The organism is Rhizobium sp. KNZ14-9A, from assembly GCF_056755015.1.
Genome location: NZ_JBPGXB010000002.1, coordinates 1,171,703 through 1,224,782, shown reverse-complemented (window position 1 = coordinate 1,224,782; position 53,080 = coordinate 1,171,703). Strand labels below are relative to the sequence as shown.

Annotated in this window: 61 protein-coding genes and 1 pseudogene (2 of these 62 cut by a window edge); 35 read left to right on the top strand and 27 right to left on the bottom strand. The window is 59.8% G+C overall.

Annotation, left to right across the window (positions count from 1 at the left end):
• A protein-coding gene (locus ACR9ZQ_RS12350) for an RNA polymerase sigma factor (RefSeq protein ID WP_481427921.1) crosses the window boundary here: on the bottom strand, positions 1-37 show its 5' portion. The gene continues 644 nt to the left of window position 1, outside the view; 37 of the gene's 681 nt are visible here — the first part of the coding sequence; it begins with the start codon at positions 35-37; its stop codon lies off the left edge, out of view.
• A 147-nt stretch (positions 38-184) separates the two neighbouring features.
• Here ACR9ZQ_RS12350 and ACR9ZQ_RS12345 point away from each other — a divergent pair, with 147 nt between their 5' ends.
• The gene (locus ACR9ZQ_RS12345) at positions 185-706 is read left to right on the top strand and encodes a DUF4142 domain-containing protein (protein ID WP_477924063.1); all 522 of its coding nucleotides are present in this window, start codon (positions 185-187) and stop codon (positions 704-706) included.
• A 14-nt stretch (positions 707-720) separates the two neighbouring features.
• A complete protein-coding gene (locus ACR9ZQ_RS12340; protein ID WP_481429303.1) occupies positions 721-1,041 on the top strand; it encodes a cupredoxin domain-containing protein in 321 nt (106 codons plus the stop codon).
• Positions 1,042-1,065: 24 nt separating this feature from the next.
• Here ACR9ZQ_RS12340 and ACR9ZQ_RS12335 read toward each other — a convergent pair whose 3' ends face one another.
• Together ACR9ZQ_RS12335 and ACR9ZQ_RS12330 are read right to left on the bottom strand one after the other, a co-directional pair.
• The gene (locus tag ACR9ZQ_RS12335; protein ID WP_477924060.1) at positions 1,066-1,485 is read right to left on the bottom strand and encodes a nuclear transport factor 2 family protein; all 420 of its coding nucleotides are present in this window, start codon (positions 1,483-1,485) and stop codon (positions 1,066-1,068) included.
• Between the two features lie 103 nt (positions 1,486-1,588).
• Positions 1,589-2,329 carry a phosphatase PAP2 family protein gene (locus ACR9ZQ_RS12330; protein ID WP_481427920.1) on the bottom strand — a complete coding sequence of 247 codons (741 nt, stop codon included), beginning with the start codon at positions 2,327-2,329 and terminating at the stop codon, positions 1,589-1,591.
• A gap of 307 nt (positions 2,330-2,636) precedes the next feature.
• On the opposite strand from ACR9ZQ_RS12330, the gene ACR9ZQ_RS12325 reads away from it, so the two are divergent.
• Positions 2,637-3,329 carry a response regulator gene (locus ACR9ZQ_RS12325; RefSeq protein WP_481429302.1) on the top strand — a complete coding sequence of 231 codons (693 nt, stop codon included), beginning with the start codon at positions 2,637-2,639 and terminating at the stop codon, positions 3,327-3,329.
• A complete protein-coding gene (locus ACR9ZQ_RS12320) occupies positions 3,326-4,495 on the top strand; it encodes an ATP-binding protein (protein ID WP_481427919.1) in 1,170 nt (389 codons plus the stop codon). The genes ACR9ZQ_RS12325 and ACR9ZQ_RS12320 overlap by 4 nt, the downstream gene beginning before the upstream one ends.
• 132 nt (positions 4,496-4,627) lie before the next feature.
• Here the strand turns inward: ACR9ZQ_RS12320 and ACR9ZQ_RS12315 are convergent, their stop codons facing one another.
• The gene (locus ACR9ZQ_RS12315) at positions 4,628-5,578 is read right to left on the bottom strand and encodes a DUF535 family protein (RefSeq protein ID WP_481427918.1); all 951 of its coding nucleotides are present in this window, start codon (positions 5,576-5,578) and stop codon (positions 4,628-4,630) included.
• Positions 5,579-5,927: 349 nt separating this feature from the next.
• On the opposite strand from ACR9ZQ_RS12315, the gene ACR9ZQ_RS12310 reads away from it, so the two are divergent.
• From ACR9ZQ_RS12310 to ACR9ZQ_RS12275, 8 genes and pseudogenes are all read left to right on the top strand, one after another.
• On the top strand, positions 5,928-6,167 hold the full coding sequence (locus tag ACR9ZQ_RS12310; protein ID WP_037107399.1) for a hypothetical protein: 240 nt from the start codon (positions 5,928-5,930) through the stop codon (positions 6,165-6,167).
• Positions 6,168-6,182: 15 nt separating this feature from the next.
• Positions 6,183-7,867 (top strand): annotated as a pseudogene (locus tag ACR9ZQ_RS12305) (portal protein).
• On the top strand, positions 7,867-8,220 hold the full coding sequence (locus ACR9ZQ_RS12300) for a hypothetical protein (protein WP_113324666.1): 354 nt from the start codon (positions 7,867-7,869) through the stop codon (positions 8,218-8,220). Before ACR9ZQ_RS12305 ends, ACR9ZQ_RS12300 begins: the two are co-directional and overlap by 1 nt.
• On the top strand, positions 8,204-8,911 hold the full coding sequence (locus ACR9ZQ_RS12295) for a hypothetical protein (RefSeq protein ID WP_310386383.1): 708 nt from the start codon (positions 8,204-8,206) through the stop codon (positions 8,909-8,911). Before ACR9ZQ_RS12300 ends, ACR9ZQ_RS12295 begins: the two co-directional genes overlap by 17 nt.
• A gap of 6 nt (positions 8,912-8,917) precedes the next feature.
• A complete protein-coding gene (locus ACR9ZQ_RS12290; RefSeq protein ID WP_310386386.1) occupies positions 8,918-9,952 on the top strand; it encodes a major capsid protein in 1,035 nt (344 codons plus the stop codon).
• 64 nt (positions 9,953-10,016) lie between these two features.
• Complete coding sequence (locus tag ACR9ZQ_RS12285) at positions 10,017-10,427, top strand: Bbp16 family capsid cement protein (protein ID WP_310386387.1); 411 nt, start codon at positions 10,017-10,019, stop codon at positions 10,425-10,427.
• Positions 10,420-10,722 (top strand): hypothetical protein, encoded by a 303-nt coding sequence (locus tag ACR9ZQ_RS12280; protein ID WP_310386389.1) that lies wholly within the window; start codon positions 10,420-10,422, stop codon positions 10,720-10,722. Before ACR9ZQ_RS12285 ends, ACR9ZQ_RS12280 begins: the two co-directional genes overlap by 8 nt.
• Before the next feature lie 175 nt (positions 10,723-10,897).
• Positions 10,898-12,547 carry an SGNH/GDSL hydrolase family protein gene (locus ACR9ZQ_RS12275; RefSeq protein ID WP_310386391.1) on the top strand — a complete coding sequence of 550 codons (1,650 nt, stop codon included), beginning with the start codon at positions 10,898-10,900 and terminating at the stop codon, positions 12,545-12,547.
• A 440-nt stretch (positions 12,548-12,987) separates the two neighbouring features.
• Here ACR9ZQ_RS12275 and ACR9ZQ_RS12270 read toward each other — a convergent pair whose 3' ends face one another.
• Complete coding sequence (locus ACR9ZQ_RS12270; protein ID WP_481427917.1) at positions 12,988-13,317, bottom strand: hypothetical protein; 330 nt, start codon at positions 13,315-13,317, stop codon at positions 12,988-12,990.
• A 301-nt stretch (positions 13,318-13,618) separates the two neighbouring features.
• On the opposite strand from ACR9ZQ_RS12270, the gene ACR9ZQ_RS12265 reads away from it, so the two are divergent.
• Both ACR9ZQ_RS12265 and ACR9ZQ_RS12260 read left to right on the top strand, forming a co-directional pair.
• Positions 13,619-14,296: a hypothetical protein gene (locus ACR9ZQ_RS12265; protein WP_481427916.1), complete on the top strand. Its 678-nt coding sequence runs from the start codon at positions 13,619-13,621 to the stop codon at positions 14,294-14,296.
• Positions 14,293-14,781: a hypothetical protein gene (locus ACR9ZQ_RS12260; protein WP_481427915.1), complete on the top strand. Its 489-nt coding sequence runs from the start codon at positions 14,293-14,295 to the stop codon at positions 14,779-14,781. Before ACR9ZQ_RS12265 ends, ACR9ZQ_RS12260 begins: the two co-directional genes overlap by 4 nt.
• 964 nt (positions 14,782-15,745) lie before the next feature.
• On the opposite strand, the gene ACR9ZQ_RS12255 is transcribed toward ACR9ZQ_RS12260, so the two are convergent.
• The 5 genes from ACR9ZQ_RS12255 to ACR9ZQ_RS12235 form a co-directional block, all read right to left on the bottom strand.
• Positions 15,746-15,967 carry a hypothetical protein gene (locus tag ACR9ZQ_RS12255; RefSeq protein WP_113324675.1) on the bottom strand — a complete coding sequence of 74 codons (222 nt, stop codon included), beginning with the start codon at positions 15,965-15,967 and terminating at the stop codon, positions 15,746-15,748.
• A gap of 208 nt (positions 15,968-16,175) precedes the next feature.
• Positions 16,176-16,439: a DUF982 domain-containing protein gene (locus ACR9ZQ_RS12250; RefSeq protein ID WP_037107432.1), complete on the bottom strand. Its 264-nt coding sequence runs from the start codon at positions 16,437-16,439 to the stop codon at positions 16,176-16,178.
• Positions 16,440-16,591: 152 nt separating this feature from the next.
• Positions 16,592-17,824: a calcium-binding protein gene (locus ACR9ZQ_RS12245; protein ID WP_481427914.1), complete on the bottom strand. Its 1,233-nt coding sequence runs from the start codon at positions 17,822-17,824 to the stop codon at positions 16,592-16,594.
• Positions 17,825-18,523: 699 nt separating this feature from the next.
• Positions 18,524-19,246 carry an SGNH/GDSL hydrolase family protein gene (locus ACR9ZQ_RS12240; RefSeq protein WP_481427913.1) on the bottom strand — a complete coding sequence of 241 codons (723 nt, stop codon included), beginning with the start codon at positions 19,244-19,246 and terminating at the stop codon, positions 18,524-18,526.
• A gap of 160 nt (positions 19,247-19,406) precedes the next feature.
• Positions 19,407-19,700 (bottom strand): hypothetical protein, encoded by a 294-nt coding sequence (locus ACR9ZQ_RS12235; RefSeq protein ID WP_481427912.1) that lies wholly within the window; start codon positions 19,698-19,700, stop codon positions 19,407-19,409.
• 370 nt (positions 19,701-20,070) lie between these two features.
• On the opposite strand from ACR9ZQ_RS12235, the gene ACR9ZQ_RS12230 reads away from it, so the two are divergent.
• Positions 20,071-20,277 carry a hypothetical protein gene (locus ACR9ZQ_RS12230; RefSeq protein WP_113324679.1) on the top strand — a complete coding sequence of 69 codons (207 nt, stop codon included), beginning with the start codon at positions 20,071-20,073 and terminating at the stop codon, positions 20,275-20,277.
• Positions 20,278-20,342: 65 nt separating this feature from the next.
• Here the strand turns inward: ACR9ZQ_RS12230 and ACR9ZQ_RS12225 are convergent, their stop codons facing one another.
• The 3 genes from ACR9ZQ_RS12225 to ACR9ZQ_RS12215 form a co-directional block, all read right to left on the bottom strand.
• Complete coding sequence (locus ACR9ZQ_RS12225) at positions 20,343-20,747, bottom strand: hypothetical protein (RefSeq protein ID WP_442205445.1); 405 nt, start codon at positions 20,745-20,747, stop codon at positions 20,343-20,345.
• 152 nt (positions 20,748-20,899) lie between these two features.
• Entirely contained in the window at positions 20,900-21,406 is a 507-nt protein-coding gene (locus tag ACR9ZQ_RS12220; protein ID WP_481427911.1) for a hypothetical protein, read from the bottom strand.
• 109 nt (positions 21,407-21,515) lie between these two features.
• A complete protein-coding gene (locus ACR9ZQ_RS12215) occupies positions 21,516-21,779 on the bottom strand; it encodes a KTSC domain-containing protein (protein ID WP_113324682.1) in 264 nt (87 codons plus the stop codon).
• Between the two features lie 252 nt (positions 21,780-22,031).
• Here ACR9ZQ_RS12215 and ACR9ZQ_RS12210 point away from each other — a divergent pair, with 252 nt between their 5' ends.
• Together ACR9ZQ_RS12210 and ACR9ZQ_RS12205 are read left to right on the top strand one after the other, a co-directional pair.
• Positions 22,032-22,724, top strand: coding sequence for a GntR family transcriptional regulator (locus ACR9ZQ_RS12210; protein ID WP_113324683.1), 693 nt, complete (start codon positions 22,032-22,034; stop codon positions 22,722-22,724).
• A gap of 7 nt (positions 22,725-22,731) precedes the next feature.
• On the top strand, positions 22,732-23,424 hold the full coding sequence (locus ACR9ZQ_RS12205) for a GntR family transcriptional regulator (protein WP_481427910.1): 693 nt from the start codon (positions 22,732-22,734) through the stop codon (positions 23,422-23,424).
• Between the two features lie 250 nt (positions 23,425-23,674).
• On the opposite strand, the gene ACR9ZQ_RS12200 is transcribed toward ACR9ZQ_RS12205, so the two are convergent.
• Positions 23,675-25,564, bottom strand: a complete 1,890-nt coding sequence (locus ACR9ZQ_RS12200) for a bifunctional sugar phosphate isomerase/epimerase/4-hydroxyphenylpyruvate dioxygenase family protein (RefSeq protein ID WP_481427909.1) — start codon at positions 25,562-25,564, stop codon at positions 23,675-23,677.
• A 234-nt stretch (positions 25,565-25,798) separates the two neighbouring features.
• On the opposite strand from ACR9ZQ_RS12200, the gene ACR9ZQ_RS12195 reads away from it, so the two are divergent.
• The 7 genes from ACR9ZQ_RS12195 (at position 25,799) to ACR9ZQ_RS12165 (ending at position 31,208) form a co-directional block, all read left to right on the top strand.
• Positions 25,799-26,629 carry a transporter substrate-binding domain-containing protein gene (locus ACR9ZQ_RS12195; protein ID WP_113324685.1) on the top strand — a complete coding sequence of 277 codons (831 nt, stop codon included), beginning with the start codon at positions 25,799-25,801 and terminating at the stop codon, positions 26,627-26,629.
• A gap of 111 nt (positions 26,630-26,740) precedes the next feature.
• Positions 26,741-27,193, top strand: a complete 453-nt coding sequence (gene aroQ / locus ACR9ZQ_RS12190) for a type II 3-dehydroquinate dehydratase (protein WP_439015568.1) — start codon at positions 26,741-26,743, stop codon at positions 27,191-27,193.
• Positions 27,190-27,858, top strand: coding sequence for an amino acid ABC transporter permease (locus ACR9ZQ_RS12185; RefSeq protein WP_310386416.1), 669 nt, complete (start codon positions 27,190-27,192; stop codon positions 27,856-27,858). Before aroQ ends, ACR9ZQ_RS12185 begins: the two co-directional genes overlap by 4 nt.
• A 7-nt stretch (positions 27,859-27,865) precedes the next feature.
• Positions 27,866-28,510, top strand: coding sequence for an amino acid ABC transporter permease (locus ACR9ZQ_RS12180; protein ID WP_481427908.1), 645 nt, complete (start codon positions 27,866-27,868; stop codon positions 28,508-28,510).
• Positions 28,511-28,574: 64 nt separating this feature from the next.
• Positions 28,575-29,303, top strand: coding sequence for an amino acid ABC transporter ATP-binding protein (locus ACR9ZQ_RS12175; RefSeq protein ID WP_481429301.1), 729 nt, complete (start codon positions 28,575-28,577; stop codon positions 29,301-29,303).
• A 17-nt stretch (positions 29,304-29,320) separates the two neighbouring features.
• Positions 29,321-30,388, top strand: a complete 1,068-nt coding sequence (locus ACR9ZQ_RS12170; RefSeq protein ID WP_481427907.1) for a Gfo/Idh/MocA family protein — start codon at positions 29,321-29,323, stop codon at positions 30,386-30,388.
• Positions 30,381-31,208, top strand: a complete 828-nt coding sequence (locus ACR9ZQ_RS12165) for a shikimate dehydrogenase family protein (RefSeq protein WP_481427906.1) — start codon at positions 30,381-30,383, stop codon at positions 31,206-31,208. The genes ACR9ZQ_RS12170 and ACR9ZQ_RS12165 overlap by 8 nt, the downstream gene beginning before the upstream one ends.
• Positions 31,209-31,270: 62 nt before the next feature.
• On the opposite strand, the gene ACR9ZQ_RS12160 is transcribed toward ACR9ZQ_RS12165, so the two are convergent.
• The gene (locus ACR9ZQ_RS12160; protein WP_481427905.1) at positions 31,271-32,206 is read right to left on the bottom strand and encodes a hypothetical protein; all 936 of its coding nucleotides are present in this window, start codon (positions 32,204-32,206) and stop codon (positions 31,271-31,273) included.
• A gap of 42 nt (positions 32,207-32,248) precedes the next feature.
• Here ACR9ZQ_RS12160 and ACR9ZQ_RS12155 point away from each other — a divergent pair, with 42 nt between their 5' ends.
• Both ACR9ZQ_RS12155 and tcmP read left to right on the top strand, forming a co-directional pair.
• A complete protein-coding gene (locus ACR9ZQ_RS12155) occupies positions 32,249-33,007 on the top strand; it encodes a DUF5131 family protein (RefSeq protein ID WP_481427904.1) in 759 nt (252 codons plus the stop codon).
• 9 nt (positions 33,008-33,016) lie between these two features.
• Positions 33,017-34,177, top strand: a complete 1,161-nt coding sequence (gene tcmP / locus ACR9ZQ_RS12150; protein WP_481427903.1) for a three-Cys-motif partner protein TcmP — start codon at positions 33,017-33,019, stop codon at positions 34,175-34,177.
• Between the two features lie 252 nt (positions 34,178-34,429).
• Here the strand turns inward: tcmP and ACR9ZQ_RS12145 are convergent, their stop codons facing one another.
• From ACR9ZQ_RS12145 to ACR9ZQ_RS12135, 3 genes are all read right to left on the bottom strand, one after another.
• Entirely contained in the window at positions 34,430-34,765 is a 336-nt protein-coding gene (locus ACR9ZQ_RS12145) for a hypothetical protein (RefSeq protein WP_007823108.1), read from the bottom strand.
• Positions 34,766-35,235: 470 nt separating this feature from the next.
• Positions 35,236-35,460, bottom strand: coding sequence for a hypothetical protein (locus ACR9ZQ_RS12140; protein WP_310386432.1), 225 nt, complete (start codon positions 35,458-35,460; stop codon positions 35,236-35,238).
• Positions 35,461-35,524: 64 nt separating this feature from the next.
• Positions 35,525-35,665 (bottom strand): hypothetical protein, encoded by a 141-nt coding sequence (locus ACR9ZQ_RS12135; RefSeq protein ID WP_442205433.1) that lies wholly within the window; start codon positions 35,663-35,665, stop codon positions 35,525-35,527.
• A 696-nt stretch (positions 35,666-36,361) separates the two neighbouring features.
• Between ACR9ZQ_RS12135 and ACR9ZQ_RS12130 the strand changes: the two genes are divergently transcribed.
• Positions 36,362-36,697 carry a hypothetical protein gene (locus ACR9ZQ_RS12130; RefSeq protein ID WP_481427902.1) on the top strand — a complete coding sequence of 112 codons (336 nt, stop codon included), beginning with the start codon at positions 36,362-36,364 and terminating at the stop codon, positions 36,695-36,697.
• Between the two features lie 202 nt (positions 36,698-36,899).
• Complete coding sequence (locus tag ACR9ZQ_RS12125) at positions 36,900-37,193, top strand: hypothetical protein (protein ID WP_481427901.1); 294 nt, start codon at positions 36,900-36,902, stop codon at positions 37,191-37,193.
• Between the two features lie 319 nt (positions 37,194-37,512).
• Here ACR9ZQ_RS12125 and ACR9ZQ_RS12120 read toward each other — a convergent pair whose 3' ends face one another.
• Positions 37,513-38,646: a hypothetical protein gene (locus ACR9ZQ_RS12120; protein WP_481427900.1), complete on the bottom strand. Its 1,134-nt coding sequence runs from the start codon at positions 38,644-38,646 to the stop codon at positions 37,513-37,515.
• A 305-nt stretch (positions 38,647-38,951) separates the two neighbouring features.
• On the opposite strand from ACR9ZQ_RS12120, the gene ACR9ZQ_RS12115 reads away from it, so the two are divergent.
• From ACR9ZQ_RS12115 to ACR9ZQ_RS12085, 7 genes are all read left to right on the top strand, one after another.
• Positions 38,952-40,871: an adenylate/guanylate cyclase domain-containing protein gene (locus ACR9ZQ_RS12115; protein ID WP_481427899.1), complete on the top strand. Its 1,920-nt coding sequence runs from the start codon at positions 38,952-38,954 to the stop codon at positions 40,869-40,871.
• 824 nt (positions 40,872-41,695) lie between these two features.
• A complete protein-coding gene (locus tag ACR9ZQ_RS12110; protein ID WP_405049753.1) occupies positions 41,696-42,130 on the top strand; it encodes a hypothetical protein in 435 nt (144 codons plus the stop codon).
• Between the two features lie 88 nt (positions 42,131-42,218).
• Positions 42,219-42,446: a hypothetical protein gene (locus tag ACR9ZQ_RS12105; RefSeq protein WP_310386442.1), complete on the top strand. Its 228-nt coding sequence runs from the start codon at positions 42,219-42,221 to the stop codon at positions 42,444-42,446.
• Positions 42,443-43,906: a TolC family protein gene (locus ACR9ZQ_RS12100; RefSeq protein ID WP_481427898.1), complete on the top strand. Its 1,464-nt coding sequence runs from the start codon at positions 42,443-42,445 to the stop codon at positions 43,904-43,906. The genes ACR9ZQ_RS12105 and ACR9ZQ_RS12100 overlap by 4 nt, the downstream gene beginning before the upstream one ends.
• Before the next feature lie 14 nt (positions 43,907-43,920).
• Positions 43,921-45,270, top strand: a complete 1,350-nt coding sequence (locus ACR9ZQ_RS12095; RefSeq protein ID WP_310386447.1) for a multicopper oxidase family protein — start codon at positions 43,921-43,923, stop codon at positions 45,268-45,270.
• Between the two features lie 30 nt (positions 45,271-45,300).
• Complete coding sequence (locus tag ACR9ZQ_RS12090; protein WP_481427897.1) at positions 45,301-45,780, top strand: cupredoxin domain-containing protein; 480 nt, start codon at positions 45,301-45,303, stop codon at positions 45,778-45,780.
• A gap of 23 nt (positions 45,781-45,803) precedes the next feature.
• Positions 45,804-46,088, top strand: coding sequence for a copper-binding protein (locus ACR9ZQ_RS12085; protein WP_310386450.1), 285 nt, complete (start codon positions 45,804-45,806; stop codon positions 46,086-46,088).
• Positions 46,089-46,256: 168 nt separating this feature from the next.
• Here ACR9ZQ_RS12085 and ACR9ZQ_RS12080 read toward each other — a convergent pair whose 3' ends face one another.
• From ACR9ZQ_RS12080 to ACR9ZQ_RS12045, 8 genes are all read right to left on the bottom strand, one after another.
• Positions 46,257-46,457 (bottom strand): hypothetical protein, encoded by a 201-nt coding sequence (locus ACR9ZQ_RS12080; RefSeq protein WP_310386452.1) that lies wholly within the window; start codon positions 46,455-46,457, stop codon positions 46,257-46,259.
• Positions 46,458-46,469: 12 nt separating this feature from the next.
• Entirely contained in the window at positions 46,470-46,799 is a 330-nt protein-coding gene (locus tag ACR9ZQ_RS12075) for a hypothetical protein (protein WP_310386453.1), read from the bottom strand.
• Positions 46,800-46,861: 62 nt separating this feature from the next.
• Complete coding sequence (locus ACR9ZQ_RS12070) at positions 46,862-47,788, bottom strand: RDD family protein (RefSeq protein ID WP_310386454.1); 927 nt, start codon at positions 47,786-47,788, stop codon at positions 46,862-46,864.
• Positions 47,785-48,861, bottom strand: coding sequence for a stage II sporulation protein M (locus ACR9ZQ_RS12065; protein WP_481427896.1), 1,077 nt, complete (start codon positions 48,859-48,861; stop codon positions 47,785-47,787). Before ACR9ZQ_RS12065 ends, ACR9ZQ_RS12070 begins: the two co-directional genes overlap by 4 nt.
• Positions 48,858-50,165: a DUF58 domain-containing protein gene (locus ACR9ZQ_RS12060; protein WP_481427895.1), complete on the bottom strand. Its 1,308-nt coding sequence runs from the start codon at positions 50,163-50,165 to the stop codon at positions 48,858-48,860. The genes ACR9ZQ_RS12065 and ACR9ZQ_RS12060 overlap by 4 nt, the downstream gene beginning before the upstream one ends.
• The gene (locus ACR9ZQ_RS12055) at positions 50,166-51,122 is read right to left on the bottom strand and encodes an AAA family ATPase (protein WP_481427894.1); all 957 of its coding nucleotides are present in this window, start codon (positions 51,120-51,122) and stop codon (positions 50,166-50,168) included.
• Positions 51,109-52,383 (bottom strand): DUF4350 domain-containing protein, encoded by a 1,275-nt coding sequence (locus ACR9ZQ_RS12050; RefSeq protein ID WP_481427893.1) that lies wholly within the window; start codon positions 52,381-52,383, stop codon positions 51,109-51,111. Before ACR9ZQ_RS12050 ends, ACR9ZQ_RS12055 begins: the two co-directional genes overlap by 14 nt.
• Positions 52,376-53,080: the 3' portion of a hypothetical protein gene (locus tag ACR9ZQ_RS12045; RefSeq protein WP_481427892.1), read on the bottom strand. It continues 6 nt past the right edge of the window; only the last 705 of its 711 coding nucleotides appear in the window; its start codon lies off the right edge, out of view; the stop codon is at positions 52,376-52,378. Before ACR9ZQ_RS12045 ends, ACR9ZQ_RS12050 begins: the two co-directional genes overlap by 8 nt.

Below are 53,080 nucleotides of genomic sequence, written 5' to 3'. Positions count from 1 at the left end.
TTCTCTCTGCTGCCGCTCTTTCCACCTGCTGCGCCATGGCTCATCCCCTTTTCGCATTGGATGCCGGGGCAGGATAAAGGTTCCCGACATCCGGAAAAATCTTTTCGGGAACGTCTGCCCGATGCCGGCATCCAATTCTGCGTAGGAAACATTGACCGGCGGTATCAGCCGGATGGAGGACCAGATGCAGAAACACCTTATCGCCGCGCTCTCGGCTTTCGCGCTCTCCGCCCCCGCGGCTTTTGCCGCCGGCGCAGCACCCACCGATCCGCAGATCGCCCATATTGCCTATACGGCCGGCGTCATCGACATCGCGGCGGCCAAGCAGGCGGTCGAGAAATCCAAAAACAAGGAAGTCGTCGCCTTCGCCAACGATATGATCCGCGACCACGAGGCCGTCAACAAGCAGGCGCTCGATCTCGTCAAGAAGCTCAAGGTGACGCCCGAGGACAATGATACCAGCAAATCGCTGACATCGGCGGCCGAAAAGGAGCGGCAGAAACTCTCCAAGCTCAAGGGTGCCGCCTTCGACAAGGCCTATGTCGATAATGAAGTGGCCTACCACAAGCAGGTCAACGAGGCGCTGAAGACAGGACTGATCCCGGCAGCCCAGAACCCGGACCTGAAGACCCTGCTCGAAACTGGCCTAAAACTCTTCGAAGGCCATGAGCAGCATGCCGAGCATGTTGCCTCCATGCTGAAATGACGGTCATGAGTGTCATGACGGCCATGGCAATCCTGCCGAGACTCTGCCTTGCGGCCGGCCTTTCCCTTTGCTGGACGGCCGCAAGCGCTGCCACGATCGAGGTCACGATCGAAAAGCTCGAGTTCAGGCCCGCGGTGATCAAGGCGCGGCCGGGCGATACGATCCTCTGGCGGAATAAGGATGTGATGGATCACACGGCGACATCCAGGGGGAGTTTCGACGTGGTGATCCCGGCAGGCAAGACGGGGTCGACAGTCGTCAAGGGCAATGGGGTGGTAGATTATGTCTGCCGCTATCATCCCAATATGAAGGGGCGGATGGAGGTGGCTCCATAGGGGGCGGATGGAATGCCCTCGCCCTCAAACGACAGCCGAACCCCTCGCACCGATCGGGTTGCGCCGGAAAAGCTCGCCGACCAGCCAGCTGTCGAGATAGGCGCGCACTTCCACGATCGTCTCGCCCGAGAAGCGGCAGAGCCAGCAATAGCGGTTGTCGAAGCGCATGCCGTCGCGGGCGGTCGCCATGGAGCGGAGTTCGACGATCGCCCAGTCTCCGTCGATGAGGATATTCTCCGTGGAAAGCTGCGTGCCGTCGGGCAGCACCTTGTGCAGCTTGGCGAAGGTGCCGGCGAGGAATTCCTGTTTGGAATGGTAGTGGCCGGCGAGCGGATGGGTGCCCATGACCGTCCAGTCGACGTCTTCGGCCACCTTAGCGAAGAAAGCGGCGCCGTCGCCCTGTTCGAGATGGGCGAAGAGGGCTGCGATTTGCTGTTTGTTCATGGCGCGTCTCCCCCAAGGATGTTCGCGGGATGCACGGATTGATAGCATGAGTTAGCTGGTGCTGAAATAGCGGGATATTTGCTTGCGGCAGAGATCAATCCCCTCACCGCCAAAGCTTTGAAACTGCATATGCATCCATCCAGCGCCAGACCCAGGCCATGGCGAACATCGTCAGCAGCCAGCCCAGCACGACGTCAGAAAGGAAATGAGCGCCAAAAATCACGCGATTGAATGCCACAAACAGGAGGCAGGGCAACAGCACTATCGCGGCCGCCCACCTGAACCTGGCGGGCACCAGAACCAGCAGCGACAGTGATGCCGCAGCTGCGGAAGCCTCGCCGGAAGGGAAGGAGCAGTTGCGGCTGCACGCGGCGGAAAACTGCCACACCGGCGTAAAATCCATGGTTCCCCCGAACTCGACAAGCTCGTGAGGCCGTACACGCCCGATGAGAACCTTGAGCGTCTGGACCGTGAGGAGCGGACCTGCGGCAAAGCTCAGGAGCACGAACAAGGGCTTCTCGGGCGAACAGAACCGCATCCGTCCCGGCAGGAGCGTCTGCAGCGCGATCAGCACGATCATCGAGCCGATAAGATAGGGTTGTGCAAGACGGCTGATATTCCTTACCTCCCGCAAGAAGGCATTGTCGGCCAGAACAAAGATCCCCCCGCTGACAAACCAGCGCGAGACCATGAGATCGAGATTGGGAAAGACAACAAAAACGAAACTGACCCAGACGATCGACGTGCCGATGACGGCAAGCGCCCGGTCAGCCGTGGATGGCGTTGCCGGCAAGGGCACGCCGTTGGAGGCAGAATTCCACTCATCGAACACAAATTTTCGCAAGCCGGTATCTCCGAAGGCTACAGCATCGGCCCGAAAATCGGAGTCGATTTTCGGAAAGCCTGATGCGTCAAATCAAAGGGTTAGAGCGTCCTTTGTGCGTCCGAACGGACGCGCGGCGCTCTAGTCGGCCGGCAAGCTGATTTCGAATTGTCAAGAAATGGCGAGGAAGGGATCAAGGCGCTGTTGAGAAGAGGTTGCCTGGCTGCTGAAAGCGCGCTTGCAAATTGCAGAAATCTCGCTTGTCCGTGATAGTGGGCGTCCGGCGGCAAAGCCGGCAAAGGCAATTGAACAACTACAGGGCATTGGGGTGGATAACAGTCTCGTTCTGATCGTTGAGGATGAACCGGCAATCGCGCAGATACTGGAAGCCTATTTGTTGCGTGACGGGTTCCGTACCGTTCGCGCCGGCGACGGCGAAATAGCGCTTCAACATCATGCCCATCTGAAACCGGATCTTGTGCTGCTTGACGTGCGCCTTCCGAAACTCGACGGTTTCGACGTGCTCGCGCGCCTGCGCCAGACAGGATCGACGCCGGTGATCATGGTGACGGCTGTTGCCGATGACATCGATCGGTTGACCGGCCTGCGCCTTGGCGCCGATGACTATGTGATGAAACCGTTCAACCCGCAGGAGGTCGTGGCCCGGGTCAAAGCCGTCTTGCGCCGGACGCGGGGAGAACAGGCCGAAGTCATCAAGCGGTTCGGGGCCATAGAAGTCGATTTCGCCAGCTACACGGCGTTTGTCACCAGCAACGAGCGCCGCACGCATCTATCGCTGACGCTCAGTGAATTTCGAATTCTCGCCTATATGATACGCCGTCCGACCCAGGCTTTTGCGCGTGCCGATATTCTCGACGCCTGCCTGCCGGAAAGCGACGCTCTGGTGCGCACCGTCGACACGCATATTTCCAACCTTCGGCGCAAACTGGAAGAGTTGGGGCAGAACGGCTTCTTTCCTGCCGTGAGGGGAATTGGCTATCGTTTTTCGGATCCGAGATGAAGATATTCAGGCTCCCCTCGCTGCCGCTTGCGACGGTCACCGCTGCCATCATCGGAGTAATGCTGCTTCTCAGCGTCGGCATGACCTATCTCGGGGCCATCTGGTATTCCACCTATCTCGAGGAAAGCATCATTGAAAACCTGCCACCGAGAGCCGCGGCTGCTTATCGCGATCTGGACAATGGCGTCGTCCCCGACCAGGATTTGCTCAAGCTCCTCCTCGCTAACCTCAATGGGCTGCAGGAAGAACAGACAGATTTCCAGCTCCAGATCCTGATTCTGACCTGCGGCCTGCTTTCGGCCCTTGTCTGCGCCATTATCGGGATATTTCTGGCGCGACAGATCGCAAGGCCTCTCGCAGAACTCACATCTGCTGCCGAAGGCCTGAAATCCGGCGACTTCTCAGTGAGCGTCGCTGCCTCGCGCCACACCACCCGAGAGGTCTCCAGTCTCATGGATACCTTCAATGCGCTCGCAACCAGCCTCGACAGCATGGAAAAAAGGCTGCGCTTCAACAACATGGCCGTCGCCCACGAATTGCGCACGCCGCTGACGATCCTGCGGGGTTCGCTGCAGGGCATGCTCGATGGCGTTTTTCCGATGGATCGGAAGATGATCTCCGATCTCCTGGTTCAGGTGGAAGGTCTCGGAAGAATTGTCGAAGATCTGCGCACCCTGTCGCTGGCGATCGGCCAGAAACTCGTGATGGAGCGTGCACGGACCGACGTGTCGCAGGTGGTAGAAGCGGTGCTGACATCGGCCAAACCCATGCTGGAGACCAGCACGCTGAAGCTCGAAACCGGTCTGCAACCCGCCTTTATATCGGTGGACTCGCCGCGTATTCGCCAGGCCGTGTTGGCACTTCTGGAAAACGCCTGCCGCTATGCGGCAGACGGCAATTGGCTGCGGTGCGAAACGGAGCGATTGCCAGATGAGAGCGTCGTGATCCGCTTTCTGGATCGGGGCCCCGGATTTCCGCAAGGCATGGATGCTGTGGCCACGAACCCCTTCTGGCGAGGTGATCCCTCGCGGTCTCGTGCAACGGGCGGCACAGGACTGGGACTATCGGTGGTGCAGGCCATCGCGGTTGCCCATGGCGGACATCTTGAATTCGCCAACCGGGAAGGCGGTGGCGCGATGGTCGCAATCCACCTGCGTCCGGCATAACGCGCAAAGACCCGACATTACCGCCATCTGGAATGGTCGCTGACAGCCTTCCTGCAAGATCTCCCCGGCCCGAGATCATGGCCGGCAAACTTGCCATTGCCGGGCATCACCGCGACCCCAGGCGGGGCATCCTCAATGGAACAGTTCGCCGACCGTGTGGAAACGCAATTTGCTTCGGCTACGCCTGTCCGTTCCGCCGGTTGCGGAATTAGGCACCCTGAACCCGTAGATCTCTTCAGGGTCGGCAGAGCGCTCGGCCCAGAACGCATCGATCGCCGACAGCATCATGGAGCGCCGTTTGCGGCGGCGGTACTGGATCGGCTGCCTGGCCCGCGAGACGGCCAGAAAATGCGGCACGCCACCTTCGACGGTCAGCCCCTGCAGGACGATCAGGATCGCCTCCTTCGGGCGAACTCCCAGGAGATCGCGGGTCGCCTCGACGATCAGCCGCTTTCCATTGCGAGGCCCCTGCATGCTGCCGATGACAAAGGTGTAGCCGCCCTCAGAGCCCTGGCGAAGGAATGTGAACCTGCCTGTGCACAGGAGAGCCTTGTCGCGTGTACGGACAAGCTCGATGGCGAAGGCACCCTCGTGACGTCCGCCACAAAGATCGGCCAGTGCGATACGGCACGTATAGGCCTCATTGCGGCCGTTCACGACGCCCATGTCCAGCCGTTCCCCCTGCCACAGCCTCATCATGGTTTCCCTGGCCAGGATCTTTTCCGCAACAAGGAAATGGTCGACGAGACGTGCAAGCCGCTCGGAATTGCGCATTCCGTAAACCAGGAATTTCGACAATGGCTTCTGCAGCAACGCGTCATGCGGGGCCGGAAACCCTCGTGCTGCGGCAAAACCCGCGAGGAAGCGCCACCAGCTGATAGTCAGGATCGGATGGGCGGCAAAGCGAAACCAGAACAGAACGCCGCGCTTCCAACGGGCTCGCAGAACGAAAGTTAGTATTCTCCAGAGCAGGAGAAATCGGAACCGCCGTGGTTCATCAGCAATTTCGGGCGCTGAGTACCGACGAGGAGTGGCGGAAATCTCGCCTTTTGCCGCTGCAGTGATCAATTCATTCTGGATCATATTTTAAGCCCGACGAGTATGGTTGCGGCCAACCATCTGCGGCGGAACTATCAAGATCGTGGCAAGAAACCGTGGTCATCGCGGGGGGAACTGCCGATCAGACCTCTTCGGACATCACCGTCATCTTTCTATTTCCAATGGCATACCGCGGAGCCCGCCAGGGCTCGATTGGTGCCGTTTCACAATCATGGCCTCACGCGCGGAATCCATGACAGTCCCGGCCTTGTGCCGTGTGACACCCCCACAACCTTTCACCCGTAACGCTGCCTCCATCGATGCCGAACCGGCTGGATGGGCCACCCCTCCTCCGCCCGGCTCAACCGCTCACCCCTCACGATCGGATGACCCCATGTGCATGTTCTCCTCGCCGCCGAAAGCAGAGCCGCCGCAGGCGCCACCCGAATACGCCCAGCAGAAGACGCCTGATTATGCCGCGGCCCAGTCCGCTGCCGCACGCCGCGCCTCCGAAAAGGTGAAGGGTGCCCCTTCTACCATCCTCACCTCGCCCTCGGGCGCGCCGCCGCTTGCCGATACGCAGTCGCCGGTGCTGTCCGGCAATGCGCTCAAGAAGACGCTGCTCGGGCAATAAGGGCGGATAGCATCAATGGAAAATCATCGTCGCGATAACGAAACGCAGACAGCCTATCACCGCCGCCGGCTGAATGAGCTGAAGGAGGTTCGCCAGCCATGGGAGGCCGAGTGGCGGGCACTGGCAGAGCATATCGAGCCGACGCGGCTCAGGCTCCATTCCGGCCGGGAAGGCCCGCGCTCGCGTGACAAGATCATCGACAGCACCGGCACCCATGCCTATGAGACGCTGAAATCGGGCATGCATTCCGGGCTCACCTCGCCGGCGCGACCCTGGTTTCGGCTGACGACCTTCGATCCCGATCTGAAGAAGCGGGATTCCGTCAAAGTCTATCTCGCCGCCGTGCAGGACAAGATGCGCGAGGTCTTTGCCGCCTCCAATCTCTACCGCGCCTTCCATATCGGCTACGGCGATCTCGGCCAGTTCGGCCAGTCGGTGGCGATCCTCGTGGAAGATGAGGAGACGGTCATCCGCGTGCAGCAGCTGGTGCATGGCCGCTTCTGGATCGCGAGGGATCACAAGGGCAAGGCGACCACGCTCTACCGCACCTTCCGCTGGAGCGTGCAGCGCATCATCGAGCGCTTCGGTTACGACAATGTGCCGGAGCGGCTGCAGAGCCTCTACGACAGCTCCAAATATGGCGAGTGCTTCGATGTCTATCACGCCATCGAACCACGCTACGACCGCGACCCCAAGCTGATCGACAAGCGCAACAAGCCCTTTCTCTCCAATTACTGGATCGACGAAATCGGCAGCGAATTGCTGGAAGAAAGCGGCTTCGACAGCAATCCCATCATCGCGCCCGCCTGGGAGCTCTCCGAGGACGATCATTACGCGCTGTCGCCCGGCCAGAAGGCGCTCGGCGACATCAGAATGCTGCAGCTGGAACAGACGCGAAAGCTCGAGGGCATCGACAAGAAGGTGCGCCCGCCGATGAACGCGCCGACCTCCATGCAGAACAGCCCGGCCTCGCTGCTGCCGGGTGCGGTCAGCTATGTGGACGATCCGACCGGCAAGGGTTTCCGCCCGGCGATGGAGGTCAATCTCAGCCTGATGGAGCTGCGCGAAGATATCCAGGAAGTGCAGAACCGCATCGAGAAGACCTTCTTTGCCGATCTCTTCTTCGCGATCACCAATATGGAAGGTGTGCAGCCGCGCAACCAGTTCGAGCTGACCCAGCGCAAGGAAGAGCAGCTCCTGCAGCTCGGCCCGGTGCTGGAAAACGTCTTCGGCGACCAGCTGGGGCCGACGATCGACCGCACTTTCGACATCCTCGCCGCCCGCGACGAGCTGCCCCGCCCCCGCCGGAGCTGCAGGGCACGGAGCTGAAGGTGGAATATATTTCGACGCTCGCCCAGGCGCAGCAGGCGGTTGCGACAGGTGCGATCGAACGCGGCGTCGCCTTCATGGGCCAGGTCTCGGCGGTCAAGCCGGAAGCGCTCGACAAGCTCGATGTCGACGAGGCGATCGACCTCTATTTCGATGCGATCGGCGCCCCGCCCTCGATGATCCTCGCCGATGACAAGGTGGAGGATATCCGCGCGCAGCGGGCCCAGCAGATGCAGGCGGCTCAGACCGCGCAGATGGCCTCGCAGGTGGCGCCTGCCCTCAATCAGGGCGCCAAGGCCGCACAGGTACTGGCCGATGCCAATGACAACCCGAATGGATCAGCGCTTCTGCGCCAGCTGGGTCTCGCCTGATGGATCATTTTAAGGATCAACCGTCTCTGCCCCACAACGTCGAGCGGGATGAGATCACCGCGGCGTTCCGCGAGGTCTTCGCCACCGCATCCGGCAAGCGCGTGCTGTTCTGGATGCTGGAACAGTGCGCGATCTACCAGGAGGCTTACGCGGGGGAACTCGTCAACGCCACGCATTACACGCTGGGCAAGCAGGGCGCCGGTCGGCGGCTGATCGCCGAGCTCGACCGCATCGACCCGACACTCTACCCGCGCCTGCTGCTGGCGATCGCGGATCTCAAGGCAAATGACAAGGCAGCGGCGGCAAGCCGCGCCGCAAGTGAGGAAGGCGAAGACCATGACAGCGATGCTTAAGATCGGCAGGCCGGAAATCGCGATGAGCGCCGAAGGCCCAAATAGCGGCGGCGGTGGCAGCGGCAGCAGTGAAGGTGCTGCACCGGAAACCATTCTCTTTCCCGATGATATGCCATCACCGGATGGTGACACCGGTGGCGATGACCACGCCGAAACCGAAGACCGCGACGCCGGCAAGCCCGATGATAGCGGCGACGACCCTGCCGACCGCGTGCCCGACGATGGCCGCTACACGCTGACCATGCCCGAAGGCATCGAGGTGGATCAGGAGCTGATCGATGCGCTCGGCCCTGACTTCCACAATCTCGGCCTCACAAACCGGCAGGCGCAGCAACTGGCCGACCGCTTCATCGAGATCCAGGGCCGGCGCGGCAAGGCCGCATCCGAAGCCTGGGCCGGCCGCGTTCAGGGCTGGGCCGACGAGGCGCGGAAAGACCGCGAGATCGGCGGGGCGAAATGGGGCGGCACCGTCGGTTCGGCACAACGCGCGCTTTCCCGCTTGGGCACCCCGGCGCTGCGCGAATATCTCAACACCAGCGGCGGCGGCAACCACCCCGAAATGATCAGAATTTTCGCAAAGGTCGGATCGATGATCCAGGAGGACAACCCACCGAATGGCGGCGCGGGCGGACACGGCCGGAAGGCCGAAACCGCGCACCTGATGTTTCCCAAAGACGCACCGAAGGGCTGATAAAACATGGCCACCATTGGCAGCTACTACCCGACACTTGTTGACGCATTCAAAGGCTCTGCCGAAGGCGCCGTCATCGAGCTTCTCTCCCAGCAGAACCCGATCCTCGACGACGCGATGGCCGTCGAATGCAACATGGATGCCGTGCACCGCCATATGGTGCGCACCGGCCTGCCCTCTGTTTCCTGGGGCCGGCTCTACCAGGGCATCAAGCAGTCGAAAGCCACCATGCAGCAGGTGGACGATACGACCGGCTTCGTGCATGCCCGCTCCGAAATCGACATGCGCCTGCTCGATCTCGCACCGGACAAGGCGAAAGCCCGTCTCGTCGACACCATGCCCTTCATCGAGTCCCTGAGCCAGGAAATGGCCTCCGGCCTCTTCTATCACGATACGGCAACGACCCCGGAGAAGTTCAAGGGACTTTCCGCCCGCTACTCCGCCTATAACCCCAACCTGCCGAACCCGGCGCAGCCGAATATCGCCAGCCAAGTGGTGCATGGCGGCGGCACCGGGGCCGACAACACCTCCATCTGGTTCGTCACCTGGGGCGACCACGCCACCCACCTGCTCTACCCCAAGGGCACGAAGGCCGGCGTGAAGATCGACGACAAGGGCGAACAGCGCGTGCTGGATGCCAATGGCGACCCCTACTATGCCAAGGAAACGCTCTACACCTGGCATCTGGGCGCAGCCGTGAAGGACTGGCGCTACAATGCCCGCGTCGCCAATATCGACGTCTCCGACATGATATCAGGCACCGTCGATCTCTGGGCGCTGATGCGCAAGGGCTACTACCGCCTGCAGTCCCGCCGGCTGAACGCCAAGGCGAGCCGCATCGCCATCTACATGAACAAGGATGTGCTCGAAGTGCTCGACGTCCAGTCCACCGACCGGGCGCTGACCTCCGACCGGCAGAACACGGTCCACCTGACCACGCAGTTCGTCGAGGGCCAGGAAGTGAAGTTCTATCGCGGCATCCCGATCCGCGAGACGGACGCCATCCTCAACACCGAAGCCGCCGTTCCGGCGCTCGCCTGATCGTCTGCATCAGCCCGCCGTTATCAGGCGGCGGGCGCCCCTCCCTTAACGAAAGGCACATCCCATGATTTTCGACCGGCAGACGCTGCTTTCGGACGCACAGGCGATCACCGCAACCGGCCCCAGCACCAATGTCATCAATCTCGGCCCGATCAGGACGGGTCTGACCCGCGATATCGGTAAGGGCGAACCGATCCCCTTCCTGATGCAGGTGGTGGAAAGCTTCAACAACCTGACGTCACTCGCCGTCACCATCCAGACCGACGACAACGAGGCCTTCCCCTCGCCGAAGGCGGTCATATCAACCACGCTCACGCTGGCCGACCTCAAGGCCGGCAAGATCATCCCGCCGAGCCATATTCCGCGCGGCACGGATGAACTCTTCCTGCGCCTGCTCTACACGGTGACGGGTACTGCGCCGACCACGGGCAAGATCACCGCCGGCTTCACCGCTGGGGTTCCCTCGCATGGTTGATGTGATCGCCATCGAGCGCGGCTATTTCGGCGGCGCCAGACGCGAACCCGGCGAGCGCTTCGCCCTGCCGGACGCGCTCTGGAAGGACGAAAAGCGCCGCCCGAAATGGGTGCGGCTTGCCCGATCCGGCGCCAGGGCGGAAGCGGAGCCGGCCGAGAAAAAGCCGGCCGCAAAGCCAGCCAAGCCCGCCACGCCTCCCGAGCCAATCGGCAACGGCGTGCAGGAAGCCCTTGGCGGCCCCGCCCCGGACTGGGTGGCGCCGGAAATCCAGAACTCCTCCCAGCCTGGCGACTGACACAAGCTGATCGACAGGCCACCTCTGGAGCGCCGCGCGCCCACCCGGACGCACAAGGGACGCTCCAGCTCTTTCATTCGACGCATCAGGCTTCCGAAAATCGAATCCGATTTTCGGGCCGATGCCGTAGCGGCCTCGGCCGCTCTTTTTCTCTCCGAGCGAAGGCAAGGCGCCAATGGCGAAACTCTATAATATGCAGCGCGTCCAGGGCGTCGTCATCGTTTCCGACGGCACGCGCATGTTCAACAACCGCCCTGTCATCGGCATCCGCGATGTGGGCAGTTCCACGCTGTTTACCGATAACAAGCCCGTCCTCGGCATCGATATCATCAGCGATGGCGCGACTGTTTATAACGACCTGCCCGTGCTCGGCGCCGTCAGGATATCAGACGGGCGCAGCCTCTACGGCAACGCGCCGGTCGTTCCCGTGAAGGGCGCAGATATCGTGGTGCCGCTTCCCGCCCTGCCTCTGGCGACAGGCGCAAAGATCATGGGCCTCGGCCACAGCTTCATCGGCCTCGGTGCCGCGCAGACCTATACCGCAGGACAGACGGCGACGAATGGCCATACCGGTTTCTATGAGAATGGCCGCACCGTCCTCTCATGGATCAAGGCAGCCGATGGCCGCTTCAACCTCGACATTTTCGCCGAACTCAACCATCCGTTCTTCACGCCGAGTTCCTTTGCGGCCTTCTCGGGCGCCATGGGCGGAAAATCAGGCGATTGCCTTTTCCCGGTTCCCGGCCTGGAAGCGCAATTCCCCGGCACGCTGGCCCGCACCGCCTACGCTCTCGGCCAGAAGCCGGACATCGTCTATATCGACATCGGCTATAACGATATCGTCCGAAGCAGGACGCTTGCGCAGATCGTTGCGGACCTCGACACCCAGGTGCAGCGCATCGTCGATGCCGGCATTTACGTCATCCTGCAGACACTGAGCTGGACCAACACGCTCGACGATCAGCCCGGCACCGACGATCCGGCATGGCCCGGCATCCTTGACGGCGTCAATGCGTGGATCATGGCGCAGGCGGGCCGCGAAGGCGTCATGCTCTGCAACACGCTTGCGCTCGATGGCCCCGCCTCCGGCATCTCGCCTGCCATGTTTGTCGATGGACTTCACCCCAAGCCCGACCTGATGGCAAAACGATCAGACATCCTCCTGCCGATCCTGCAGGGCATGGTTTCGGCCGGGGAAACGCGCTCGCTCGACCCGCTCGCCGCCTATAACATCTTCCCGCCCAAGGGCACGCCGGGGATCACCGGCACCAAGACAAACGTCACCGGCGATGTCGCCACCGGCATGCGCCTGGTTCGCGGAACCGGCACCTCGACCTATGTCGGCAGCAAGGAAGTGGTGGCGGCCGGAAACGAGAAACAAGTGATCACGATCACGCCCGTCAACGACGCGCTCGCCGTCCATACCGTGACCTACGGCCTGCCCGCCAATCTCAGCCTGGCAACGCTCGGCCTCGTCGCCGGCGACTGGCTCGAAATCCAGATCCCGGTCGAGCTGAACGACTGGGCGGGCTGGGACTACCTCGACAGCTCCATCCGCGGCCCCGTCCAGATCGGCAACACGGTGACGGCCACCAGCGGCGGCTGGACGACGGGTAACTACATTGGCGGGCGCAACCGCTCGCTCATCTGCGGCTCGAAACTCTGGCTTCCGACCGGGCTGACGATGACGAACATCCGGCTCGATAACCTGCTGATCCTGCGGCACCTCTGCAATACGGGCGGCACGGGGGTCGCAAAGATCGGGGCGCCGATCATTCGTAAGCTTGCTGCTGATCCTCAGGCCGCATGGAAGCTGGCGACCTGACCCCCGCCGTATCTGAAGCGGGTGTCCTGGATGCCTTCAGTTTGTCCCTCAGCAACAAGAGCAATATCCCTGCTAAAATGAAGGCCTGCAAGGACAAGTAGGCGTACAAGATCCACCAGAACATGGCTCATTCATTCTCCCCCTAGGTGGGAGTGAAATATGACAGCAGTTACTACGGAAAACAGGGACCAAGGTCTGATGTGGCGACCCCGCGTGGAAAAGGGTGCCTCCCGGTCAGGGAAAGACACCCTTTTCTTGCCGACTCTGAAGGCGCCAGCAGGAAAGAAATTAGCGGACAGACCGCAGTCTGCAATCGGACCAAAGTCCGACGCCGACTAATTCGATGCCTCCGGCCAGCGCATCGCTCAAGCGGCGAGTAGCTAAGGCCAGAAACACCCGTTCCACCGACATCACGCGATCGGTTGCAGCATCCGCTACCCTCATCTGCTAGCGAGGACCTTCTTGCCGAAGAGCCTCGCAATGAAAGCCGTTGCCACGCGCAATGCAACGGGTGCGGCAGAGGGCCGGCGAATGCTCGGCTGCAGGCCCGCCTTCAGGCGGGAACGTGGTGTCGGATGGATCTCATCTCTCATGGACCAACCATCGCCTTCCCGGGCGTCTACGCCCCGAGGCGAAATCGCTTCTTTGACGACCCTGTCCTTTGAGCTGACGATACCGGAAACGTTGCCTTTGTTCACAGCGACGGTCTGTATCAACTCGTCTATGTCGTAAACCTGCTGCGTTTCTTCAAACAGCTGCTCGATGCCCATTCCACCCGACCCCGGAAGCTCAACCCGAAGGGAGCGGTATCAGGCTGGAAATTGCACGTAAATCGCGCAATGCAACAAGCCCGAGAGAAAATCAGATCAAGGTCAACCGGTAAGGTTAAATCCCGCAAGGCGGCGGGTCCACTACCCTCATCACCGCCGATCGTCGATCGCCGGAGTGTTCCTTCAGGCCAATGAAGAACCGCAAGCGCTGTAACGCCAGCGTCGTCTGAAGCTTTTGCTGGCAGCGGATCTTTTATTCCCTGATCTTCTCGTTAAGCTGCAGGAAGCATTGGGGGATTACATGAAAAAGCTATTGTTTCTATTGGTTTCGCTAGCTTTATTGGCGTCAGGCGCAAACGCACAATATCGTGAGGCCCACACCGTCAATCTATGGATCGACGAAATTAGAGCTCGCAACCCAGTGGCATATGCAATCCTCAAGGATCATATGCCTGAAGCGCGCAAGATAGACAGGATGTTTCAGGCCGGAAACGCAGATGCTGCTCAAAGAGAAATGGTCGCGGTTGTCTGGAAATATCGCGATCGTGCATTCTCACGCGCTGGCGACGCCGCGGCGATCGAGGTGGTAAGAAAGACGAATGAAATCATTGATTTCCTCAGCAAAAACTATCCGCAAGGATGCCTTGAACTCCTCCGCCAACAATTGTCTCTGAAAACCCTGTCAATTCTCGAAGAGACGCAAATCTATCCGCGTTATCTCGAGGCCCAGCGGCTGGCCTATGAGGATGGGAAAAATCACGCCCCGATTGCAAGGATGGACATACCGACCATGTATGACGTGGTGACCAACGATTTGGGAGTGAGCGACGCCGAGATACACATGATCGTCAAGCCCGAGAGCATCCCTGTCGTGCAACTATGTTCCCTCGCAAGAAAGAACCTCAATATCGACGCCATCAGGGAGTCTCAAAGGGGTCAATACGCAAGAGCGAATATCTCGTCGAAGAGAGCACAGTGAATATCTGGCGTCGGTTCATCCAGCTATGGCAGTACTTTACGCTCGCCTGGATCGTCACTCTTTCATCAGTCTGCTGGCCGCTCGTCACCAATGATTTGTGGTGGGCGGGCGAGACTAAGGTAGAAGAATACGCCTTGACCAAGTTGCCGGTGCGCTGCATCGAGGCCCGTGGCACGTTTGCCGTCGATTACGAAATGCGCGACCCGGCGGAGCCATGGAATCGCGACCCCTATGAAGGGTACGACCTAACGTGCTGGTACGGCGAAGAGCAATTCAAAGCACTATGGCCAGAATATAAGAATGCGTCGTTCAACGAGATCTCAGCCGCTCGATATTGGTCTTTGGGCTGGGCCAAGACAACAGATCGCTATACCTTGACGAAGCTGGCCGCGTTTATCGTATTGGGACCGCCGCTGATTGCTCTTGCAATCGGTTACCTCCTCCGGTTGGCATATTCAGGTCTGCCTCCCGGCGCCTCGCGATGAAGCGACCATGCTCGACGCACCCGCCGACTTGACGCCGAAGCAAGCTATGTCCTTGCCGACTCCGTCATATACGTCGGCGGGCGCAATCGCTCGCTCATCCGCGGTTCGAAACTCTGGCCTCCGCCTAGGCTGACGATGACGAACATCCGCCTCGGCAACCTGCTGATCCCAAGACACCGCTGCAATACGGTTGGCACCGGGGTCGCTAAAATCGGGGCGCCGATCATCCGCAAGATCGGCAGTCCGAGAGCTGTCTCGGAACTGGCGGCCTGACCCGCCACCCCAAAACGAAGCCCGCCAAAGGGTGTTGGCGAACTTCCCAGGAGAAAGAGTTGAAAAGGGTGCTCGGGGTCAGGAAAGAGACACCCTTTTCGTGCTGACTCTGGAGGCATCAGCCGAACAGAAATTAGCGGGCAGATCGCGGTCTTCAATCGGACTAAAGTCCCACACGCCGCGCCCGACCCTCCTGCACGACCGCACATCCGAACCGATAGTGCGAGCGAGATTCGACGTGGCGAACCGCGAGACGCGAAAACTTTAGAAAATACGAAAATAAAAAACTATTCGTGTAATTTGATGATACTGTAGCCGATGATAGAATAATATTTTAACTGAGGCAAAATCATGAAATCGCTTTTTCCAGAAATGTCTACAAGGCAGATAGTCGTATTCATGATCGAGACATCCGTTCTCGTTGCATCGCTCGTTGCTGTTCTCTCTGTAACGATACCTTTGCTCTGATTTCGACGCCCTTGTGAGTTGAAGCGGACCTTCTTTGAAAACGGCGTCCCTCTGACAAATAAAAGCGGCGACGGCGAAATCGCAAAAAGAGGCCCGCCGAAGCGGGCAAGTTTTTCTGAGGAAAGGTCAGACCGCGCGGCGGGGTGATTGAAGGGTCAAGGGGACATGCATCCGCCCGTGTGGTCCATGCGACCTTAACTGGCCCGATATCTAAAAGTTCCGATCAGATTTTACCTCTGGCAGCAGAGACCAAAACCTTCAACTGGTCGAAATTGTGCACGCCCTCGCGGAACAGTTCGATGGTAATTGCGGCGATGCGCGCCGTCTCCTCGTCATCCCTGGCAAGCTGAAATTCCGCCTGCACGGCATCCAGCACGCGCTGGCAAATGGCGAGGTCTTCCGACGTCATCGGTTGATCGCGCCCGCTTATGTGACGTTCAATCATTCGATCCCTCCATCATTGGAAATCGGGATTCGAGATAATTTCGGATGGCGGATTTTCAAGCGCGTTTCGCCAGAATCTGCGGGCAGGCAGAGGCCCGGCCCCTCGTGCTGACCAGGCCTCCCCATCACCACCTCGTCAGTGCTGAGCATGGCGGCGGGTCACTACCCTCATCGCCGCTGCTCGTCAATCGTCGGAGCGTTCCTTGAGGTCAATGAAGAACGGTAAGCGCTGTAACACCAGCTTCGTCTGCGGCCCGGATGATGGCCGCTCTGAGCTCGTCGGCTCCGGCTTTACCGGTCATCACGTCCAGGCAGGCTTTCACGGCAGACAGGAACTCCTCGCCATCGTCGGATGGCCATTCCCTCATCAGCGCGTTGGCAGCTTCCCCGACCGTCCGGACAATCAAACGTCTGTTCTCGTCCTTGAAGACAAGGATGACCGGATCGAATGATGCAGAAGTGTCCCATTTCATTACGCTTGGTTCCCGACGAACTAACATATCGGTAACCTTGCAAAAGTCATGCCGCTGCACGCTGCGGTTTGGAAATTACCGTTGGCCGCATGGCTGAATGACGAAAAACGGCCGGCGAAAGCCGGCCGTTCCAGAGGCGGTAACTGCGGTCTTCAGACCAGCAGAGAGCTGTTGATCAGGATATCGCTATGGTCGAAGAAGGCCTTGTTCGCACCGATGAAGGCGATGTCCTGCGCGGCATGGGCCGTGCCGGCGCCATCGGCATCGTAGGAGAGAATGCCGGAAGCGGCATTGTAGATCAGCTCCGGGCCGGCCTTCGTCCCGGCTGCACCCCACTTGCTGACGATCTCAAAGGACGCGGCATCCACCACGCCGTTATTGTCGAGATCGAGGCCTGTGAAGGCAGCGCCGAGCGAGATCTTGTCGTTGGCATCGAAATCCCAGATCGAGTCCTTGTTGGCGGCACCCATCTCATTGAAATGGAACGTATCCGCCCCGCCCTTGCCATAGAGGCTGTCATTGCCTGAGCCGCCGGCGATGACGTTGTTGCCAGCATTGCCGGTGATCATGTTGGCAAGACCGTTGCCGATGCCGTTGATGGCAGTGCCGGACAGCCGGAGGTTTTCGACGAAGGCGTTGTCGTTGAGATTGACGCTGACCGAGGCCCAGATCGTATCCGTGCCGCCGCCTGCCGCTTCGTTGACGACGCGGTCGCCGGCATTGTCGAAGACATAACCGTCATCGCCTACCGAACCGTGGACCGTGTCGGCACCGCCGCCGGCATCGATCCAGTCATTGCCCGACGTGCCGTAGAACGTGTCGGCAGCGGCCGAGCCGATGATGTTCACGCGCTCCACCGAGATCAGCCTAACGGTCGAGTGGTAGCCGTCAGCGCCGAGGATATCGTAGACGACCGCGTTGCCGTTCACCGTTGCAGTAACGGACTGAGCGAGAGAGAAGTCGAGTGCAGCGTTGTCAGTACCGTCCTCACCATCGAAAAATGCCGATTGGCCGTGGTCGATTGCCCAGGGAAGTTCTCCTCCGCCCAAGCCTTGCTTATACACCAACGTATCGTCGCCCGTGCCGCCGAAGATTGCGTTGCGCGATTGGTCGCTTGTGACGAGGAACTTGTCGTTGCCTTCTCTGCCCTCAAGCACGTTGTTGCCCGCGAAGCCGTTGAGAATATTATTACCATCGCTTCCAATGATGCGGTTGTCGAGTTCGTTGCCATAACCCGATGAGTTCCCCCTCCGCAGGTCGAGGTTCTCAATGTTCGCCCCGAGAGTGTAGGTCAGGAGTGTTGTGCTAACGGTATCGCCAAAACCAAATTGGCCACCGAGTTCGATCACCTGATCGCCAACATCATCGACTGAATAGTTATCCATCTCCGTTCCGCCAATCATTATGTCGGCGCCAGCGCCGCCATTTAAGAAGGCGCTTCCAAAGGAGCCGCTGACGGAAATGTAATCATTGCCTGCACCCGTCACGATGTTGGCGAATATTGAACCGGTTACCTCAACGTGATCATCGCCATTGCCTCCATACACTTTGACAGACTGGGCGGTCACATTCGCGTTTAGCGGTGAATTGGAAGTCACGCCGGAGGAATAGGCGGTCCACATTGTGGCATCGCCGGATAAATATGGATCAAACGACGGCCCCGATCCGAGAGTAACGCCTAGCGACGTGTCGAAAGAACCGATCGACAGGGAGGATGTATTTGTTGATCCCCCGGTAAATGTTGTTCCGTTGATGAACTGGCCCAAATAAGCGCCATCATTGGTGTAGCTAATTACAAGCGTTCCCATAAAACCCCACAAAAAATCTGCGCACGCGGGATTTCTTCCATAGCCACAACCAGAAGTCAAAGCATTGGTTAACAAATACCCAATACTGTTGCATCGCAGCAATATTTTAGATCATATAAATATATAGATACTATAGGCGTCCTCTCGCCCATCAAAATTGAGTGCGCCCAGCTTCCTCCAGCGCAGAAATACAGCAATGTTGCGCCCGGAAGACGCAAATTCCGATCATCACCACCACTGTACCAGCTTAAACCCGCGGCAAGTCCTGCCGCTTGCCTACCGCAGCCCAGCCTCTGCCAGCGAAGACCTCAAGATACTGTACCCATCCGGTGACAAGTGCAGTTTATCAACTGCATAATTCGCGCATCCCTGCTTGGCGAAGCCGCATGTCAGTTCATCCTCGTCGATCTTGACAAGCGTCACGCCGGTTTTTCCAGCCAGGTCCCGTTCGATGTCTGCATTCACCACGAGACGGTCCTTGGCGCGGAAGGTGAAGCCCGAGCCGCGCGGAAGGATGGGCACGACATAGATCGGGCTGTCGCTCCAGCGGCTTCTGAGCTCGTCGACGACCGCCACGACACCCTGCGAAACACCGCAGGGGGCAAAGGAGCCATCCCACAGGTTGTTGGTTCCTATGATGAGGACGATGTTTTTGGGCTGGATTGCCGGCGGCATTTCCTTGAGGCGCCAGAGGAGCTCCTGGATGTGGTCGCCGAAGATGCCGAAGTTTCCGATGGTCGAGGCGCCAAAATCACGCTTGAGATCAGGACCCCAGTTCTCCGCCAGGGAATCCCCGAACAGCGCCACGTCGAGCGCGCCGGAGATTTTCTGCTGCTGCTGTGCCTTCATGACCCGGACGGGAGACTGCTCGATGACAGGGGTTTGCGCGACGAGAGCCTGGACGGGATCGCAAGCTGGAGCGGCATTCGCCTGGGGCGCGGCCCAGAGCAATAGTCCGGCGATCGCGCAAGGGAGCAACCGCGTCACAAAATCCGTCATTTCGAGCCTCGCTGCCAAAGCGTGTCGCGATATCAGGGATTCGCTGACCACCGCTCCAGGTTTCTGTTTTCCGCATGTCGTGATCGCAAAACCGCAGCACGGTCTTGCGCGGCACAGTTTAGCGTGCGGATTTTGCCGTGATTATGATGCGGTCGACAAACTAGAAAAGAAGCCACAAAAAAGCGGCCAGCAACAGCGCCGCGGCGATGAACTTCAGGATCGTGACTCGAGACGGGGGTGGCTTCCTGCGCGCGACGATATATGGCTCGATGATATTCTGGAAAAAGATGTCCCGGTCTTCGGGTCGCGTGGACATCAGTTGTACGTACCGGGATATCGTGATGCCGCTTGCCTGGGCGCTGCCACCATCGGCGTATTGGATCTCAAGGGTGCGGTCGCCCTCATTGTACTTCACCTTCCGCACCTTATGACACTCATAGGAAGTCCAGGTCATTGTGACATCCGAATAGAATTGTTCCCGATGTGAAGGACTATTGCTCGCTTTAGGCGATAGCCAGGCTGGCTACATAGTCATACATGACGCTGATCTTGACAAATTGCCCATAATAGTTAGTTGCGAACAATTATTTAGCGCAATGCCACCCGCCACCGGTTTGCAACCAGGATGTGACAGTCGTTATATCTTTTGATGGAAAGCCGGGGTAGGAGATGGCAGAGAGATCCAGGTTCGTCTCCTGCTGCGTTTGCAGCATCGGCAGCGGGCAAGTGAGAGTGGGCAGCAGGAAAGTCTACTGAAACTTGCGGATTGCAACCGAGCGAAGAAAGCGCTGCTCAGGTGAAGAGCTCACCTGCTACGATACGCGATGAAGCCACAGCATTACCTCTTGATCATCTTCGTTGCGCCGCCGCTCATTGCGCTTGCGCTCGGGATTTTCATGATCGCCGCATCATTCCATCATGAGCCGGCGGACCCGCGTTCGACAGGAACGATCGGTGTCAAAAAAGGCGGCAGGATCGGCAATCCCGGCTATACGCTTCCGCCCCCGCAACCAGGCGGCGACTTTCAATAGAATTGCCCAAACTGTGGCCACCCCTCGCCCACCGCTGTCAGCGCTGCTTCAGCTCGCGCCGTCTCTCAGGATCTGCGCGCCAGCGGCGGCAGGGTAATGAAGGGATTGTCGGGATCGTAGCTCATCCCCGGCTTGCCCCTGCCGGGCTTGAGCAATCCCGGCGCAAGATGGCCGTTCGGGCCGAAGAGATAGGCGCTTCCCGCGCAGAGATGGGCAAGCGCGCGGTAATCGAAATAGCGGAAGGTGCTGTCTGCGAGGAAGGCCGCCTCGTTATAGGCCTTGCCCTTGATCTCGGCAAAGCGGGTCTCGGCCATATAGGCGTAGAGCGCCTTCTTGTTGAGCGATGCACCGCTGCACAGAGTGGCGAGCGAACTGGCGAGCTTGACGACCCTCAATGTCTGGGCATCCGGGTTGTCGAGCGGCTTCATGGCCTGGGCGACGTAATGGTTCGTCGCCGGATCGTTGGTCATGGATTTTTTCCAGGAGGCCGGCAGCTCCGCCGCGGTGGCCCAGTCAACAGAAGCAAGGCCTGCAGAAGCGATCGCAAGAATTGCGGCGAATAGAGAAAATCTGAAATTATAGGTCACACCATCCCCCCATCCGGCACACCTGCCCTGCATCGTCAGCGCTGCTTCAGCTCGAGCCGGATCCTGTAAAAATTCTCTGCATCCGCCATCGCCTTCACGTCGCATTGCTTCGTGCCGACGGCCACGGTTGCGATATCACGGACATCGGTGGTCAGCCAGATCGGCGCCTCGCGCGTATAGGAGCGTCCGGGAAGCGCGCGCCAGTTGACGAAGAAAATGCCCACTTCCTCGCCGGCAGCATTGAGGAAGCCTGCGACGACGCAGACCTGGTCGTCATCATCTGGGTCTTCGTTCCTGAGCGTGATTCGCGAGGTGACAGAGTTCGTCTTCGGGTCGGTGCGGAAGGCGAAGCTGTAATATTGCGGCCGCTTCCAATCCCATTTGTCCTCGACGAGTTTGCAATATCCATTCTCGACGGAGAGGCATTCCTGCGCAGCGTGAACGCGCCAGACATAGTTCTTCCATCCGTCCTCGTCGGGAACGGCGGCATGGTCGCTGGTCAGGAGGCCAAGGGCGATGGAGAGCTGTTTGAGGGTCGGCATAACAGGATGCTCGCCGGATTCGCCGCAGCGCGCAAGCCCCTGATAACAGGAGCCCGCAGGCCGGACCGGACGATCCGGCCTGCATCATCTCAATGTCTTGCAGGCACGATCAGGACAATTGACCGCGCTTGCCGGTGACCATGCGAAGCACCTGTTTCGCGCGTCCTTCGGCACCTTCGGCCGAGCGCGGATAGGCATCGCGGATATGGCGCGTGTAATACCAGCCGGGGGACGTAGCCGTGACCAGGTTTTCATACACGACCAGTGGCACGTTGAAATATCTGCGGTGGCCCTTGAGGCGAATCTCGATGTCGAGGACCCCGGTCGACGGGTCGTAGGCAACGGATTTCACGAGTTTTGACGAAAGTTCCATCGTTGCTCCTATGCTGCGTCGCACAATGGAACCCCGGTTGGGATAATAGTCAAGCCTTTGTAATGTTTCGGGACACATTACCTCATAAACCTTGCCTTACGTGAATGCCGCTCTAAAAGGCGCAGAACCCAGGCAGATTGCCGCCCTGCAGCAATTCGCCTCACCCGCTCCTTAACCCAAAATCCGTTTTCCATTGAATGCACCCGACTTCTCCAGCTATATAGGAGAAAACGCAAAATCTCGGAGACAAGCATGCGGCAGGAAGATATCGAGGAGTCCGTCGCCGAGAGTGGCTACAGGCAGATTCGCGCGGATATCATCTTCGGGCGGCTTTCGCCGGGGCAGAAGCTGAAGCTGGAAAATCTCAAAGGCGCCTATGGCACGAGCGTCAGCACGCTGCGCGAGATCCTCAACCGGCTGACCTCGGAAGGCCTCGTCGTGGCCGAAGGTCAGCGGGGGTTTGAGGTTGCCGGCGTTTCCGTCGCCGATCTCCGGGAGATCGCCGCGCTCCGGCTGCTGCTCGAGGAACATGCGCTGGAACAATCCTTCGAACAGGGGGATGTGGAATGGGAGGCGCAGCTGGTCTCCGCCCATTACAAGCTGGCGCGCATGGAAAAGGTCATGGCGACGGGCGATACAGCCCAAGCCGAGGACTGGAAGCGCTATGACTGGGAGTTTCACCAGGCGCTGATTGCCGCCTGCGGCTCGCGGCTTTTGATGGAAACGCATTCGGCCGTCTTCGACAAATATCTGCGCTATCAGATGGTGGCGCTTTCCTATCGCGGCAGCGTGGCGGAAGAGGAGCATCGGCAGCTTCTGGAGACCGCCCTCAAGCGCGACAGCAAGACCGCCAAGGAAATCCTTCAGCGCCATATTCAGGCGGGCGTCGAACATGCGCTCGGCAGGGGGCTGTTGTCCTCCCTGCCCGCGCAGGCCAGGGGATGACGGCCTGATGCGCAGCGAAAAACCCATGCCGAAGATGGCGAGCGAAGCCTCCGAGACGATCAGCGATGTCGTCTTCCGGCAGATCCGTCAGGATATCATATCCGGGGCACTCGCCCCCGGCGCCAAGATCAAGCTCGAACAGGCGAAAGAACACTATTCGATCAGCGTATCCTCGCTGCGCGAGATCCTGAGCCGTCTTGCGATGGAAAATCTCGTGCTTGCCGAGGGACAGCGCGGCTTCGAGGTAAGCCCGGCATCAGTCAAGGAGCTGGAGGAGCTTGCCGATCTCAGGACCGTGCTCGAAACCCACGCGATCGGTCTTTCCTTTGCCGCCGGAAACCTGGAATGGGAAGGCCGCATCGTCGCCACCCACCACAAGCTGGCGGCGGCCGAGCGGAAGCTTCTGGCGGGGGACGCCTCTCGCACTGTCGACTGGGTGCGCTATGATTGGGAATTCCATCAGGCGATCGTTTCCGCCTGCAATTCCGCGACGCTGATGGCGACGCTGTCCTCGGTCTTCGACCGGTTCTTGCGCTATCATATGCTGGCGCAAAGCTTTCGCGGGCAGGCTGTGGTCGATGATCACAAGCTGCTGTTCGAGCTGGCGCTGAAACGCGATGTCGAAGGTGCAAGGGCCGTGATCCGCAGGCATGTGCAGAGCGGTGTGGATCATGTGCTAAAAAGCGGGCGGATCAGCTGACGGCAGAGGTTGGGATTCACGCCTGTGCCATGCTGGATCAGCGAGGCCGTGCGAAGGGTTTCGGCTCACTCTCTACGTCATCCTCGGGCTTGTCCCGAGGATCTAATGATATCGGGAGGTGGCAGATAGCCATGGCGAAATCGCGTCAGGCTCCTACCCGATACCAACTGTGTGTCGAGACCACGGCAGATCCTCGGGACAAGCCCAAGGATGACGAAAGAGATGATGGCGTCGTCCGGCAACTCCTACCTCACCCCGCATCCCTCGGAATCCCCTCCGGCCGCATCTGCTTCTTCAGCGCCGCAATCCGGAAGATCGCATTCGGCGCCCCGTATCCGCGATAGGCGCGGCGCTCCACCACCTCGAAGAAGAAGCCCTCCCCGTAAGTCCCGCTATAGAGTTGGAAGTATTCGCCCTCTCCATCGCGGTCATAGAGGATGTTTTCCGCCTTCAGGCGTTCGGTCAGCTCCGGCTCCAGTCCGAAGCGGGCCTCCACATCGTCGTAATAGTTCGGCGAGATCGGCAGTGGCTTGAAGCCTTTGGCGCGTAAGGCTGCGGCGGTAGCGAAGATATCCTTGGTCGAAAACGCCAGATGCTGGATGCCGGAGCCGAATTTTTCGGCGATGAAATGGCCGGCGAGCGTGCGGCGGTTTTCCGCACCGTTCATGGTGATGCGGAGTGTCCCCGCCTCGTTTTCGATCACCTGGCTGCGCACCACGCCAGCGGGGTCGATGATATCGACCATGGGGGTTTTGCGGGTTTCGAAGATCGAGGTGTAGAAGAGCAGCCAGGTCAGCATCTCGTCATAGGCGACGGTCTGGGCGATGTGATCGACCTGCAGCAAGCCAGCATCTTCGGCCTCGCCCGCCTGTTCCGCCGGTTCGAAATCGATCTCGGAGAAGCGGCCGAGCGGGCTTTTCTCGTCGATGAGATAGATCAGCCCGCCGCCCACACCGCGGATCGCCGGCAGCTGCAGCTCGCCCTCGACGACGGCCTGTGTGAAGGGCTCGGCATCGAGCGCCAGCGCGCGGGCATAGGCCTCCGCGGCATCCTCGACAACAAGCGCCACCGCATAGGCAAACGTGCCGTGCACGGCATAGGCGGCATTGGCAAAACCTTCGGGATCGACATTGATGAGGATACGGATAGTGCCCTGCTGGAAGAGCGTCACCTTCTTGGAGCGATGCACCGCGGTCTTGCGGAAGCCGAGCGCTTCCAGAATGCCGACCAGCTCCACCGCTTCCTCATCATCGGTGGCGAATTCGATGAAGCCGACGCCTTTGACGGCCGCGCGCGGGGGCATATCGATGCCGACTGGCGTCTCCACCTTGCGGCGGATCTGGTCGGCCAGATAGATCAGCGAACGGTGGCCATCGGCAGCGATCGCCCGCGTCGAGCCGCCGCGGAACTGGTCGTTGAAGATCTCCAGCGAGAAGAAGCCGTCATAGCCGGTGGAGGCCACGGCCTCGGTAAATTCCGTCACCGGCAGATCGCCCTCGCCCGGCATGTTGCGGAAATGCCTGGACCAGTAGAGCAGGTCCATATCGATCAGCGGCGCATCGGCAAGCTGCACGATGAAGATCTTTTCCTTCGGGATCGAGCGGATGGACGTGATGTCGATCTTGCGCGACAGCGAGTGGAAACTGTCGAGGATCAGCCCGACATTCTCGTGATCGGCACGGCGCACGATCTCCCAGGCATCGCGGTGGTCGTTGACATAGCGGCCCCAGGCGAGTGCCTCGTAACCCACCTTCAGCCCGCGCTTGGCCGCTCGTTCTCCCAGCTCGTGGAAATCGGCCGCTGCCCTATCGATACCGCCAAGGGCTGCCTGCGAGACATTGGAGCAGACGAGCACCATGTCCGTGCCGAGTTCCTGCATGATGTCGAACTTGCGTTCGGCCCGGTCGAAAGTGCGGCTGCGCAACCCCTCCGGCATGCCCTCGAAATCGCGGAAGGGCTGGAAGAGCGTAATGACAAGGCCGAGGTCGCGCGCCATGCGGCCGACATCGGCGGGGCTGCCGTCAAAGGCCAGGAAGTCGTTTTCGAAAATCTCCACGCCGTCGAAGCCGGCGCGCGCAATCGCTTCGAGTTTTTCCGGCAATTCGCCTGAGAGCGTCACCGTCGCAATCGAGGTCTTCATGGCTCGCAAATCCTCCTCGTTATCGGGCGCGATGGCGGAAACCAGCGACCCTCCTCATGGCATTATGGCAAACGTCGTTAGGATTGCAATTCAATTGATCAAATCAAAAGTCTCATATGATTTTCAAAAACTATGTTGATTTATGAGCGCCCCTCTGGCAAACATGATGTGAACAGTCGGGAGAGGATGACTGTGAGGCCGCTTTTGACGGCCGCCAAAAAGGAGGAGATTCCAATGCTGAAATCGTTGCTGACGCGGCGTGGCGCCATGCTGGGTGCCGCCGCTCTCGTGGCCGCCATCGGGCTTGCAAACCCGGCCGCCGCCGTCACCCCGGAAGAAATCAAGGCCCGCGGCAAGCTGATCGTCGGCATCCAGGGCGACAATCCGCCATGGGGCTTCGTGACCAGCGCCGGCAAGCAGGATGGCCTGGATGCCGATATCGCCACGCTCTATGCCAAGGAACTCGGCGTCGAAGTCGAATTCGTGCCGCTGGAAGTGAACAACCGCATTCCGGCGCTGACCACCGGCCGTGTCGACGTGCTCTTCGCCACCATGGCCATGCTGCCGGATCGCGCCAAGGCCGTGCAGTTTTCCAAGCCCTATGTCGCCAATGCCATCGTGCTGATCGGCGCCAAGTCCACCTCGATCAAGACCAATGAGGATATGGCGAACCTGACGATCGGTGTCGCCAAGGGTGCCGCGCAGGATACGCAGGTAACGAAGAATGCGCCGTCCACCGCCACGATCCGCCGTTTCGATGGCGATGCAGCAAGCGTGCAGGCGCTGGCTTCCGGCCAGGTGCAGGCGCTCGGTGGCAACATCTTCTACATGGACCGCGTCGAAAAGGCCCGCCCCGGCGAATTCGAAAACAAGCTTGAATTCCAGAAGCTCTACAACGGCGCCTGCACGCGTCTGGGCGAAAAGGAAATCAACGCCTCGATCAATACGTTCATCGACAAGATCAAGGCGAATGGCGAGCTGAAGAAGATCTACGACAAGTGGATGAAGGTTCCGGTTCCGGAATTCCCGGAAAAGCTTGAGGGCATCCCCTTCGCCGTAAACTGAGCGATCCGCTCTCTTTCATGACAGCAATAAGGGCGGGCATGCCAATGCCCGTCAACGCAACAGCCATGCCCAACCACGGCATAAGGCCCTGCCCCGTTTGAGGTGCGCGACATGACCAGAACCATCTTTGTGCTCAACGGACCGAACCTGAACCTGCTTGGCGAGCGCGAGCCCGCCATCTACGGCTCGACCACCCTTGCCGATATCAGACAGATGTGTCTCGCAAAGGCAAAAAGCCTCGGCTTCGAGATCGACTTCCGCCAGACCAATTTCGAGGGCGAGCTGGTGGAAAGCGTGCATCAGGCCCGCAAGGATGCCTGCGGCATCATCATCAATCCCGCCGGCTACAGTTTTACCTCGATTGCGCTCCTCGATGCCTTGAAAACCTTCGATGCGCCGAAGATCGAGCTGCATATTTCCAATGTCCATGCCCGCGAGGAGATCTATCACAAATCCCTCGTCTCGCGCGTCGCCACCGCCATCATGATCGGCTTCGGCGCCCGCGGTTATGAGCTGGCGATCGAGGCGATGGCGGATATGGTCGGAGCGGCAAAAGCAGCATGAATTATCAACTGGATTTCACGCCCGTCATCGATGGCTTGCCGAGCCTGCTGCTCGGCTGTCTCGGCACCTTTCTTCTGGCGCTTTGCGGCATGGCCCTGGCAATCGTCATCGGCATCGGCGGCGTGGCGCTGCGGGATTCCCATATCAAGGCGCTGCGCTGGCTGGTGATCGGCTTTGTCGAGCTCATCCGCAACACGCCCTTCCTGGTGCAGATCTTCTTTCTCTTCTTCGCTTTGCCGCTGATCGGCATCCGCCTCGACCCGACACCGACGGCCATCATCGCGCTCGGCATCAATGGCGGCGCCTATGCGATCGAGATCATCAGGGGCGGTGTGCAATCCATCCCGAGCGGCCAGATGGAGGCCGGTCTGGCACTCGGCCTCCACAAGGTGCAGGTCTTCCGACTGATCATCCTGAAGCCGGCGCTGAGGGCGATCTACCCCTCGCTGACCAGCCAGTTCGTGCTTCTGACGCTGTCGACCAGCATCTGCTCGGCCATCTCGGCCTACGAGCTGACCTCGGTCGCCCAGCGCATCGAATCCGACAGTTTCCGCAGCTTCGAGGTCTATTTCACCGTCACGGTGTTCTACCTCATCATTTCCTGGCTGATGATGCGCCTCTTCGCGCTCTTCTCGGCCCGTTATTTCACCTATCCGGTCAAGTGAGGGCGCCATGGGCAGCGAAGAATTCACCTTCCTTCTGATCGGCCTGAAATGGACCGTGTTACTCTCGGCCGTCGGTTTCGTCTGCGGCTGCATCGCCGGCCTCGCCGTCGCCCTGGCGCGCACCTCGGGCATCCCGCTTCTGGAGCGGGCGACCTCGGCCTATATCGCTGTCTTCCAGGGCACGCCGCTCCTGATGCAGCTTTTCGTCACCTATTACGGGCTGGCCCTCATCGGCTTCAAGCTCGATGCCTGGGAAGCGGTCGCCATCGGTCTCACGCTCCATGCCAGCGCCTATCTCGGCGAGATCTGGCGCGGCGCGATCGAGGCCGTGCCGCGCGGCCAGACGGAGGCGGCAAAGGCCCTCAGCCTCAAATATGTCTCGCGCATGAAGGATATCATCCTGCCGCAGGCGCTGCGTATCTCCCTGCCGGCCACGATCGGCTTCCTGGTGCAGCTCATCAAGGGCACGTCGCTCGCCTCCATCGTCGGCTTCACGGAACTGACGCGCGCCGGCAACATCATCTCCAACCAGATCTTCCAGCCGCTCACCGTCTTCGGCATCGTCGGCATCCTCTATTTCCTGATGTGCTGCCCGCTGACCATTTTTGGCGCGCGCCTTGAGCGTCGCTTCAACGCCGCGCACGCGCGCTGATGCCGCGCCCTAGCGAAACGGACCAGAGACCATGACCAACGTTCCCGCCCCATCATCTGAAACCATGATCACCATGAGCCACGTGGAGAAATGGTACGGCGCCTTCCATGCCCTGCACGATATCAATATCGATGTGCACCGGGGCGAGCGCATCGTGCTCTGCGGCCCCTCCGGCAGCGGAAAATCGACGCTGATCCGCTGCATCAACCATCTGGAGACCTACGAGAAGGGCGAGATCCGCGTCGGCGGCATATTGCTCGGCAATCAGGCCAAGGCGATCGACGCGATCAGGCGCGAGGTCGGGATGGTCTTCCAGCAGTTCAACCTCTTCCCGCATCTGACCGTGCTCCAGAACTGCATGCTGGCGCCGATGCGCGCCCTTGGCGTCACCAAGGCCGAAGCCGAGGACCGCGCCCGCACCCTGCTTGCCCGCGTCAAGATCTCCGAACAGGCCGATAAATATCCGGTGCAGCTCTCGGGCGGCCAGCAGCAGCGCGTGGCGATTGCGCGTGCGCTCTGCATGCGCCCAAAGGTGATGCTCTTCGACGAACCGACCTCCGCGCTCGACCCCGAGATGGTCAAGGAAGTGCTGGATACGATGATCAGCCTTGCCGAGGAAGGCATGACGATGATCTGCGTGACCCATGAAATGGGCTTTGCCCGCCAGGTCGCCAACCGGGTGATCTTCATGGCAAGCGGCGCGATCGTCGAGGAGGCGGCACCGGCCGAATTCTTCACCAATCCCCGCCACGAGCGCACCCGCAAATTCCTCGGCGAAATCCTGCGCAACTAGGATCTGAAGGAGTTTCAATGTCGGATCTTTCGCGCACACGCCCCCTCGACATAGCCGTCATGGGCGCCGGGCTGATCGGCAAGCGCCACATCGAAGGCGTATTGGCCGAGCCGCGCACCCGGCTTGCCGCCATCATCGACCCCTCGCCCGCCGCCCGCGACGAGGCCCGCGCCAATGGCCTGCCCTGGTTTGCAAACCTTGCCGAGGCGCTGGCAAACACCCGGCCCGATGGCGTGATCGTCGCGACACCCAACCAGCTGCATGTGGCAAACGCGCTGGATGTGGTCGCCGCCGGCATCCCCGTCCTCATCGAAAAGCCTGTTGCCGATGATGCCGAGGCCGCGGCAGGTCTCGTGCGCCGCGCCGAAGCATCAGGCGTGCCCATCCTCGTCGGCCACCACCGCCGCCACAACCCCATTATCCGGCAGGCCAAGCGCCTGATCGAAAGCGGCCGCCTCGGCCGCATCCGCTCCGTTCACGGCAGCTTCTGGGTCGCCAAGCCCGATGATTATTTCGAGGTGACATGGCGCCGCGAACCGGGCGCCGGGCCGATCTTCATCAACCTCATCCATGATGTCGATCTCTTCCGCCATCTGCTCGGCGAAGTCGAAAGCGTGCATGCGATGGAATCCAATGCCGCGCGCGGCCATGCCGTCGAAGATACCGCCGCAGTGCTCCTGCGTTTCGAAAGCGGCGCGCTCGCCACCCTCAGCGCCTCCGATGCCGTGCCCTCGCCCTGGAGCTGGGAGCGCACCTCGGGCGAAAACCCCGGCTTTCCGCAGGAAGACCAGTTCTGCTACCAGATAGGCGGCACCGAGGGCGCGCTGACGATCCCCGATCTCACCCTCTGGAGCAATACCGGCCGCCCCGACTGGCGCGAGAAGCTGACCGAGGAACGCCTGCCCGTCACACCGGCCGATCCGCTCACCCTGCAGCTCCGGCATTTCTGCGATGTCATCGAAGGCACGGCCACGCCCCTCGTCAGCGGTCGTGAAGGGCTCGCGACACTTGAGGTCATCGAGGCGATCAAGGCGTCGGCGAGCACAGGAAGGACTATATTCCTAAAAGGCGAAACCCGTGATTAGCGGCACCACACGGCTGATCGCCCATCTCGGCTACCCGACGGAAAGCTTCAAGGCGCCGCTGATCTACAACCCCTATTTCGAGGAACAGGGCATCGACGCCGTCGTCGTGCCAATGGGCTGCCGGCCGGAAGACTACCCCGCCTTCCTGAAACTGCTCTTCCGCCTGTCCAACATCCACGGCGCCCTCATCACCATGCCGCACAAGATCCCGACCCTGGATCTGCTCGACGAAATCTCCACCAACGCCCGCGTCGCCGGCTCCTGCAACGCCATCAGGCTCGGCCCCGACGGCAGGCTGATCGGCGACATGTTCGACGGCGAAGGTTTCGTGCGCGGCCTCAAGCGCAAGGGCCAGACCATCGCCGGCGCCAAAGCCCTCCTCATCGGCGCCGGCGGCGTCGGCTCGGCCATCGCCGCCTCCCTCGCCTCCGCCGCCATCGGCCACCTCGCCCTCCACGACGACAACAAGGCCGCCCTCGAAGGCCTGGCAACCCGCCTCAACACCTACTACCCCGCAACCAGGGTCACCACAGGCTCAAACGACCCGGATGGATTCGACATCGTCATCAACGCCACGCCGCTCGGCATGCGCAAGGATGACCCGCTGCCGCTGGATGTGACGCTGCTTTCGCCTGATACCTTCGTTGGTGAGGTGGTGATGAAGGAGGAGATCACGCCGTTTCTGGCAGCGGCGCGGGAGCGAGGATGCCGGTATCAGGTGGGGACGGATATGCTGTTTGAGCAGATACCGGCTTATTTGGAGTTTTTTGGGTTTGCGACGACGACGGCGGAGCATTTGCGGGCGGTGGCGCGGTTGTGAGGGGGAGAACAGCCAAGTCTACACCACCAACGAGCTAAACGATCCTATTTGAAGGGCGGTCGCTATACGTGTAACTCCATAAATTCCGGCAATTCCTTTGTGCCCTGCACCAAAAAGCATGTTTTTCTGAAATTTGAGTCCGCGTGCCAAAACCATTCAGCAATTAGCTGCGTTTTCTCAGAAAGTTTCTCAAAAATCGCGTGCTTCATCGGGCGAGCAAGTGGCGCGGCGAAAGGGCGGTTAGCCAAGTGCGTCGATATTTCAGCAACCATGCCCGCTGCGAAATCAGCAATCGCCACAAAGTCTTCGCGATACATGTGCTCGCAGTCTTCGCCAGTTGTGCCCATACCAAAGAATCTGCGTTGAACTGGCGAAAAGACGCCGGAGAGAGTGGCAGCCATTCGCTGAACATCCGAAAACATTAACTCGTTTCCTAAACTAGGATCCTCGTCTGTAATCCAATCCATCGAGTAATTTGGCGGCACATACTGAGCAGCTAGAAGCGCGACAAGAAGTGCCTTTCTAGTTGCCTCTTCTAAGCCAAGAGGCTTCCACCGCGCGTCCAATTTAAAAGCGTCGTTCGCGGGCCGAATTGGCGGCAACTGCAGCAGGAGGCCTTTTTCAAATGCGAAGACCACTAGTCGGCCATTCATGAGCTTCGTGATGTCGAGGAAATACGCAAGGGCCAACGGGTTGTGGGTTTTTCCAAAACCCTTAAAGGACAATCGGCGATTGTCCGGAATATGATGCTGTCGGAAATGCCATCTGACCTTATCCCATTCCCAATTAAGCTCGTTTGATATGATAAAAGCATAGGTAACATAACGGCTGAGCTGATGCTGACCAGAGTAATCTGAGCCAACGATTACTTTTTCATTTGGCGGTGGATACCAATCCTTGGTTTCCAGGGCTTCTCTTGCGAGAGAAATCCAAGGTTGCGCCTCAATCAATTGCGCTTGCATCCTGTTCAGTTGGTCTCGATGATTTTCCTGTTCCATTACGACAGCCATTACCATAGGTTGAATAAGCTTGGAGATATTATGCCGCAAAAGACTGACATCGAGTGGACTGACGCAACGTGGAACCCTGTAACAGGTTGTACGAAGATTGGGCCTGGTTGCGACAACTGCTATGCAGAGCGTTTTGCCGAACGCTGGCGAGGACTCGACGGACATCCATATCAGCAAGGTTTTGATTTGCGCCTCTGGCCATCCCGCCTCAGTCAGCCATCGTTATGGAAAAAGCCGCGGATGATCTTCGTCAATTCAATGAGCGATCTTTTCCACAAGGATGTTCCTCGCGCATATATCGATGCCGTCTTTGATGCGATGGAGGCCGCCAATTGGCATGTCTATCAAGTCCTGACCAAGCGATCGTCGCTGATGCGCGATTACATTCGACGGCGGTATGGCAGCAATCGCGTTTCGTCGCACATCTGGCTTGGCGTATCGGTCGAGAATGCGGCCCACAAAGGACGAATAGATCATCTGCGACAGATAAATTCGGATGCCCGTTTTATCTCGTTTGAACCACTTCTAGGCGCGATCGGCGAGGTCGATTTGGCGGGCATTGCATGGGCGATTGTCGGTGGAGAAAGCGGACCCGGAGCGCGCTCGATGGAGGCGGCATGGGCGACCGAACTGCGCCTTGCGTGCGAAGAATTCGATGTCGCATTCTTTTTCAAGCAGTGGGGTGGTGCACGACCGAAATCCGGTGGCCGGCTACTTGATGGTGAAGAATGGAACGGATTTCCGTGGCAGATTGTCCCCAAGGACATCATGGCTGAACTACGAAGATGAAGGATCAGCATGGAACCAAATTTGGAGCAATATCGCGACCGAGAACAGTCATTTATCAAGCACCAATTTCTGACAAAATACCTGCAGGTGGCCGCCTATAAGACCCTGCAGGGCCACTCATCAACGTTCAATTTCGTGGATGCGTTCGCAGGTCCATGGAGAGTTTCCGACGATGCGAAGTACTCAGACGCTTCGTTTGATCAAGCAATCAACACACTTGAAGCCGTCCGGGCCGACCTTGGCAGAAGCGGTATTGCCGGATTAAAAATTAGATTCTGCTTCTGCGAAAAGCGCCGTGAAGCGGTTGCTCGTCTGCGTGAATACGCGGCCTCAAAGGGTAAATTCGAAATTCATGTCTTTGAAGGAGCGTTCGAGGACAATTTGAACGCGATTGCGACTAAGCTCCCCGACGGCTTTACCTTCACGTTCATCGACCCAACCGGGTGGAACATCCGTAACGACGAGGTCTTCCGCTTCCTACGCGATAGGAACGGAGAATTCATGCTGAACTTCATGTCGGATCACATAAACCGGCACGCAAGATATGACGAAGTAGCGGCATCCTTCGGTAGATTTCTCGCTAACGCGGATTGGGCTGAGGAATTTGCTCAGCTACCTGCCAACTGGAGCAACGAACATAAGATGCTCCATTTGTTGAAGATTGCGATGCGTGCAAACAAAGTCGCGACCTATCTCCCGGACTTCTCGATCATGGTGCCTCGAAAAGAACATGTGAAGATGCGGCTATTACTCGGTACACACAGTCCGAAAGGGCTTGAGGTTTTTCGAGATGTTCAGGAAAAGGTGGAAAAACAGGAGCTGGAGATGAGGCTAAGCCTTCGCGAAGGCGAAACCCCACAGGTAAGTTTGTTTTCCGCCGCTGACATCGCAGCAATTCAGCAAGAACAAAAAGGCGTTGGATGTAGGGCGAACCGAGACCGTGCCGAGGCCATAATTGTCGACTTTCTAGGAGGACGTGCCTACGGGCTTCCTGGCCCTATATTCAATGTTGCCATGGAGAGTGTGGCGGTCAGACGGACGCACCTCAACCAATTGCTGATGGATATGCGCGAACGAAAGCGAGTCAGGTTTGATCTGCCGATGCGAAAACGCGTACCGCAGCCAGAAACTCGAATTTCCCTATACGACAAAGACGAGGTAATGATCTAAAACAACTTGGCGGCATTGAGCCTTGGTCTAGCAGCATCGTCTCATCCCTCATTCCTGTGCTTGTCACAGGAATCCAGTCTGCCCAAGTCCTTGGACAGGAAAGACTTTTCCCCTCACCGCAAATGAGTCACTCACCGCGCCGACGCGCGGTGGCTGGATCTCTGTGACAAACACAGAGATGAAGATGACGGAGGATAGGGTGCCGCCCTATTGCTCTCGCCGATAGCTTCGCCCCCACTCCGCGCCCCTCACCTACAACTTGCACCCCTTCGACAGCGCCGCGCTCTCCATCGCCGAAACCTTGCCCTTCGACACCGCAACCTCGCCTTCCTTATCCCCACCGGCCACACTGCCGATCGGCACGCCCACCAGGAACACGCCGAAGGCATCCCCATTCGCGGCCGAGATCTGCTGCTTCGATAGGCCGTCGAGCTTCACCTTCTCCTTGCTGTGTTCGCTGGCGATCTGCGGGCAGCTGAGATTGGTGTAGGCCTGCATCGGAATATCGGCCTGCACGATGGCGTCAGGTCTTTTCGCGCAGGACGTGAGCGCTGCGGCAAGCGCCGCGGCGAGAATGAGTTTTTTCATTAGATAACCCCAGTTAGCAGGTGATCTCTAACATCGCCGCCCGCCTGGCGCGAGTAATGCGCAAGAACAACCACAGAAGAATTCTTGGGCGGGAGCGGTGGCCCTGGGTACTGGCGAGGACGGTCTTCTGACCCACTGATGGAGGAGAGCGTCGGCTTTGGGCCGGCAGGGTTACTGCACCTGTCGCCCTTTGACAGGAAGGTTATCGTGAGGATCCCGTCAACATGACTGACCGGATCTGCCTAACCCTTTTGGATGAATTGCGAATCGACCGCGACGCGACCAAAGTAGCTAAGCGGCGGTAGTAGGATTACAAGGACCGAAACCGATGTGGGGGGCTTGCCGAGTATTGAGTGGGAGCCCTTCGATTATGCCGTTTTAGCGGCGGATGCGAACTGGTGCATGGCAGCAGCCATGGGCTCTACCGGAGCCAGGCGCTTGTCCTGATGTAATCACCCAAAGGAAGTAATTTACGGTTCATGCAGTTCACCGGAAGCGTGGAGCTGGGAGATACCGAGTTTTATGATCCTGATGAGATCGGTTTTTCGAGAGCCGTAGGTCTTGCGATATTGTTCGAGCGTCGGCTTGCTGCTGGCGATCTCGGCGAGCACCGGGTCTCGATTGGTTGTTGCTACTAAAGCACCTTTGGCCCAGACACGATCGAATAGAGCACGTTCCTCGTCTTGAGGTGACATGTATGGCCTTCCTTGAAGATTGATTGGATTTTGCAGTCGGGCAGAAAACCCGGGGTCACTGCAGTCATGCGAGAATGATGCTCCATGCAAGCATCGCAAAAGCAGCCGCAATGAGTATCCAAATGCAGATTTTAAATCCCGCACTGGATGTGATGCCTGTGCGCCACTTTGTCGTCGGCATATTCCCGGGGTTGACCTTCAACATAACCGCCTCCTGCTTTCTGCTTTAAGAGGCAGCCGCTCCAGAATGAAGATAGCAGGCTCCGGGGAGTTGAATGACGAACGGGAATGTCCGTCGCCTAGCCTCATATAACCATCCGGCAGCCTTATTGTTCCATGCCGTGGTCTGCTGTCATTCGCCGTGGTGAGCAGCGCCCTGCCCCGTCATTGCCACGGCCCGCGGCCGCACACATCACCGGAGAAGAAGTGGCAGGAACGTCACGATCGATGGTGAGCCGGCTTTGATCTGCCTTCGTTCCGTGTCCCTGCTCATCTGTCGATTAATTAGAAGATGCTACTTCATAAATGCTTGAAAATTCATCCTACGTTCACGCAGACAGATAGCATCTTCTAAATTACTATGGAAATATTTTCAAATAAAAATACCAAAAACTTCAGAAAATATCTCGTAATAAAGTTGTATTTTTCCGGTTTTATTTATTTTCAAAATGACAAAAGTCATACTTTTCATTTTTATTATCAAAAAATATTTTATTATTTTGAAAGCCTGCGGTGAGAATGCTACTGGTTATTTTGAAAGCTCCGAATTTGATTTGCAGTCGGCATCCGCAGGAGCTGTTGCGGACTCGTGGCCACAGCGGCCGTGCCGTCGAAACCTCCGCGACAATAGCCGAGAGCCTTGGAGAACAGCGTCCCGGCCCGGCGCGAATAACGGAAACGATTGGCGAAACAGATGCAGTCGGTGCGATATAAGAAAAAAGATCTGGAGTTCGCGCGGCTCCACGCCGCAAAGGCGGCGCGGCACATCACCAGCCAGGAAATCGTCCTTAGAAGGCTGCGCATGATCGGGGCGCCGCTGGATCTGGATTATGCGTTGCTTGGCAGGCTTTACGATCGCCAGAGGAAGGTTCTCTACCATCTGAAGCGGATCGAAGACGTCCTCGACGTGAAGTCCCAGCCGATACAGCCCAACCCACCTGAACCCGGTCGACACGACCCCAGCCTGCATAGCGTTGTGCGCTTCGGCCAACGGCCGGCGCGGTTCGATTGGCAGTGACGCCGGCTTTCCATGACAGCCTGACCAGCCTTGAACGCCGGGGCCTCCCGCCTTGGATAAAGCGCAATGGAAGCGCATAGTCAGCTATTCGGCGGTCAACGAAGCGGGCCCAGCCAGACAAAGGCCCCTTCGCTCCGATCCAGGGAGGGTGAGAATCTTCCACCTTCAAACACTCAATCGCGACATGCGAGAACGGTTGGCCATGGTAAAGATCTTCCTTCCAGACGGAACTGCTGCAGCGAGCCGGAAGCGCTGGCGTCTGCTGGGCGGGCTCAAGCGCGCAGACCATGCGTCGTCCGATCCCCGGCCCCCCGAAAGCGGCGAACATCATGAAGAGGCGCTGGTGATCCGGCACATGAAAGACGTGACGATCCCCCGCCCTGGCTACCCGGCTTCCCGGCGGCGCAAGCTGAACCCCGACCAGAAAGCCCTGGCATCATGGGAAAACGAAGGAGGCGCAGTCCGCATGGAAAACCGCCCTTCGTTAAAGCGATAAGTCCGGTCGACGGCCGGACAGGCTTTAGCCAACGCAATTTCAAGATGGTTTCGACGCTGAGCCTGCGAGCGATCCGGGCCCAAAAAGGGCCGAAACCTCCTCAGAATTTGAGGCCGGTTATAGGGCTCGCCACGCAATACGTCCGCGAGCCTCTATACCTGCTCAGTCCGCCAAAACGCGTTAAGCGCGTGAAATAATCATGGATGGAAGCAAGAGTCGCGTGAAAAGTGTGTGACACGGCATGCTGCGCAATATCGTTTCCATAGAGCGCTCTTTTCGCCGGCCCATGGACGTGCTTGTCCGATCGATACCCACCGGTCTATCCGGCCTGCAGCACCTCCCCGTCATAGCTCCTGTTCGCCGCGTTTTGCGCCAGTGCGATCGCAACAGGCGGCAAGAGGAAGCTCCAGAAGGCGAGCCAGGCGATGGAGATCAGGCGCCCCTTTCCGCTCTCGCCGCCGCGATCATTGAGGAGATCGCCGAGCGTCATCAGCAGAACCGGCAGACCGAGCGGCACGAAAACTGCGATCAGCATCCCGGCAAACGGTGTGAGCAGGCGCTGCGAGGGCGCGGCCCCCGCAAGCTCTCCATGGATGCAATAGCACCACCAGGCGAGATAGATGAGGGCCGCGATCGCAATGACGAGCACCGCGAGCGCCAGAAGCAGGGTGAGCTCGAAAGTGCCGCCCGCCTCGATATCCCCGCCCTGAAAGCCATAGATCCCGAGACTGAGGAGGAAGATCAGCACCATTGGCACAATGAGGATCACGGCAACCATGAGCGGCGATCGCTTTTGCGGCGCAATCGGCCTGTGGCGCTGACGCGGCGCGTCATCGAAGGCGAGAGGCTGCGCCGGCAGAAGCAGGAGGACGGCAACCACCAGGCAGGCGAGAAAACCGAGGGTCAGGGGCACCCCGCCCTGACCGGCCTGATAGAGCCAGGAGGCGACGACGGGCGCGAGACCCGAGGTTAGAATCGTGGTCGACATCAGTGTCAGCGCGCAGCCGAAATCAATCCTGCCGGACCGCCCGCCGACCAGGAAGATCGCAATCGCCAGCGGGAAAACCGCCCGCGCCGTGCCGAACAACAGCCCGAAGACAAACAGGAACGCGGGCGAAGCCCAGAGCGCCGGCGCCGGGATGACTGCAATGGCGACAAGGGCGCAGGCGACAAGCGGCGTGATCAGCGCCGGCCGGCCATGGCGGGTGGCGACGACGAAGGCCAGGAAGGCACCGATGACCCAGCCGGCATTGGAGCCGAGGTAGAAGATCCCGACCGTTTGAAAGCTGCTTCCGGCTTCGCGCGAAATCAGCGGAAAGACCGTGGTGAGCCCCTGCCCGCCAAAGGCCAGAAGCAGCGAGGCCAGAAACAAGGCCCAGTAGCGATAGGTGCTGAGGAAATCGGCCAGCGTCCATTCGGCCCCGCCGGCAGGCTGAGAGATATCGTCCGTCAATGAAACGCCCCCATTCGAAAATCATCGCTCCTCGCCCTCAATGGCGAACCGGTGGAAATACCGCCCATGGCGCAGATAGAAGTGTGTCGGCGATTTTCGAGAGGCTTGGGGGCCATTCAATCGCGGGCTTTTCATTCGCGCCCCAACGACCGGCGAAAACGTGGCATGTGTGACAGCCGCATCCGGCTTGTATAAGCCCTCAAAAAGCGGTTAGCTGCGACAGTTGGGTACGCTCATTCCTGCACAACCACACAAGTTTGAGATGAAACCTGTGCCGAACGCGCCCGCATTTCGAGGAAAGTCTCGTGCGCTGGTCCAAACCCTTAAGGCTGCATCTCGGCGTCCTGGTCGTCGCATCGCTGCTGTTCACGTCGATGCCGATCATCTGGCTGGCCTTCAGCCGTGGAAGCGATGCTGCCGTGAGCGCCGGCGTGCAGCAGATGCGCGAGATGAGCGTGCGGCTGATCGAGGGATATCGCAACACGCTGCAGGGAGGCACGGAGGCGGTGGCGCTCGCTTCTACCCTGCCGCTGCTCGCCTCTCCGCCGCCTCAGGATATCAAGGCAAAGCAGGAATTCTTTCTGGAGATTCTGCGAAACGTCCCCAATGCGACGAGCATCTACACCGGCTATCCTGACGGCTCCTATCTGCAGGTCATCAACACCCAAAGGCGCGATATCTCCCGGACGCTTGCAGCGCCTGATGGCACGGCTTTCGCGATCCGGACGATCGCTGGCAGACAGAGCGCCAATGTCATCTCGACGCTGCAGTTTCTCGATATAGAGGCAAGGCCGATCGGCGAGCGGCAGGTCGAATACGCATCCTTCGATCCGCGCCAGCGCCCCTGGTATCAGGCCGTCGTTCAGGATGGCGCAACGGTTTCCGTCGGCCCCTATATCGCCGGAACGCTTGGTGTGCCGACGCTGACGATCGCAGCACCCATGCGGGACAACGGACAGGTGGTCGTCGGCATCAACATTCACCTGCAGACCATCAGCCGCCTGCTGGACGCGCGCGAGATTTCCCCGCGGGCGCGCGCCTATATCATCGATGCCGGCGATGATCTCATCGCCCATTCCGACCCTGATATCATGAACCGGATCATCGCTATATGGTCGCGAACATCAGGTTCGCTTGTTGCGACGGCAAACAGTTTCGATTCGAGCCTCGAAACCGTGGCAAGGCTCAGGCGCGATCCCGCCTTTGCCAATGGCGGCCTGGCACGCGTCGAGCTCGATGGCGAAAGCCAGCTCGTGCAGATCGCGCCCGTCAGCGTCTCCGGCCTGTTTGAGGGAAGTGCCGCCGCAATCATCGTGCCGATGGAGGATCTGGTGGCGGAGGCCCACCGGCTGCTGCTGCACAATCTCCTGATTGCCGGAGCCCTCCTGGCAGCCGGTGTCGCGGCATCGGTGCTGCTGTCGCGCATGGTCAGCCGCTCTCTCAACCGGCTGGCCGACGAGGCGCGCAGGATCGGCGATCTCGATGTCGGCGAGAAAGCCGTATCGCATTCCTGGATAACGGAGATCAACACGCTGGCGACTGCGCTTGCGGCGAGCCGCCACGCCATCGGCCAGTTTGCCCTCTATGTGCCGCGCGAAGTCGTCCGGCGGATTGTCAGCCCGGAGGGGAGAACGGTCGTCAAGGCGACGCGGCAGGATGTGACCGTGCTCTTCACCGATATCAGGGATTTCACCGCCATATCCGAGCAGCATTCGCCCGAAGACGTGGTCGATACGCTCTCGGCCTATTTCGAACTCCTGAACACCATCGCCGAGCGCAATGGCGGCACGGTCGTGCAATATCTCGGCGACTCCATCTTCGTCATGTGGAACGCCCCCGTGCAGGACGACAGGCATGCCGAAAACGGCTGCCGATGCGCGCTCGCCATGAAAGCGGCGGTCGACGGCCTGAACGAGGAGAACACCAGAAACGGCCACCCCGCCCTGTTCACGCGCTTCGGCTTGCACACCGGCCCGGCCGTCGTCGGCAGTTTCGGCGCCATCTCGCGCCAGCAATACACGGCCATGGGTGATACGATCAATGTCGCCTCGCGGCTGGAAGGGTTGAACAAGGATTTTGGTACGTCGATCCTGGTGAGTGCGGCCATTCACGACGCGGTTGGCGACGGGTTTGAGCTTCGGCCGCTGGGGCTGGTGCAGGTGAAGGGGCGCGCGGAGAAGGTGGATTTGTGGGAACTGGTTGGGGAGAGTGGCGACGCCCGGTAGCAAATGCAGCCATCATTGCGCTACTAGAAATTGAACGGCAATTTTGCTACAAAGGATAGGCTTGGAAGCTTTCCAATACACGCGTGAATAATCAACGCAGAATTCCGTGCTTCGGTGGGCGGAATGTTCGTTTGGAGGCGTCGATGGCTTTCACACCTTCAACAGCGTCCATGGTGTCTTTCGCCGTCATATCGGTCAGCATTTGCGCACAGAGCGATGCCCATCAATCCGGCAGCGGTTGGGCATACCCGCCCTCGTGCTGCAAAGGCAAAGATTTCGGTGGAGACTGCGAGGCTATACCTCGATCCCGGGTGAGGAAGGGTCCCGGAGCGTTCTCCGTTATCCTTCACCCGGGAGACCATCACCTGGTGACGAGAAACCAGTCGTTCCTGATCCCTTATGGAAATGAGTCACCATCCGGAGACGGCGATTTTCACATCTGCCTTCAACCGACGGACGAACCCAATGAGGCGGATGGGATAGGACGAGGCGGACGCTACCATATTAACTGTTTCTTTGCGCCTCCTGACGGCGTTTGATCGCCAACGGGCTTTGGTGGCAGTTGCTGCCCCATATCGGAAAGCCGCTGACCGTCGATCAGGCGGGACGGAACACTCGACCGGATGATCCTGCCGCGTGACGACCAGCCGGTAACCTGAATCGCCAATGCCGATAAAATCGCAATCGAGCGCGATAAAGATATTGACCTTCCAGCAGGGGGAAGCCTTAGACGCACATCCGAACAGCCTCTCAAAGGTCGCGAATCATTGGAAGGTCTGTCGAGGATATTGAAGCGGAGCTGCCTTGATCGCAGCTCCGGGGTTATGGGCAAAATGTATCTGAACGCACTGGGCAGACTGCTCCTTTTCGTGCGGCTGGTGATCATCGTATCGCTGGCAGGATACTCGCTGTCCAACGCGAATGCCGCCATGCACGGTTCGGCTTTCCCCGACGTGCAGGCGCCGGCGATATTGGCTGGCGCGCATGACCACCATGCCATGTCAGGCGACGATCATGCCGCTTCGAGCGAAGACGTCACGGTCCAGGGTGTTGCCGACCGGCATGATCACGGCTCGTCCGCGAGCGATGACGAGCAACTTTCCAAGCAGCAATGCTGCAAGGATTTTTGTGGCGGCTTCGGCATCGTCTGCGAATCTCACGAGGTCGGCGGACCCGTCATCTCTTCAATCCGCCAGTTCGTCGACGATCAGAGCATTCTGGGCGAAGTGCCGCCTCTTCATCGTCCGCCCAAGATCTGAATAGCTGTCGTCCCCGCCTCTGCGGGTCCGAAGGCATGCCGTGGTGAACCGCGCCTGCCCGTGAGACTCTACTATTCGGATTTTTAAGATGAAACCTTCCATATTGGTGGTGGGGCTGCCGCTTATTGCGGGCGGCTGCGCATCAACTCTTCCTCCCGATGTCATTGCACCTGTGGATGTCGAGCAGACCTATTCCGTTCGGCCGCTCCAGTATCGTTCGCCCATCTCGGGATTTGTTGCCCGCCAGCCGGTCGATCCCAAGCCCTGGCGACAACAGAACGAGCAGCAGTCTCCGCAAAAGGGAGACGCTTCATGACCGTCGTCAGAACGCTACTCGCCCTCACCGCCTTGCCCCTCGTCCTCGGAGGCTGCGTGAGCAGTACCGAATATGCGGCGAAAGAGGCCGGTTTCGCAGCAGTTTCCGCCAAGGTCGGCGGGGTTGCCTCCAAACAGACCGTCTGGGTTCAAAACCGGCAGGAAGCCGAAGTGGCCTCCGCCAAGGTGAAGGCGCTCCTTGCCCGCAGAAAGACGCTGGACGCGGAAACGGCAGTGCAGATCGCCCTCATCAACAACAAGGGCCTGCAGGCCGCCTATGCCGATCTTGGCGAAAGTGCTGCCGACGCATGGCAGTCGACGATGCTGCTGAACCCGACGGTCTCCGTCGGCTTCTCCGGTATCGGGACGCCGGAACTGGAAGCGTTCCGAACGATCGAGGGCGCGATCACCACCAACCTCCTGGCGCTGATGACCAGGAAGCGCGATATCGAGATTGCCGATACGCGTTTCCGCCAGGCTCAGCTGAACGCCGCGGTGCGCACGCTACAGCTTGCAGCCGACACCCGCCGCGCCTGGATCAACGCGGTCGCCGCATGGGAGAATGTGGCGCAACTCCAGCGCGCAGAGGCGGCCGCCGATGCCGCCTCCGAGCTTGCCGAAAAGCTTGGCGAGACGGGGGCGATGGCCAAGGGGGCGCAGGCCCGCGAGCATGTGTTCGCAGCCGAACTCACCGGTGAAACCGCCAAGGCCCGCCTGGCCGCCCGCCTGGCGAAGGAAGAGCTGACAAGGCAGATAGGCCTGTGGGGCTCGGATGCCGAATTCCAGGTGCCGAATAGCCTGCCGCCCCTGCCCAAGGCACTCATGAAACGCGATACGATCGAGGCGGAAGCGCTCGGCAACCGCATCGATCTTCAGGTCGCCAGGCTCGAACTGGAAGCCACCGCGCGCTCCTATGGCCTCACCGAAGCGACCCGCTACGTCACCGATCTCGAAATCCTTGCCGGAGCCGAGTCCGAGAGAGAGGTTGGGGAAGACGGCGACAAGAAATGGGAGACGACGGCGGCCGGAGAGCTGGAATTCGCGATCCCGATCTTCGACACCGGCAAGGCTCGCATGCGCAAGGCCGAGCTTGGCTACATGCGTGCGGCCAATCAGCTGGCGGAGAAGGCCGTGAACGTCCGCTCGGAAGCCAGATCGGCCTATGAGGCCTATCGGTCGAATTACGACATCGCCCGCCACTACCGCAACAGCGTCGTCCCGCTCCGCACCAAGGTCGAGGAGGAATCCCTCCTCACCTACAACGGGATGATCACCAACACCTTCGAGCTGCTCACCGACACGCGGGACAAGATCAACTCCATCCTGCTCTCCGTCAACGCCAAACGAGACTTCTGGCTCGCGGACGCCAACCTCGCGCCCGCCGTCTATGGCGGCGGCACGTCTGCGGCATCGGCCGGAACCGAGGCCGCTTCACCGTCCGAGAGCGGCGGCGGTCATTGAGAAAGGATTTTCACATGTTCAACAGAAGACAACTCTTCGGTGCCGGCGCTGCCCTGATGGCGGCCGGAGCCTGGACGAAGACATCCGCAATGGGCCTGCCGGACGCTCCGGCCATGGGCTCGGCCGACATGCAGCCGCCGCTGCATCCAACCTCCGGGCCGGACTACCAGCCGGTCGTGACGCTGAACGGCTGGACGCTTCCGCACCGGATGAACAATGGCGTCAAGGAATTCCACCTCGTCGCCGAGCCGGTGGAGCGCGAGATGGCCGACGGCATGACCGCTTACCTCTGGGGCTATAACGGGCAGTCGCCGGGACCGACGATCGAGGCTGTCGAAGGCGACCGCGTCCGCATCTTCGTCACCAACAAGCTGCCGGAACATACGACCATCCACTGGCACGGCATGATCTTGCCTTCCGGCATGGACGGCGTGGGCGGCCTGACGCAGCCTCATATCCCCGTCGGCAAGACCTTCGTCTACGAGTTCGACCTCGTGAAGTCAGGCACCTTCATGTACCACCCGCATTCCGACGAGATGGTCCAGATGGCGATGGGCATGATGGGCTTCTTCGTCATTCATCCCAAAGACCCGACGTTCATGCGCGTCGACCGCGACTTCGTCTTCCTGCTCAACGCCTATGACATCGATCCCGGCTCATACGTGCCGCGTGTCATGGAAATGACCGACTTCAACATGTGGTGCTGGAACAGCCGGGTCTTTCCGGGCATCAGCCCGCTGGTGGTCTCGAAGAACGATCGTGTCCGGGTGCGGGTCGGCAACCTCACCATGACCAACCATCCGGTCCATATGCATGGCTACGACTTCGAAGTCACCTGCACGGACGGCGGATGGGTGCGGCCGGAAGCACGCTGGCCGGAGGTGAGCATCGACATTCCCGTCGGCGCGATGCGGGCCTACGAGTTCGACGCCAAGTATCTCGGCGACTGGGCGATCCACTGCCACAAGTCGCACCACACGATGAACGCGATGGGGCACGACATCCCGACCTTCATCGGTGCGGACAAGTCGAAACTCGCCGAAAAAATCCGCAAGCTTCAACCGGATTACATGCCGATGGGAACCAAAGGCATGGCCGATATGGGCGAAATGGAAATGCCCATTCCCGAGAACACCGTCCCCATGATGACCGGCTGGGGTCCGCACGGCCCCATCGAAATGGGCGGCATGTTCTCCGTCGTGAAAGTCCGCGAGGGTATCTCGGCGGACGATTACGCCGATCCGGGCTGGTACGAAAACCCGCCCGGCACCCAGGCCTGGGAGTGGACCGGCGAACTGCCGGACGCGACCAAGGCCAAAGACGCAAACACCACCATCACGCCGAAGCCGATGCAACACGGCTGACGCAAATCCCCAGCAACCAAAGGACCTGAAATGAAAATTTATACTCTCGCACTGGCTCTTGCGACCATCGCCAGCCCAGCGCTCGCTTCCGGCAACCACGCCGGCGGGCACGGCGAAAAAATGGCGGTCGGCGAACCCGGCGACAAGTCGAAGGTCACCCAGACCATCCGCGTCAGCATGAAGGAAACCGAGGACGGCAAGATGCTGTTCCAGCCCGCCGTGATCAAGGTTCGCAAGGACCAGACGGTCAAGATCTCCATCAAGAATGCAGGGCAAAGCGACCACGAATTCGTGCTCGACCAGGAAGACAAGATTCTGGAGCACAAGAAGGTCATGGAGAAATTCCCCGAGATGGAACATGCCGATGCGAACTCGCTCCGCCTGACGGCCGGCCAGTCCGGCGAGATCGTCTGGAAGTTCACCACCGGCGGCGAATTCAAGTTCGCCTGCCTGATCCCCGGCCACTACGAGGCCGGCATGCACGGCGACGTCAGCGTCGCTGCCGAATGAGACATCCCAAGAGGAGACCGAAAATGAAGACTGCAATCAAGATCACCCTCGCCTTCATGCTGTCCGTCGGCGCCGCTACAGGCGCAATCGCACAGGAATACACCAAGGGCGTCGTCGATAAGGTCGACACCAAGGCGCAGAAGGTCACGATCAAGCACGAAGACCTGAAGAACCTCGACATGCCCGCCATGACCATGGTGTTCCGCGTCAAGGATGCCGCGATTATCGAGAAACTGAAGGCAGGCCAGAAGATCGAGTTCGTCGCCGACCGCGTCGACGGCAAGCTGACCGTGATTGAGGTCAAGTAGCCGGATCAGGCCCGGGTCCGTCGCGGACCCGGGCCGTTCCCATTCCGTCTCTGCGGTGCATGGATCAAGGAATTGGGGCGTCCTTTGCGCGTCCGACTAGACGCAAGGATACTCCGAAGATTGCGGCAACGGCTGATATGGCGGCAGACTCGGCGCGCTCTTGACGGCCTAACGCGGAGTTTTACGCTTATTTTTCGTCACGGCGCGCCACGCTTTGAAATCATTCATGACAAGCCTGAAACCTTCTTCCAGGGCACATGCAACAAGCATGTTCCATTTGCCATAATAGACAGGCTGTTCAAGCGGCAACTTTTTATCAATCCCGGCCTTCGAGCCGTCTTTGTCTTGATCGGATGCCGACTTATCCATCCCGGCGGCCCTTCACTGCCACCATTTGGCTTTTTCAAGCGTGACCTTGCGCAGCACATTGTGGCTGTCGCGAACCCGGATCTCGATGACCTTGTCTTTGTTTCCTTTTTTCACCTCCTCGCAAACTGCAAACAACGCCGAAAGTAACGGCTCGCCAACAGGAGTTGACATTCCAAGAGTGGTTGCAGCTTTCATTGCCGACTCTGGCGTCATCTTGAAGCCGCATGCCGATTTCGTCATTCCATGAAAGTAGATTGCCGCGGCGGCTGTGCGATCGCCAGCTTGAACGTAACCCGTAGCAGCAAAAACAAGCGCAAAAGCACAAAAAATACGTAGCTTCATTACAGTATCCCTCCAGTATAATCTCTGGCGCAATAAGCTGGCGAACCCCACACTCTCCGCCGTCAAACAAGCTTCCTCGTCTCTGTCCGCGTATGCTCGTGATACTTGTTCTCACGCGCCTTTCCGAAAAGCTTCAGGCTCTCCAGATGCTCGCGCTGGGCGCGGTAGAAATCATTGAGGAAAGTGAGCTCCTGGCCGGGCTTCACGGGCTCCTCATACCGGATCCTTCTGGTAATGGTGCGGACGATCTTGACGATCTCTTCGGTGTTCGGCTTCTTCGTCGTGTCGCGAAGCACGTCCTCCAGCGTCTGCAGCTCGTATTTGCCGTAGATATCGAGATGCTCGGGCAGGAATTCGAATGCCGGCTGCGATGATTGAGCGGCAGGGGCGGTGAGCGCAAGGTCCGAGAGCAGCACAGAGCGCGGATTGTCGACCACGAGCGTGCCGGCGATCATGTCGCCGATGCGTTGCCGGCGGCGATTGGCGAGCGGAACGATCACCACCGCCAGCAGCCAGAGGACCGTCAGCCACGCTTCCAGCGCCGACTGCGAGCCTATCGTGAAGAGAAGGCCCACGGGAGTGAAGATTTCCACCTCTTTCATCAGGTTGCGTGCGGTCACCTGATGTGGGGTCAGGCGCCGTCCATCGACGTTGATGACGCGGATACCAGTGATCCTTTTTCCGAGCGTGCGCCCGTTCCAGATGAGCTCCGAGAGAACGTAATAGGGGGTGCGCAGCAGGAACCCCAGGAGGATGATCAGGATCGTCGTCGCGTTCGTCGGCAAGCCCCCCGTGAAGACGATGGCAAGCGCGCAGACGAGGATGACGAGCGCGGTGAGGATGATATCGAGGATCTGCGCGCCGAGACGGCTTCCGAGCGAGGCAATGGCGAGCGCGATCGGAACACCCTCCGGAGGGATGAACTGCTGGATGCGCTCGCCATTCTTGCCATCGCTCACGGACTGGTTTGACTGTTTCGGCTCTCTCATTGCGCAGTTCCACGCGAAGCTTTGCTCTCGCGCCCTCCAAGCAGCAGCCAGCCGACCCAGAAGACACCCATGCCCCAGCCGATGGTGAGCCGCCAGATCGGGTCCTGTACCAGCTGGCGCAGGAACCCTTCGATGAAGGCAGCCACGACGAGCATGAGGGCCGCAAGGATCGCGAGCTTGACCGCATCATGCGCTTGGTGGCGCAAGGCATCTCCGCGCGTTCGCGCGCCGGGAAGAAGCACGGCAAGCCCGAGCCCTGCCCCGCCGGCGCAGGCGATGGAAATGGCCGCAAGCTCTGTGACGCCATGAATGGAAAGCCAGGCAAAGACGTCGTAGCCCAGCCCCTTCTGTCGGAACATCGCGAAGAACGCACCGAGGATCAGGCCATTGTAGAAGGTCAGGATGAAGCTCGGCACCGACATGAAGACGCCGAGTGCAAAGATCAGCACGGCAATGCCAGTATTGTGGGAGAAGAGAAATGCCGAAAAGGCGGCGAGCCCGTCGCCCTCATGCCGCTCATTGCCATAGATCGTCGAGCGCAGATAATCGGCGGAAGCATCCGGCGTGCGCAGATCGGCCATTCCGGGCGGCACGAACGTGTAGAACCAGCTCGGATCGCTGCTGCAGAGCCTGTATCCGGCAAAAGCGCCGAGAACGAGCGCCAGAAAGCCGATGAACAGAGGCAGGGCCGAGCGGCGCACCGCCTGCGGAATGCCGCGCAACAGCAGGCGGGACATCAACCCGCCAAGGCTTTCCTGCGGCGCATAGACGACGAGATAGGCCCGGGCGCAGAGGCTTTCCAGATAGGCGACCAGCGCCCGATCGAGGGAAATATCGCGCGCGACGCTGAGCGAATTCATCGCCTGCCGGTAGCCGGCGGCGAGATTGCGCACCTCGTCATAGGTGAGCGCTGCCGCACCGCCCTTTTCGGCCCGCGTCACCAGTCCGTCCAGCTGGCGCCAGTGCGCCTCGCGTTCCAGGCGGAAGCGGGCCGAGCGCAGGAGATCGTTGGGCCCGCCGGCATGGAGCGTCGCGCCACTATCAATCCTGGGGTCGATGCGCAGATCCGTCATATCATCTCGCGGGATTTGATTTCGATGTAGCGGGCAATGAGATCGGAGGTCAGCGCCTCGGGCGTGCTGTCGAGGCAGAGTACGCCGAGACGGGCGAGCTTTTCCATCACGGCGCGCCGCTCCTGCACGATCTGCCGCGCCGCGACCGAGTGGGCGATGGCATCGAGCGTCGTCTCTTCCGGCTCCATCAGCTTTGCCAGCATCGGATCGCGCAGAGCGACGTAAACGATGAAATGATGCCGCGCGAGCACCTGTATATTCTCGATCATTAGCTCCGCCGTGATACTGTCGACGAAATCGGAGAATATCACGATCAGCGAGCGCCGCTTGAGACGGCCGGAAAGATGCGTCAGACCCAGCGTATGGTTGGTCTCCTGGGTCTCGTAGTTGAGATCGGCGCAGACCGTCTGCAGGCGCGCAAAGGCACTACGCCCCGGCAAAGCAGGCTGGAAGAGGCGCGGCCGGCTGTCAAAACTGTAGAAGCCGACGAGATCACCCGCGAGCCCTCCTGCCCAGCACATGGCGAGCGCCGCATTGATGGCGCGATCGAGCTTGGTGAAGCCGCCGAGCTGTTCGGCCATCAGCCGCCCGGAATCGACGCAGAGAATGATCTGGTGGTTTCGCTCCGCCCGCATCTCGCGCACCACAAGATTGCGCATGCGCGCCGAGCGCTTCCAGTCGATGCTGCGCGGATCCATGCCGGCGGCAAATTCCCGCAGCTGATGGAATTCCGATCCCTCGCCGCGCAGCCGCAAATCCTTCTGGCCGGCTTCCAGCGGCAGGATCTGCGTCTTGATCGCTCCTGACAGCACCGGCGAGATATCGGGAACAACGGCGATCTCGCGCGCCACCGGCAGGCGCACGATCCTGTCGATCAGCCTGAGGCGCGACGGCCATTTCAGCCAGAGCTCCCGCACCGAAAATTGCCCGCGCCGCGTCAGCTGCAGATCGAAGGATGCCTTCACCGGCCCGGAAGCGGCACGCTCCATCCGACGCTCGCCGATGACAAGCTCCGGCGCGGTATCAAGCCGGATATCGATCCCCTCGGGCAGCTTGCCCTTCTGCTTGTTGATGACAACAGTGAAAGGGGCCGCGTGGCCGACAAAACCCTGCGGCGGCAGATCGACATCGACAGCCATCCGGCCCGACAGCGCCGAGAAGACGAGATCGCCCGCCGTGACGACCGCCAGCACCACCCACAGGAAGACGAGTAGCATGCTCATGTCGCGCCACCATACGCTGACGATGACCGTCAGCGCCGCCATGGCAAGAACAAGCGCGATCAGATGCGAGGACGGCCGCATTTACCGGGGCGCATCCACGCGGTTCCTGAGGCTGCGCAGCACATCGTCAGGCGTGCGGCCGTCGATCTCTGCCGAAGGCGACAGCACGATACGGTGGCGCAAAGCCGGCGTCAGCAGCGCCTGCACATCGTCAGGCAACCCGTAATCCCGCCCCTCGAAGGCAGCCCGCACGCGCACGGCCGCGGCCAACGCATCGGCCGCACGGGTCGATGCGCCGTAGAGAATATCGGCATCGTAGCGCGTGGCGCGCACGAGATCGACGACATAGGTCAGGATCGTCTTGTCCAAATGGATCGCATCGATCAGCGCGCGGCCCTCGGCAAGCGCCTCGCTGGTGACGAGCGGACGGATGCCGGCATTGCGGATATCCGATTTCAGCGCCTGATCCGCATGCCTGGAAAGGATTGCGATTTCCGTATCGCGATCGGGAAAATCGACGATGAGCTTGAACAGGAAGCGATCGAGCTGCGCCTCGGGCAGCGGATAGGTGCCCTGCTGCTCGATCGGGTTCTGTGTGGCAAGCACGAAGAAATCCGGCCCGAGCGAATAATCGACCCCGTCAAGCGTCACCATCCGCTCGTTCATCGCCTGCAGCAGTGCAGATTGCGTTTTCGGCGGCGCGCGGTTGATCTCGTCGGCCAGAAGAATGTCGGTAAAGACCGGCCCCTTGGTGAGATGAAACTGGTTGGTCTGGAAGTTGAAGAGATTGACGCCGAGCACATCGCCCGGCATCAGGTCCGGCGTGAACTGGATGCGCCGGTAATCGAGCGCCATGGCGGCCGAAACCGAGCGGGCAAGCAGCGTCTTTGCCGTGCCGGGCGGTCCCTCGACAAGGCAGTGCCCACCCGAGAATATCGAGATCAGGACGAGATCGATGATCGCATCCTGTCCCTGCACCGCCTTGCCGATCTCACCGCGTACCGCGGCAATGAGATTGCGAAATTCACCCAGATCCAAAGTCGATGCTCCCTAGCGATTTCCTGAATGTCTCGAGATTGCGGTGCAGATCCGCCCGTTTCATCAAATGTCCGCGATCAATCAGCGCCTGAGCTGACGAATGCAACGCCTGCGCCGCCGCATGATCGCGGCGCGCCAGGCGTTTGAACAGCCGATCTATGCCCGCCTCGTTTCCGGCTCCGGGGCCGAAGAGCAACTGCGCCTTGTCCGCAAGCAGATGGAGCACGAACTGCGACACCATCCGCCCGTCATTGCCCGACAGGCGAAGCAGCCGGGCGGTGGCTTCGATCGCCGCGCTCTTCGACAGCTCGATATTTCCGGACGCATCCTTGAGCGGCGGCCCGAAACGCCAGAACCCGCGCCAGAAGCAGATCGCCATGACGATGAACAGGGTTCCCCAGATGACAGAGAGCGGATAGGCAAAGAAGCGCTTGAGATCGGCGCTGGAGCGCTCGTAGGTGCGCCCCTCGTCCACGGGTTTCGTGTCATCCAGCGGCGCCCCTGATGTGTCGATATAGACCGGGCGCGTCTCGCCGGCGCCACGCAGATGCTCGAAGAGAGCCACGGCAAAGCTGGCGTTGTCTGCGAGAGCCAGCCCGTGATTGGTCACGAGATCAGGATCCGACAGCAGATAGACGTCGGGATTGTCATCGCAATGAACGAGCAACGCGCCCGACGGTATGCCGACGACCTCCTGGCAATCGTCCGACAGGCTTCCCCGATCGAAGGTCTGCGCCTGGTACAAGGCGATCTTCATGGACTGGAACTGTTTCAGAGCGACTTGCGCCTCTTCGAATTCTGGCCCATTGCGCGAGAGGTGCTTGCTGGAAAGTTCCACCCCATTGAGTTTGTCCTGTATGGCGGAGAGATCCAGCAGGTCCGACTGGCCGGCAATGCCGTCCTTCAACACGCTGCCACGCCATTTCGGCATGACGATCAGCGTCGGAAGCTCGTGGTTGATCGCTTCGTAGGCCCAGTCTTCCGGAGACACCTCAGCCGTTTTCTCGTCTCCCGCAGGTGCGGCAATCGCGCCCTCTGATATCGGCAGAAAAAGCATGCGCATGGAGATTTCTGAGCGTGCCCTGACGAAATGCGGATCGGAGCGGATAACGGGAATACCCTTGGCTTCCAGCCAGACCTGCAGCCCCCTGCTGCCGAGCGGCGAGTGATCGAAATCATTGTCCCGCGGCAACCCGAAGAGCGCCAGTGCCGCAAGCCCGACCAAAACCAGCAGGATCACAACCGGACCGGCATTACGCATGGCTGAGCCTGCCTATCGACAGCAAGGCCCGCGCGGAGACCAGAAGCGTATCGAATTGTCCTTCCTGCAGTGGGCGACCGCCATAATGAACGAGCTCCGCCTCCGAGAGCAGATATTCCAGCCGCTCGCGGTCGGGCATGGTGTCCGGCAGACGGGCAAAAACCGCCCGTTCCGTATCCGAGCGGAAAAGCCGTGTTCCCGTCACATCGGCTGCATGCAGCAGGCAGTGCCGGAGCAAAAGCACCAGCGCCTGCCGGCGATCGGCCATGGCAGCAATGCGCTGCAGGACATCATTGGGCCGCTCCTCGGCCGCTGCATCGGATGTACGCCAGCTCTCCGGCGCCTCTCCCTGCCGCTTCTTCACGTCGCGCGGCGCGGATGAGAGCAGAACGCCCCCATTGCCGAAAAACATTGCAAGGCCGATGATGACGACAAGGGCGACGAGTACAAGCACGACCGCCACGGAACCGCCGACGGCTGGCTCCTGCGGGGAAAACGGACGGTTATCACGCGACAGGGTCGCATCCGGTACTCGCTTGGGCTTTTCGGCACCATCGCGATAAATGAGCTTGCAGCGCACGCCATTAAGCGCGCATTGCGCGGCATATTCGCTGCCGACGACGCTGACCGGCCGGTCGCCCGTCCCGCCCTGACTGCTGCTGTCCTGCGCCAGCGCAGGATAAAACTGAGCCGAGGC

What these genes read in the sequence shown, in the direction of transcription:
- ACR9ZQ_RS12270 (WP_481427917.1), bottom strand. Translation starts at nt 13,317, where the DNA reads ATGGGCATCGAGCAGCTGTTTGAAGAAACGCAGCAGGTTTACGACATA.
- ACR9ZQ_RS12315 (WP_481427918.1), bottom strand. Translation starts at nt 5,578, where the DNA reads ATGATCCAGAATGAATTGATCACTGCAGCGGCAAAAGGCGAGATTTCC.
- ACR9ZQ_RS12285 (WP_310386387.1), top strand. Translation starts at nt 10,017, where the DNA reads ATGATTTTCGACCGGCAGACGCTGCTTTCGGACGCACAGGCGATCACC.
- ACR9ZQ_RS12070 (WP_310386454.1), bottom strand. Translation starts at nt 47,788, where the DNA reads ATGAGAGAGCCGAAACAGTCAAACCAGTCCGTGAGCGATGGCAAGAAT.
- ACR9ZQ_RS12230 (WP_113324679.1), top strand. Translation starts at nt 20,071, where the DNA reads ATGAAGCCACAGCATTACCTCTTGATCATCTTCGTTGCGCCGCCGCTC.
- aroQ (WP_439015568.1), top strand. Translation starts at nt 26,741, where the DNA reads ATGACCAGAACCATCTTTGTGCTCAACGGACCGAACCTGAACCTGCTT.
- ACR9ZQ_RS12050 (WP_481427893.1), bottom strand. Translation starts at nt 52,383, where the DNA reads ATGCGTAATGCCGGTCCGGTTGTGATCCTGCTGGTTTTGGTCGGGCTT.
- ACR9ZQ_RS12110 (WP_405049753.1), top strand. Translation starts at nt 41,696, where the DNA reads ATGGGCAAAATGTATCTGAACGCACTGGGCAGACTGCTCCTTTTCGTG.
- ACR9ZQ_RS12145 (WP_007823108.1), bottom strand. Translation starts at nt 34,765, where the DNA reads ATGAAAAAACTCATTCTCGCCGCGGCGCTTGCCGCAGCGCTCACGTCC.
- ACR9ZQ_RS12300 (WP_113324666.1), top strand. Translation starts at nt 7,867, where the DNA reads ATGGATCATTTTAAGGATCAACCGTCTCTGCCCCACAACGTCGAGCGG.
- ACR9ZQ_RS12345 (WP_477924063.1), top strand. Translation starts at nt 185, where the DNA reads ATGCAGAAACACCTTATCGCCGCGCTCTCGGCTTTCGCGCTCTCCGCC.
- ACR9ZQ_RS12075 (WP_310386453.1), bottom strand. Translation starts at nt 46,799, where the DNA reads ATGAAGCTACGTATTTTTTGTGCTTTTGCGCTTGTTTTTGCTGCTACG.
- ACR9ZQ_RS12225 (WP_442205445.1), bottom strand. Translation starts at nt 20,747, where the DNA reads ATGACCAACGATCCGGCGACGAACCATTACGTCGCCCAGGCCATGAAG.
- ACR9ZQ_RS12290 (WP_310386386.1), top strand. Translation starts at nt 8,918, where the DNA reads ATGGCCACCATTGGCAGCTACTACCCGACACTTGTTGACGCATTCAAA.
- ACR9ZQ_RS12220 (WP_481427911.1), bottom strand. Translation starts at nt 21,406, where the DNA reads ATGCCGACCCTCAAACAGCTCTCCATCGCCCTTGGCCTCCTGACCAGC.
- tcmP (WP_481427903.1), top strand. Translation starts at nt 33,017, where the DNA reads ATGGAACCAAATTTGGAGCAATATCGCGACCGAGAACAGTCATTTATC.
- ACR9ZQ_RS12105 (WP_310386442.1), top strand. Translation starts at nt 42,219, where the DNA reads ATGAAACCTTCCATATTGGTGGTGGGGCTGCCGCTTATTGCGGGCGGC.
- ACR9ZQ_RS12320 (WP_481427919.1), top strand. Translation starts at nt 3,326, where the DNA reads ATGAAGATATTCAGGCTCCCCTCGCTGCCGCTTGCGACGGTCACCGCT.
- ACR9ZQ_RS12200 (WP_481427909.1), bottom strand. Translation starts at nt 25,564, where the DNA reads ATGAAGACCTCGATTGCGACGGTGACGCTCTCAGGCGAATTGCCGGAA.
- ACR9ZQ_RS12065 (WP_481427896.1), bottom strand. Translation starts at nt 48,861, where the DNA reads ATGACGGATCTGCGCATCGACCCCAGGATTGATAGTGGCGCGACGCTC.
- ACR9ZQ_RS12160 (WP_481427905.1), bottom strand. Translation starts at nt 32,206, where the DNA reads ATGGAACAGGAAAATCATCGAGACCAACTGAACAGGATGCAAGCGCAA.
- ACR9ZQ_RS12080 (WP_310386452.1), bottom strand. Translation starts at nt 46,457, where the DNA reads ATGGATAAGTCGGCATCCGATCAAGACAAAGACGGCTCGAAGGCCGGG.
- ACR9ZQ_RS12095 (WP_310386447.1), top strand. Translation starts at nt 43,921, where the DNA reads ATGTTCAACAGAAGACAACTCTTCGGTGCCGGCGCTGCCCTGATGGCG.
- ACR9ZQ_RS12215 (WP_113324682.1), bottom strand. Translation starts at nt 21,779, where the DNA reads ATGGAACTTTCGTCAAAACTCGTGAAATCCGTTGCCTACGACCCGTCG.
- ACR9ZQ_RS12195 (WP_113324685.1), top strand. Translation starts at nt 25,799, where the DNA reads ATGCTGAAATCGTTGCTGACGCGGCGTGGCGCCATGCTGGGTGCCGCC.
- ACR9ZQ_RS12310 (WP_037107399.1), top strand. Translation starts at nt 5,928, where the DNA reads ATGTGCATGTTCTCCTCGCCGCCGAAAGCAGAGCCGCCGCAGGCGCCA.
- ACR9ZQ_RS12090 (WP_481427897.1), top strand. Translation starts at nt 45,301, where the DNA reads ATGAAAATTTATACTCTCGCACTGGCTCTTGCGACCATCGCCAGCCCA.
- ACR9ZQ_RS12275 (WP_310386391.1), top strand. Translation starts at nt 10,898, where the DNA reads ATGGCGAAACTCTATAATATGCAGCGCGTCCAGGGCGTCGTCATCGTT.
- ACR9ZQ_RS12060 (WP_481427895.1), bottom strand. Translation starts at nt 50,165, where the DNA reads ATGCGGCCGTCCTCGCATCTGATCGCGCTTGTTCTTGCCATGGCGGCG.
- ACR9ZQ_RS12125 (WP_481427901.1), top strand. Translation starts at nt 36,900, where the DNA reads ATGGTAAAGATCTTCCTTCCAGACGGAACTGCTGCAGCGAGCCGGAAG.
- ACR9ZQ_RS12140 (WP_310386432.1), bottom strand. Translation starts at nt 35,460, where the DNA reads ATGTCACCTCAAGACGAGGAACGTGCTCTATTCGATCGTGTCTGGGCC.
- ACR9ZQ_RS12085 (WP_310386450.1), top strand. Translation starts at nt 45,804, where the DNA reads ATGAAGACTGCAATCAAGATCACCCTCGCCTTCATGCTGTCCGTCGGC.
- ACR9ZQ_RS12250 (WP_037107432.1), bottom strand. Translation starts at nt 16,439, where the DNA reads ATGAAATGGGACACTTCTGCATCATTCGATCCGGTCATCCTTGTCTTC.
- ACR9ZQ_RS12135 (WP_442205433.1), bottom strand. Translation starts at nt 35,665, where the DNA reads ATGTTGAAGGTCAACCCCGGGAATATGCCGACGACAAAGTGGCGCACA.
- ACR9ZQ_RS12265 (WP_481427916.1), top strand. Translation starts at nt 13,619, where the DNA reads ATGAAAAAGCTATTGTTTCTATTGGTTTCGCTAGCTTTATTGGCGTCA.
- ACR9ZQ_RS12255 (WP_113324675.1), bottom strand. Translation starts at nt 15,967, where the DNA reads ATGATTGAACGTCACATAAGCGGGCGCGATCAACCGATGACGTCGGAA.
- ACR9ZQ_RS12155 (WP_481427904.1), top strand. Translation starts at nt 32,249, where the DNA reads ATGCCGCAAAAGACTGACATCGAGTGGACTGACGCAACGTGGAACCCT.
- ACR9ZQ_RS12175 (WP_481429301.1), top strand. Translation starts at nt 28,575, where the DNA reads ATGATCACCATGAGCCACGTGGAGAAATGGTACGGCGCCTTCCATGCC.
- ACR9ZQ_RS12280 (WP_310386389.1), top strand. Translation starts at nt 10,420, where the DNA reads ATGGTTGATGTGATCGCCATCGAGCGCGGCTATTTCGGCGGCGCCAGA.
- ACR9ZQ_RS12205 (WP_481427910.1), top strand. Translation starts at nt 22,732, where the DNA reads ATGCGCAGCGAAAAACCCATGCCGAAGATGGCGAGCGAAGCCTCCGAG.
- ACR9ZQ_RS12295 (WP_310386383.1), top strand. Translation starts at nt 8,204, where the DNA reads ATGACAGCGATGCTTAAGATCGGCAGGCCGGAAATCGCGATGAGCGCC.
- ACR9ZQ_RS12240 (WP_481427913.1), bottom strand. Translation starts at nt 19,246, where the DNA reads ATGACGGATTTTGTGACGCGGTTGCTCCCTTGCGCGATCGCCGGACTA.
- ACR9ZQ_RS12245 (WP_481427914.1), bottom strand. Translation starts at nt 17,824, where the DNA reads ATGGATAACTATTCAGTCGATGATGTTGGCGATCAGGTGATCGAACTC.
- ACR9ZQ_RS12100 (WP_481427898.1), top strand. Translation starts at nt 42,443, where the DNA reads ATGACCGTCGTCAGAACGCTACTCGCCCTCACCGCCTTGCCCCTCGTC.
- ACR9ZQ_RS12335 (WP_477924060.1), bottom strand. Translation starts at nt 1,485, where the DNA reads ATGAACAAACAGCAAATCGCAGCCCTCTTCGCCCATCTCGAACAGGGC.
- ACR9ZQ_RS12210 (WP_113324683.1), top strand. Translation starts at nt 22,032, where the DNA reads ATGCGGCAGGAAGATATCGAGGAGTCCGTCGCCGAGAGTGGCTACAGG.
- ACR9ZQ_RS12180 (WP_481427908.1), top strand. Translation starts at nt 27,866, where the DNA reads ATGGGCAGCGAAGAATTCACCTTCCTTCTGATCGGCCTGAAATGGACC.
- ACR9ZQ_RS12235 (WP_481427912.1), bottom strand. Translation starts at nt 19,700, where the DNA reads ATGACCTGGACTTCCTATGAGTGTCATAAGGTGCGGAAGGTGAAGTAC.
- ACR9ZQ_RS12340 (WP_481429303.1), top strand. Translation starts at nt 721, where the DNA reads ATGACGGCCATGGCAATCCTGCCGAGACTCTGCCTTGCGGCCGGCCTT.
- ACR9ZQ_RS12170 (WP_481427907.1), top strand. Translation starts at nt 29,321, where the DNA reads ATGTCGGATCTTTCGCGCACACGCCCCCTCGACATAGCCGTCATGGGC.
- ACR9ZQ_RS12185 (WP_310386416.1), top strand. Translation starts at nt 27,190, where the DNA reads ATGAATTATCAACTGGATTTCACGCCCGTCATCGATGGCTTGCCGAGC.